General features: G+C 43.6%; 28 protein-coding genes (1 of these 28 only partly in view). 9 read left to right on the top strand and 19 right to left on the bottom strand.

The features are described from left to right. The first annotated feature begins 481 nt into the window (after positions 1-481). The 6 genes from GO495_RS05685 (at position 482) to GO495_RS05660 (ending at position 23,680) form a co-directional block, all read left to right on the top strand. Positions 482-1,213 (top strand): hypothetical protein, encoded by a 732-nt coding sequence (locus GO495_RS05685; protein ID WP_157298698.1) that lies wholly within the window; start codon positions 482-484, stop codon positions 1,211-1,213. Positions 1,214-1,252: 39 nt separating this feature from the next. Beyond that, positions 1,253-1,978, top strand: a complete 726-nt coding sequence (locus GO495_RS05680; RefSeq protein ID WP_157298697.1) for a hypothetical protein — start codon at positions 1,253-1,255, stop codon at positions 1,976-1,978. A gap of 183 nt (positions 1,979-2,161) precedes the next feature. Next, positions 2,162-5,677, top strand: a complete 3,516-nt coding sequence (locus tag GO495_RS05675) for a hypothetical protein (protein ID WP_157298696.1) — start codon at positions 2,162-2,164, stop codon at positions 5,675-5,677. Positions 5,678-5,724: 47 nt separating this feature from the next. After that, positions 5,725-17,670 carry an Ig-like domain-containing domain gene (locus GO495_RS05670; RefSeq protein WP_157298695.1) on the top strand — a complete coding sequence of 3,982 codons (11,946 nt, stop codon included), beginning with the start codon at positions 5,725-5,727 and terminating at the stop codon, positions 17,668-17,670. A 240-nt stretch (positions 17,671-17,910) separates the two neighbouring features. Next, positions 17,911-20,541: a phosphoenolpyruvate synthase gene (gene ppsA, locus GO495_RS05665; protein WP_157298694.1), complete on the top strand. Its 2,631-nt coding sequence runs from the start codon at positions 17,911-17,913 to the stop codon at positions 20,539-20,541. A 319-nt stretch (positions 20,542-20,860) separates the two neighbouring features. Then, positions 20,861-23,680: an outer membrane beta-barrel protein gene (locus GO495_RS05660; protein ID WP_157298693.1), complete on the top strand. Its 2,820-nt coding sequence runs from the start codon at positions 20,861-20,863 to the stop codon at positions 23,678-23,680. A 139-nt stretch (positions 23,681-23,819) separates the two neighbouring features. Here GO495_RS05660 and GO495_RS05655 read toward each other — a convergent pair whose 3' ends face one another. Beyond that, positions 23,820-24,623, bottom strand: a complete 804-nt coding sequence (locus GO495_RS05655) for a GLPGLI family protein (protein ID WP_157298692.1) — start codon at positions 24,621-24,623, stop codon at positions 23,820-23,822. A 145-nt stretch (positions 24,624-24,768) separates the two neighbouring features. Between GO495_RS05655 and GO495_RS32515 the strand changes: the two genes are divergently transcribed. Together GO495_RS32515 and GO495_RS05645 are read left to right on the top strand one after the other, a co-directional pair. Further along, complete coding sequence (locus GO495_RS32515; RefSeq protein ID WP_157298691.1) at positions 24,769-26,280, top strand: ATP-binding protein; 1,512 nt, start codon at positions 24,769-24,771, stop codon at positions 26,278-26,280. A gap of 1 nt (position 26,281) precedes the next feature. After that, positions 26,282-26,965, top strand: coding sequence for a response regulator transcription factor (locus GO495_RS05645; protein ID WP_157298690.1), 684 nt, complete (start codon positions 26,282-26,284; stop codon positions 26,963-26,965). 144 nt (positions 26,966-27,109) lie between these two features. Here the strand turns inward: GO495_RS05645 and GO495_RS05640 are convergent, their stop codons facing one another. Next, positions 27,110-27,565: a cold-shock protein gene (locus GO495_RS05640; protein ID WP_089778164.1), complete on the bottom strand. Its 456-nt coding sequence runs from the start codon at positions 27,563-27,565 to the stop codon at positions 27,110-27,112. Positions 27,566-27,730: 165 nt separating this feature from the next. Next, entirely contained in the window at positions 27,731-29,905 is a 2,175-nt protein-coding gene (locus GO495_RS05635; protein WP_240915154.1) for a carbohydrate binding family 9 domain-containing protein, read from the bottom strand. Between the two features lie 84 nt (positions 29,906-29,989). On the opposite strand from GO495_RS05635, the gene GO495_RS05630 reads away from it, so the two are divergent. Continuing rightward, the gene (locus GO495_RS05630; protein ID WP_157298689.1) at positions 29,990-30,226 is read left to right on the top strand and encodes a VF530 family protein; all 237 of its coding nucleotides are present in this window, start codon (positions 29,990-29,992) and stop codon (positions 30,224-30,226) included. A gap of 100 nt (positions 30,227-30,326) precedes the next feature. On the opposite strand, the gene GO495_RS05625 is transcribed toward GO495_RS05630, so the two are convergent. The 16 genes from GO495_RS05625 to GO495_RS05555 all read right to left on the bottom strand — a co-directional run. Beyond that, positions 30,327-32,051: a cytochrome-c peroxidase gene (locus GO495_RS05625; RefSeq protein WP_205691205.1), complete on the bottom strand. Its 1,725-nt coding sequence runs from the start codon at positions 32,049-32,051 to the stop codon at positions 30,327-30,329. Further along, positions 32,048-33,601, bottom strand: a complete 1,554-nt coding sequence (locus GO495_RS05620; protein WP_157298688.1) for a purple acid phosphatase family protein — start codon at positions 33,599-33,601, stop codon at positions 32,048-32,050. The genes GO495_RS05625 and GO495_RS05620 overlap by 4 nt, the downstream gene beginning before the upstream one ends. 74 nt (positions 33,602-33,675) lie before the next feature. Continuing rightward, complete coding sequence (locus GO495_RS05615; protein ID WP_157298687.1) at positions 33,676-34,494, bottom strand: glycerophosphodiester phosphodiesterase family protein; 819 nt, start codon at positions 34,492-34,494, stop codon at positions 33,676-33,678. After that, positions 34,494-35,192: a glycerophosphodiester phosphodiesterase gene (locus GO495_RS05610; RefSeq protein ID WP_157298686.1), complete on the bottom strand. Its 699-nt coding sequence runs from the start codon at positions 35,190-35,192 to the stop codon at positions 34,494-34,496. Before GO495_RS05610 ends, GO495_RS05615 begins: the two co-directional genes overlap by 1 nt. A 5-nt stretch (positions 35,193-35,197) precedes the next feature. After that, complete coding sequence (locus GO495_RS05605) at positions 35,198-36,646, bottom strand: SusD/RagB family nutrient-binding outer membrane lipoprotein (RefSeq protein WP_157298685.1); 1,449 nt, start codon at positions 36,644-36,646, stop codon at positions 35,198-35,200. An 11-nt stretch (positions 36,647-36,657) separates the two neighbouring features. Continuing rightward, the gene (locus GO495_RS05600; RefSeq protein WP_157298684.1) at positions 36,658-40,095 is read right to left on the bottom strand and encodes a SusC/RagA family TonB-linked outer membrane protein; all 3,438 of its coding nucleotides are present in this window, start codon (positions 40,093-40,095) and stop codon (positions 36,658-36,660) included. A 39-nt stretch (positions 40,096-40,134) separates the two neighbouring features. Next, positions 40,135-40,974 (bottom strand): FecR family protein, encoded by an 840-nt coding sequence (locus GO495_RS05595; RefSeq protein ID WP_157298683.1) that lies wholly within the window; start codon positions 40,972-40,974, stop codon positions 40,135-40,137. Positions 40,975-41,031: 57 nt separating this feature from the next. Then, complete coding sequence (locus GO495_RS05590) at positions 41,032-41,619, bottom strand: RNA polymerase sigma factor (RefSeq protein ID WP_157298682.1); 588 nt, start codon at positions 41,617-41,619, stop codon at positions 41,032-41,034. A gap of 119 nt (positions 41,620-41,738) precedes the next feature. Then, positions 41,739-43,103, bottom strand: a complete 1,365-nt coding sequence (locus GO495_RS05585; RefSeq protein WP_157298681.1) for an alpha/beta hydrolase family protein — start codon at positions 43,101-43,103, stop codon at positions 41,739-41,741. Positions 43,104-43,160: 57 nt separating this feature from the next. Then, a complete protein-coding gene (locus GO495_RS32345) occupies positions 43,161-43,292 on the bottom strand; it encodes a hypothetical protein (protein WP_276611793.1) in 132 nt (43 codons plus the stop codon). 69 nt (positions 43,293-43,361) lie between these two features. After that, positions 43,362-45,281: an OmpA family protein gene (locus tag GO495_RS05580; protein WP_157298680.1), complete on the bottom strand. Its 1,920-nt coding sequence runs from the start codon at positions 45,279-45,281 to the stop codon at positions 43,362-43,364. Between the two features lie 11 nt (positions 45,282-45,292). Next, positions 45,293-46,258 carry a PorP/SprF family type IX secretion system membrane protein gene (locus tag GO495_RS05575; protein WP_157298679.1) on the bottom strand — a complete coding sequence of 322 codons (966 nt, stop codon included), beginning with the start codon at positions 46,256-46,258 and terminating at the stop codon, positions 45,293-45,295. A gap of 4 nt (positions 46,259-46,262) precedes the next feature. Then, positions 46,263-52,586, bottom strand: coding sequence for a tandem-95 repeat protein (locus tag GO495_RS05570; RefSeq protein ID WP_157298678.1), 6,324 nt, complete (start codon positions 52,584-52,586; stop codon positions 46,263-46,265). 293 nt (positions 52,587-52,879) lie between these two features. Further along, a complete protein-coding gene (locus GO495_RS05565; protein WP_157298677.1) occupies positions 52,880-54,220 on the bottom strand; it encodes an alkaline phosphatase family protein in 1,341 nt (446 codons plus the stop codon). A gap of 21 nt (positions 54,221-54,241) precedes the next feature. After that, positions 54,242-57,337, bottom strand: coding sequence for a TonB-dependent receptor (locus tag GO495_RS05560; RefSeq protein WP_205691204.1), 3,096 nt, complete (start codon positions 57,335-57,337; stop codon positions 54,242-54,244). Between the two features lie 184 nt (positions 57,338-57,521). Then, on the bottom strand, positions 57,522-57,671 hold the 3' portion of the coding sequence (locus GO495_RS05555) for a hypothetical protein (RefSeq protein ID WP_157298675.1). Its footprint extends 339 nt past the window's final position; 150 of the gene's 489 nt are visible here — the last part of the coding sequence; its start codon lies beyond the right edge, outside the window — the gene reads right to left on this strand; the stop codon is at positions 57,522-57,524.

Below are 57,671 nucleotides of genomic sequence, written 5' to 3'. Positions count from 1 at the left end.
AGAAAAGCCAGTACCTCTCCAGGTACTGGCTTTTGTATTAAGCGGCTCAAAACCGCAAAAAGAAACCAATCTTTTGGAGGCCTCCAATACTTTTTTTGCAGACCTTATTACGCTCCTGTACAAGGTTTCAGCTATGGTATGTAAAGAACTTTAAATCTGACTGAATAGCGCTAATAAATAAATAAATTCCCGAGAACAAAATCAGAACTTCCCATGTTATTATATAGTCGATGGGTATTCAGCAACAAGAATATTGATTTTACATTTAGAATAAAGGTAAAATTGATATACGTTTAATTTGAAATTTAATATACCTTAAATAACCACAATAAATCTGTAAGAAATAATTCTCCCGATACAAAAAGTATAATAAAGAAGGCACAACAACAATAATAATCACCTTATAATAATAAAGCGAATTAGCAGCCACAGGTTGTATAGTTCAGCTCCCCTATGTTGTTCAAAGAATAATAACATAATCATGAAAAACGATGAAGTGTCCCTGGAATCGGGACATATTGAACAAGCTACCGTATCCGTTCCTGTTGCTCAAAGACTGATGGTCGAGTTGAACACGACCAGTCTTGAAACCTGTACTGTATCTATACCTTATTTTGATGCTGACACTGTAACTGTAAATTATGCAGGTCTGCCAGGGAATCAGCCTGCAACCTACAAAAATTTTGTTGCTATATGGGAAGCATCCATGATACCATGGACAGTCCCTCCCCTTTCACAAGTACAGATAGAACAAAACTCGCAGCAGGGTACTGTGGTTATTAATGGACTTACGATCACAAGAAACGCTTATATAGTAGGTTATGGAGTAGGACCTGATATTACCAATATCTGCTGCAGCAGCATTATATCTGCCGGGGGGTTACTTGCAGCACCCACACAGGTAAGTATCAGCCTGAATTACCTTGGTACCACTTCGCTTTCCATACATTATCAGACACTGGGAGGATACATGCCGCAGCAATACAACAACTGGATAGGTCTTTGGAAAGGGTATGCTTCTCCTTATAGTACTGATACACCTGTAGCAAGCGTAACAATCAGCAGCAATGCGAGTGAAGGTACAGTAGGCATGAATAACGTACAACTGGGTATTAATTCAAACTATACGCTCATTTATTTTATGGGTACAGAACGTACTACGGCCGCAGCTATACTCAACTTCAACACATCTGTACCTGTCACGGGAGTATAAGATAAACTTTGTTCTTTTAATCACAAAAAACATACAACAATGGAAACACAAAATCTTGAAGCACAAAAAGTGCTTGTAGCCTTCACAGCTGCTAACCCTTTGACCACAACACTTAACATCGCTAATGTATCTGCAGAAGAGATTGATGTAGAGTATAACACGATGCCTGGTAACCAACCTAACACTTACGGCAATTTCCTTGCCATCTGGCAGAATTATGACTCAATTCCATGGAATACAGAGCCACTAAAAACATTTCCGATACCGACTAACACTCCATCCGGATCTGCGGCTTTTACCGGTCTTAATGTCAACAACAACAGCTACATCATTGGCTATGCTGTAGGCCCCACTCTTACAGCTACCGGCAACATACAGAAATATGGCAATATATGCTCTACCGCATATATTCCAGCAGCATCTTCCGGCGAAGATCTGGGCACCATCTTTACGCCTTCTATTTCCGGAATCAATGTTGGCACCACCTCTGTATCTTTCCAGTTTGAATTACCAGATGGTATTTTGCCACAAACCAACGGCGCCTGGGCTGCAATATGGAAAGGTGCAAATCCATCTTTCTTCAGCACCAGTCCCTTGTCGGCAATTCCGATTTCACCTGATAGCTCATCCGGCAGAGCTGCATTTAATAATGTAAATATCGGAAGAGGTACTACTTACACCATAGCAATTTTCATGAGCGGCTACAATACGGCCGGCAGCAGCACACAACGTGCATTAGCATGTTCTGCAAGCTTTACAAATTAATGTATTACTAAAGCCATTGCCCCTGCTTCCCAGGCAATACGGGCAATGGCCTTAGTTTTCCAGGTTACTGTTAACGAACCTGTATCTGTAATATATCTGTACCGTGCATCTCTGGCAGGGCGGTATTGTTATGTACGTACCTGCATGAATTATTTCTTTGTCATCACATGAAATCTCAGCGTCATGGCTTTCTTCCATAAACAATTTATCGATCAGTTATATATCGCAGAAACCAATGCAGGCGATGTAGGTTTTATTGCATTTGTAATACCGATGGGTATTACTCCCGGAGTTGATACAATAGAGTTGAAAGAAGCGCTGTCAAGTACTACTTATTCAGGCAGCTTTGCATTCACAGCAGTACCACCTGTTATTAACAGTATTGCAAGCGCCACCGCATTTGTTTACAGCATATACAACATATTGAGCGGTTCCGGTGCAGGCCGCGCTTTTATATGGCTGCAGGACAGTAACAATATTAACCGTAGCACAGCACCGCTCATGGGTATAAACAGCGATGGTACAGCGGTCAACAGTGGTTTACAGGCCCCCCTTACCACAAGCCTCTCACTCACTGTGGCCAACGGGATGGCACTTACATGGAAAGATGACACCACCCTCTCTCTCGACGGTTCACAATATAATTATACCATCGGTTTCTCTGGTCCATCCGCCCCGCAGACAAACCCGCCGGCTATCGGCACGATCGCATTCAGCGGGCCGCTCAGGGGCACTATACAGTTTTCCATTGGTATACAAAGACAATCATTATATAATAACTTTCAATGGGGCTTCCAGTTGTTATGTCCGATACAGGCAATTAACCGTACGGCACTCTCTGAATGGCTGCCATTAGCCGATACAACAAAAGGCGCTACTGACTTTATCGGATTCGCTACAAGTATTGATCCCACGGATGTATTTAATACAGCCTACGACCCATGCAACAACGGTACCTGCACCATCAGCGGCAGTTATAGCAGCAGGCGTACCTGGTTTAATTTTACCGGCATCAATACCGATGGGAACAGCACAGTACTGGCCTCTTTTTTCAGAACAGTATTCGGAGCCGCAGTTAACCTGCTACCCGAAGTTTCGGGTGCAAACACTTTGCCCGCAAGGCTGGTATTTGCCAGTGGAGAATATATTTCGTCAAACACACAAAGATTTTTAGTTACTCCCGAAGGAGACTTTACAATAGAGATACCATCTGCTACAGGAAGTCCGCAATACCTGATAGCTGGTCTGCAGGGTACAGAATTTTTCAGCATTACGCCGAAAACAGGTGCTACAAATGGAGACAGGTTCCGGTTCCTTTCTGCTCAACCTTCATACGCACCTAAATTCCCATTTGAAGTAGCTTCGCCGGTAAAAACACCGCAGGACCCTAAAACGCCACTGCTCGACAAAACCTATTCCTCTGCATGGACGACATTCATTGCCGGTGAGGGCAATACTATTTACTACGTTGCACAACCCAAAGGGTCGCCACTGTTCGGCAGCGAAGAACTCATTAGCCCACAATACACAGATCTGTTCGGGCATAATACGCCCGGGTTTAAATATGAGGCGGACGATATAGTCACTTTCCCTCTGGTGCCTTATAATGGAGTCACAGCCGGAGATGGCATTAATTCGTTCTCCAGGGAACAGATCGAAACCTTCGAGAACCAGGTGGTAAGCCCTACAAGGAGAACAAATGTAGGAAAACTCTCTACGTCAAAATCTTTACTGTCTGCCTCCAGGACCCTGCAAAGTGAAACGCCACAAACATCCACTACACCATCCGGATTGCTTGTAACACTTACTACTTCCGGAGAGCAGATGCAGTGGAACGAGATACTGCTTGGGCAAAATACTGATAACGATACCGCATATTCCCTGAAATTCGTAAATCCGAAGGAGCAACTGGTAGAAGCAATGCAAACAGGTGATCTTATGCTGGTTGTTGCCAATGCAGATTACCTTGGCCAGTTCAATGGTACTACACCGGGACAACCTGCGTTTTTAAACAAGATGAGCATCGGTAGCTGGGAAATGACTGCTAATATCGGAAAGCAGAATAAATACAATGATTACCGGAATGTGATGCTTATTAAAGCCAAAAAAGGGAAACTTTATGATCCGGCAGATATAACCAACAGCCTGGTGGCCAACCCCTCAAAATGGACGCAAAAAGATACTTTTGCCGCCCCGGCCAATACGAGCGAGGACGGTATCATTACACCTCCTGATGAGGATCAGCTGGTAATACTCTCGCAATGGCTGCAAAATTATTTTAAACATGCCGTGGCGCAGGGCGATAATAAGTACTTTACAAAGTTCAATACCATCGCGAAAGACGAAAACTGGACTGGTATCCTGTTTTTACGTATGGACATCAGCGATCTACCTGATAATCTCGCTGGTATTATGGCTGGCGTTACAGATATCAATGCGTTTAATGCACATCACCTCGCAGTAGAAATAAGCCCGGTAAAGAAAAACGGCGCGAATGCCGCGCTGGATAAACCCAGTGCTATATCCGGTCTGATTTATTATGTAGACCCGGATTTTATCGATGACGGCTCAGATTTGGCTATTGCACCGGTTACTGCTACCACCTACGATTTCAGATTGCTAACGCTGAAAGTACTTTTTGAAAACACATCAGTAACGAGCTTTGAAAGTCTTGCCCAGCTTACAATCACAGAGTTGCTTAAAATGCCTGTAACTGGCATGAGTGTGCCTGACAATGTATATCACAATGTATTACTGAAAGGAAGCCTGCAGATTACAGACAACCAAACCTTATACAACCTTTCCAGCCAGGGTGATAACACCTTCTATTTTGATAATAATATCATTCATAAAATACAGATCTCAAACGTACTACTCAGTACGCTCAATACCGATAAAGACGGAAATGTATTGTCCTGGTTTGCCATGAGCGGCTTTATTGATTATTATCTTATCGGTGATAAACAAACAGCACCGGTATTTGATATTTTTTCTTTTGGTAATGAGCCTGATGAGGATGCCGCTAACCAGGGGCTCAAGTTCAATAATCTTGGTATATCAATGACTTTTCCGGAATCCGATCCGCCATCAAAAACTATGGCAATGGATGCCTCACAGATCAGCTTTGATACCAGCCACAGTACATCAAGAGATACCGGTATTTTTCTAAACTTTGCATTGGACCTTCAGGGCCTGGTCATTTCAGAACCGCTCACCACTTTATCCGACAAAGGTTACCTGCCTGTAATACCGGATATCTCCTTATCAGATGTGAGTACCGGCAACTGGTACGGCCTCCGTTTTAAACTGAATATGGGAACACCGGGTGAGCTTGCCGGTAAAGTAAGTCTGGATTCCTACCTGATGGTAGCCTGGTCACCCAACAGCCAGGGCGACAGCACATATAAGGCAGCCATAGGGATCTCATTACCAGGTACCGGTGGCGGAGCTAAACTGATTAGTCTGCAGAACGTAATGAAATTATCAATTGGTCAGATACGGCTTACTTATGATACCACCCAGACTTCCTTCCTCCTTATGTTTACAGAAGTTGCATTACAATTTCTGGGAATGCTGAAAGTACCGCCAAATGGTTCTACACTGTTCTACCTGTTCGGCAACCCCGATTCCGGCGGCAATGCAAGTGGTCTCGGCTGGTATGCCATGTATAAAAAAGAAACTGCATCGGCAATAGTATAACGATAGGATATACAGCAAAAATATTCAACCATCTAATCACTCATACGATGAGCTTATTCCAGGATTTAGTAGCCCTCTTTTCACAGGCTACAGAGATACGTGACAAGTATACCGGCATTTCAATTGAAGAAATGCTCGGCTATATCAGGGCAGAAGAAGAACTGCGCTTTTATGTGGATGGCTCGCTCAATTACGGGCACCAGGCTACAACGGTCAATATTATGAAGCGCATTATTAACACCACAACTTACACAGGTAACATTGTGGTATACTATGCCGGAGGTGCTGAGACTGCCCAGAAACTTGCCATCTTACTACCTGATCTGAACCCGTTGAATATTGATACCACAACAATAAGTTATAGTAGCTGTACCAAAATTACTTTTAAACCATTTCCCGTTACCGTTGAGCCGCCGCAAATCAGGTACGGTTTTACCGGAGGAGCAGATCTGATGACCGATAATTTTGCAGAAAAATTGAAAGTCGATTATTTCCTGCGCCTGGAACCCTATCTCTGGGAAATGCTCAATAAGAATAATGTAACAAGTGCGGTACAAACAACCGGCAGCCTGGATAAATTCAATCTTTCCAAAGAATCCATACAGTTTAACAGTCTTGCTTATAAATTTACACAGGATTCCGTTGGCAGTGTATCGGAACACATCTGGACATGGTATACCTCACAGGTTTTTAACCATGATCTGGCCACGCGCACTAAAAATGTAAAAGCCGTATACGATGCCTATTACGACGATCCTTCGGCAATGAGTCTTTTGCCTGCTTATGGTCTGCACCAGTTCAAAGAAGACGCTGGTGAGATAAGTCTTAATCTTGTATTGTCAGCGCTGGATATCATACAATCATTAAATAAGCCATTGGTCATCCTCCATTTCAGCGATCCTGCAAGACCTGATTCCAATATTTTCCAGTACCTGGATGCTATTAAGGATGATATCAACAACGGTATTAAAGCGCTTACCAATCTGAAAAATGTAATATCTGCAACTTATATTGATAACGATCTTTTTGCGGCATATTCACCGTCCAACCTGGATGCATTAATCAATAAACTTACTGAGTATGTTACGCCGGCTATAGACAATGCTTACAAGCTTGTATTGCTGAAGGACTATGACGGCGTTGCTTATGTTGATATATCTGCTGAGATAACTGCTGCGCTGGATGGTGCAGGTAATAAGCAGCTCTTTGTCATCTCTATTGGTTCTGTGCCACAGGATGTATATAATTACTTCTATGGTAATTCCACGCTGCCGGGTCTATTCGAAGGCCAGGGAACATCCAGTATGGTGATCAGCCTGGGGAGGCCGTTTATGCAGGTACCCAAGAAAGGTACCAATGATGCTACCAATTATCCATCCAGTCTTGCAGCCAGCAACTATTCTGATATTGCGCAATACTGCAAAACATGGGTAACTTCCCTGAGAGATCTTTCCTTTGATGCATTCCTGAAAAAGAAAGCACCAAGTAATCCCAAAGTTTACCTGGATACGCTGGCAATTATAACAACGGCAACACTCCGCGCGGTCAACCCGGCACATATACTCAATCAATATTTTGCTACACTGGGCAACTATTACCAGAAAGATATACACGACAAACTTATGATAGGTCTGGTGGCAGTAGATGCCCTCCTATTGGGAGTTAGCGAAGAGAGTCTGTATGCAGAGCATTCCGGTATTTCCATTGATTCCTCCGGATCAATTAAAGTACAGCCATATAACCGGACCAGGGCGCATTCTTCAACATTAGGAGATAATGGGGATTTATATATAACAGGACTGGACGTCAATGGCGGAGAACCTGGACCATTGACGCTACAGGAGGTGTATGATCAACTTATTGCAGCCTGGTCGGACGGTAGTATCAGCCTGCTGAGCGCCCTGCCGAAAACTTACTTCAGCGATTTCTTTGCAAAAGTGACCGGCAATGCATTTTCCATTGAAGTGCCTGAAGAAAATATCATTGCTGAAAAAGACGCAGATGGCAACATTATCAAAGTGACTGTTTCAGGGGCTACAACCCTGTCATTTCTCGATGTAAAAATGGGTATAGACCTGGTGTATACAGCCGAGTCCGGGCCGGTAATAACGGAGGTTACGGCAACTGCAGACCAGGTATGGACGATAGAAAATATCCCCTGGATATTATTCCGGAAGCCGGGCTTTACGATGAAAGTAAATGAAGGCGGTTTCCCCGTACAGGGAGGCATACTTGGTACAATAGAAAGTTATGGCACAAGCGTTGGCATTCAGATCGAATATCCAGTAGGAGAAAGTACCTGGCTGCTCTCTGCGGCGTTTGACGGTAACTATCCAGGCATTGCTTCCATCTTCCAGGCCGCGGGAGGTATTAACCTTGTTCAGGTGCTCCCTGCTCCGCTTAGTCAACTGGCAGGTTTCGGCCTGAAGGAAGTACAACTGATGTATAACTCATCTTCCCTCAGTTTCGATTACATGTCGTTTGAAATGACAACGAACAGCCCATGGACCATTTCGCAGAATCCACTGTTCGCGATTACGCCTACCGTAGATATAAGTGTTTATAACGTGGCTGACGTCAGCAACCGCACTACCAATTTCCTGGTTACAGGGTCATTTACTATTGGTAATGGCACCATTACGATGGTGGGCGGTTATCCTGATTTTACACTTTACGGGGGGCTTACAGACGGCACTATTCAGCTGAGTGATCTGCTGGCATTATTTGGCGGAGAGCTTGACCTTTCCACCGCTGTTACAGAGTTTAATTACAATTATATTCCCAGTCAGAAATATTACCAGATAGACGCTATACTGGAAGCCGACAAACCACTCGTTGTAGCCGGGATATTCAGTATTGATAATCTCAGCTTTAATGTCAATAGCAATAATTCCATCAACACCGTATTTATCGGTGGCCAGATAACCGTATTGCCCAACTCCGCAAAGATCGTAATGGAACTGAGTGGTATGTATGCCACTGGTAAAGGCTGGACATTTGCCAGCAAGCAAACATCCGGTGTTGTGAAAATCGGGGATATGCTTACCTATTACATCGGTAACAGCTGGGCGCCGTCAGAAGAATATAATTACGGCATCGACGGACTTTCATTCACTATCAATACAGTCTCCTCCTACTGGGAATTCGGCGCAAAAACAGCCGCGCCATGGCATATCGACTTTATTGATCTTACAGTTGCAGGGACCGCGCAAATAGGGTATGGAAAGAAAGATAAAAGTGCAACCGCCGGTTATTATGGTGCTATCTCCGCAGATATCATCTGGAACAAGATCAACATTACCGCTTTCTACAATTTCAATCCCGATTACAAGGCGTATGGTATTACCTGGGGTATACTTACGGGCGAAGTGGAAGAAAAGAACATAGATGGGAAAATACACCAGATCGCCACACTGAAATTCAAAGAAACTACTACGATCGGAAGCCTGGTGGAAATAATGGTATCCTGGGCTACCGGCACCAGCTTCGGACTGGCCTCACCTTGGAATGTACTGAATAGCATACCACTCAATAACCTTTCACTGGTTTACGATTTTACTGATAATAAAGTGAGCTTTAATGTTGGTATAGGGCCTATCAACCTGGGCTTCGTTACCATCAATGGCATCAGTGTTTCCTATAACAGCAAAGATCCAAATCCTGATAACAACGGCGTAATCGTTACGCTGGATGTAACTGCAGCATGGGGCGAAATACCATCCTGGAATGCGGCCAAACCCGAAACTACACCGGCGCCTCCCGGACAGGGCAGCAAATATCTGGACCTTCGGATGCTGGCATTAGGACAGCATGTAACACTGGATTGTTTTAAAACAGCTGATAATGTACAGGCAGCCATTGCCTGTATGTCTACCCTGCCGGAAACCAAACCGGGAAAAATCCCACCCATACATTTTGATGCTAATAGCTCCTGGCTTACGGGCATGGACTTTGGCCTGCTGCAACTGGGAGGCGATAAATCCAATGCGGTGGCATTGGCCGCTACAACAGCCGCTGCCGCACAGTATTTCATCACAATGCAGATCGTATTTAACGATCCTTACCTCTATGCATTACGTATTGCACTGGAAGGAGAGCCTGCCAAAATATTCAAAGGGCTGGACTTCCAGATCATGTATAAAAAGATCAGCGACAGTGTGGGTGTATACCAGGCAGAGATCGTATTGCCTGATGTTATGCGCAAGATCAATATGGGCCAGTTTAACATAACACTGCCCGTATTTGGTATTGCCGTATTTACCAATGGCGACTTCCAGGTAGATATTGGTTTTCCTTGGAAAGAAGATTTTTCCCGTTCCTTTACCTTTCAGACCCTTATCTGGACACCTGTAGGTATTCCCATCCCCGTAATGGGATCTGCAGGCGTTTATTTTGGTAAGTTGTCCAGCGCTACTACCAACAGGGTGCCTGCCGCCACCAATGGCACATTCAACCCTGTGCTCGTATTCGGTTTCGGTGTGCAGTTTGGCTTCGGCTACTCTTTTGATGTAGGTATACTCAAAGCCGGATTCAGTCTTACAGCAGTAGCCATACTCGAAGGTATACTTGCAAAATGGAACCCTTATCTGTTAAGTGATGGCAGCGGTAACAATACACAACTGGAAACATCTTATTACTTCTGGTTCCGGGGTACAGTGGGTATCATTGGCAAGCTGTATGGTACAGTAGATTTCGCCATTGTAAAAGCAGATGTAAATATAGATATCAGATTGCTGGTGCAGATGACCTTTGCGCCTTACGAACCAATAGAACTGTCCATTACCGCATCTGTAAGTGTATCACTCCGTATCACCATCAATCTGGGGCTTTTCAAAATAAAGATCAGCTTTAGCTTCTCTGCAAGAATACAGGAAGGAATCACTATAAAAGCTATTGGCGGTACGCCACCATGGACCACTACAGAGCAGGTACAGTTGCTTACGGCCGGTATGCCTGTACTGCAAAGAAGACGCAGGAGATTTTACTATGATCAGAAAGAACTGATGGCTATGCGTGCTGTTACCAGCCCGGTATGGTCTAATCTCGGGAAGGCAGCAACGCCGGTTCAACTTACGGCATACGCAGGACTGGGCCTTACGATGGCAGGAGATAATGCAGCAGATGTGTCTCAGCAAATGGCATGTTACATTGCAATGCTCTTTCTCGAATCTGTACCACCACCGCAGGATGATAAGGAGAACGGAAAACAGAAAGCGTACGGTGCAGGTATTGATACCTCTTTTGAACTGTTAGGCAAACAGGTATTCAGATGGGCTATTGCAGCAATACAATCCGGACCAATGACAAGTGCGGAAGTAGACGCCACAATTGTAACCGATCTGCAACTTGCAGCACTGCTGGATTACCTGAGCGATACTGCGAACCCAACACCGATAACGGTTGAGGATGTGAATGCATTTATGACCAACCAGTTTACGGTCACAGTAAACGCACCTTCGTCCGGAGAAACGGATGCCACTTATTTCCCCGTTCCACCGGAAATGCTGCTTACACTGCCGGATTATGGTACCGACTATAAAGGTATTTCATACGACTTTGCAGGGTATAACAGTACATCTTCTGCATATACAGAATACCTGCGGAGATACTTTAATGAGCTGGCAGTACAGGTGGAAAAAGATGAACAAACCGGTAACCTGCAAACGCTTAAGATGGACGATGCAGACGGCCAGTCCATGGCCAGCTTCATCTATAGCGATTACTTCCTGCTGATATGCCGGCAGATGTTACAGTCAGCAAGAGAGTCTCTTAAAGACTTTAAATATTACCTGCAGGACAACCAGACTATAAATGACATTGTCAACTGGGTAAATGATAAAGCGGGAACAGACCTGTACACCATTGAGGCTTTGTTTACAGACAATGTCTCAGCCGGTCTGAACGCTGGAAAACATCTGCGTATAACAGGCAGTACATATATTGTACAAGCATCTGATACATTCGATAGTATTGCAGCGCAATCAATATTTTACAATGGGTTTACAGGCAAAGAACTGGCCACTGCCAACCAGAATACAGCCAATACGCTATCCCCAGGCATTACTATCAGTTATCCAGGTAAAGATCCTTATAAAACGCTGGCAGGACAATCACTCAATGATGTATCACAGGCTATAGGCGTATCAGTGGGCGACCTTATAAATAACGGCAATATTACCGGTCTTGCCGGGTTATTGCTGCCCGTTGCCACCATTGCCCTTCCTTCTTTCAATAACACTACTGCAAGCGGTGACACCCTGAATAAAATCGCATCCCAATACAATATCACACAGCAACAACTTGCAGCACCTGCAGAAAATGGCACTGTATCTGACCTCTTTGATAAGAGTACAGGAGATTATATAAACATTGCGAACCTGCAGCAATTCCAGACAGGGGAACTGATCAATGAAATACAGGCAACAAACGGCCTGCAGCACTTATCCGGTATGACGTCCCGTTATTATATGGCAGGACTTCGACTTCCAACAGAAGGGATCACACCGGAATATAAAGGCATGTGGGTTACAGATAACGGAGGTGTGCTGACACTACCTGCGTATGCCGGCTTATACGCATTAACAGGACAGCAATTCCAGATACCCAACCTCGGAACTGAAAATTTCAACATCCAGTTATCCGGCACATTGGCGCTAAGCTGGCTGATATTTGCCGGTAGCAATCCGTCCCAACTGATATTACCACTGACACCTGGTTCCTTTGATGCCCGGCAGATCAGTGCTGTAAAAGGATATGCTACTGCTAACATTCTTGATGTATCTCTTTCGTTACTGGGGGCGCAGGATACCTTTATTACAAAAGAGGCCACTTATCCATTCACATCAGAAATCAATTGGAACAGTGCCTCAGCCTTTACAATGCCTTACGGCGGAGATGCCGGGGGCGTACCAGCGCTAAGTCTGTGGCAGTTACCAGACACCCTGTTGCAACTACCCGACCCGCAGACCCGCGCAGTGAACCCAAGGGTTAAAATGCAAATAGGCCGATATGATGAAGCCAGCCGCACAATGGTCAATACACCTGTTACCTATTATGGGTATGGATCTTTGGTTTCATTTACAATTAAAAAAGTTCCGGTAGTTACTGACAGCCCGAACACGCTCACTACTTACGAGATCATGGGAGCTGACGGCAGCAATGTGGAAGTGCTGGAAAAAATGGTAAGCGGGATCGGAGATAACAAATCCCTGATCGCTACACTCACAGTTGCTTACGGCGTAGATTCAAATGGCACTACAACCGAAGGTATCCAAACAGACGCACTCAATAGCCTCACAATGGGCATTGCACAGGTAAACCTGTCTACAGAAACGCGTCCGGACAGTCTTTCTGCCCTGTTCTACCTGACAGCTGAACAACAGGAGGCAATGGTATTGCTTAATGAAACAACTGACTTTATCCGTTTGCTCTGGCAGGCAAGTATCACGAGAGGAGGAGGTTATTACCTTTATTATTACAATTCCGGCAGTAGCAGCGGCCTGCCGGACAGAATATTTAACGATAAAAATGAAGCTGTCATTTCCCTGCTGGTATTATATACGGCATCTGATGATAGTGCTTTACGCAATAATGTAACCAACTACATGAATGTGCTGGCTACCGGCGAAGCGATCGATACAACACATGCGGTATTGTTTGCAGAAGCTGATCCATATCAGTATAGTCTGCCGTCGGATAGTGCACAGACATTATCTGACCTGGCATACAAATATTATGGCAATGTAGCGGATGTAGTTACTGACAATGATGGTCTCACATTAAGGGCTGGCAAGCAACTGCTGATAGATGAAGGTGTATATGAAGTAAGACCGGAGGGGAACGCACCAGGAGGCAACCTGGATACGATTGCGGCTTACTTCGGTACCACACCGGATGCCATTAAAGCAGCCAATCCGTTACAGACAACCTGGCCGGATGTATTACCGGTGTACACAGCACTCTACTTGCCGGAAATTACAGTAACTGTAGGAACAAGCAACGGGGGCAATACATTTGAAAGCATTGCTTCCTACTATGGAGAAGATCTCGCAGCCCTGGGTGGCAAAAACCAACAGGTAGCTGGCATATTTGCCGATAATCAGCAGATAATCATTAGTGGAGGACCGGATATACGTACTTCTGCTGTAGCACCGGGAGTAGCAGGCATTGCCGCAGAACGCCCTGTGCCCGGAGCAATACCTGATGATCCTTCCAATCCTGATTATGGCAGGCTATTCCTGCTGAACACCTACAACATGCTCTCTTACCAGGTGGCTGATAACAATTATTTTAGTGCAAGTAACCTGGGGCTTCCTGCCACACCATCCGGAGAAACGGAAGACCAGGATACGAATGACAAGATGAGTTATCCTAAAACATTGGCAGAAGGTGACAATTGGAGCTATACGCAATCTATACCATATACACGCTTTGCCAAAAATGTTGTACTAACAGCGGCTAATATGCCGGATCAGACAGATAGCCCATACCATGGACTTGGAGGACTGCTGCAGATAGATTATGCATGGCAGGACCTATATGGCAACCGGATTATTACTACGCTAAGCCAGCCATCCGGTAACAGCCGGCTTAATATGCCTCCGGTACTCACTGGTTATACTGATGCGCTCATTGGACTAAATCAATGGCCTTCCATCGCCGCATCATGGGAAGTGAATACAGATGTAAAACAAGACCCGCAATTACAATTAAACCTCTCATTTGGTGATAGCTATTACCAGGGACTCATGTGGGCCAAAGCCGCGGGTAAAACAAGCATCACTGCATGGTTTACAGAACCGCTGGATGAAATATCTGCTATAGATCATGCAAACTATAGCCTGGACCAGGGTATCAGTATCCAAAACATAACACTCGCCTCAGATAATCAAACAGTGACGATACAGGTGGATAATGTTCCGGAGAACCTGCTGGTAACTTTAAGTATCAACAACATCAGTAATACAGACCAGACAGAGACATATACCGGCATTGCACAGTTTAGCTATCCGGAAATTCCTGCAGAAGCCACATCTACCGTCATTGAGCAGGCTAAAAAGGACCTGTCCGTATACAAGCAGTTATGGTACCAGTTAACGGATCCTAACGGCATTGCATATGCGGTAGACACCACGCTGCTGCAACAAGGTTATACGCTCAGCACAGAACAGATTTCGGCCCTTGTGGAAAACTGGATCACATCCATCTATCTGTTCCTTGAAAACAGATCAAAAGGGCTTACAGATGTACCTGCGCCAGATGCTGCTCATCTGCTGACATTTGCAATTGACCCTGCAAACCTGAACGCCGCGCAGATATTCCGTCTTGATCTCAGCTTCACTGTAAAGCGCACAAAAAATGCGGCGTCAGGTGATCTTGAAACCACAGGTGGCATACTGCAGGCTGTAACGGAAGTATCTCCACTCTCCGATACATCTGGCGGCAACACCCACAGCCTTAATACTTTTGCGGCCCTCTTTGAAGAAGCCCTGCTGCAACCCGGTAAATATGAATTACGCATTGCAACCGGTACCGACAGGGAAAATGCAGGTAACGATAAAGAAACATGGGCGGTACGACTGGGACTAAATAAAAATGCCCTTACACCGATAGCATATACTATCAACGATCCGGCTGATCCTGATATGTTTGCACCACGTCCTATATCCAATAAGCTGGAATCAAGACGGCAGGTGCCCATCTATTACTATTCTGAAAAAACAGGTATAGATTTCAATACACCATCTGTCTATGTCGATTTTACCGGTATCGATATGGACCAGTGGGGAAATCAGTTTTTCAGCAGCATAGATAATATACTGTCGCCAGAGTTTACAGCTGCGATACAGCTGGTGGACAACAAAAAACAGACGACTTATCTGCAGGACCTCCTGGCCGGTAAAAAAGCGCTGGCTGATATTGTGAAAGAGTGGATGATACCGGTGTTCAAAGATGAAACCGCTAATGCGGACGCTGTAAAAGAGAGCTTTAAACAGCTCCTGCTGGAGAAATTGGGCAATGCTTATACAACCCAGGCTGCAATCCAGTTTCATGCTACGGTAAGCGCTGATATAGCAACTGATATTGCCCCTCGTCTGTACGGCAGTATAAATCGCAACTTCAAATTTGAAGATACGATGGTTAATGCCACAGATAATACTATTATATACCTGGTCTTCACAAATCCACCTAATGAAGCTTCGGCCGGCATGAGCAGCAACTTTACAGTAAGTGACGGACTGAATGTAGTCAGTGCCGGTATAGATGCTGACGACACCCGGCGGATTATCCTCAAACTGAATGGACAGGCAATTGCCGATAGCACACAGGTAACGATAAACGCGGACTTTACAGACATGACCGGGAATATGATTATGCCACCGTTTACAAAGGTGGTGTTGAAAGAGATCAATGAAGGTAATAACAGTGACTCCATTACATTTACTTCTCCTAAGCTGTCACTGGAAACAAGCCAAACAGTTACACTTCCATTCCTGATTTCATCGCCGCAGGTCGTGAGAGGCAGCAATAAAGAATTATTACCTTATGTAGATCTGGACCTCAGCTTTGCCGGTAGTTCAATTGAACATCAAATCAGTACACTGCCTAACATTGACGGCTATGAAGCATCAACATGGCTGAGCTTCGTTACACCGTTGTCAATTAATGACAGTCCCCTCAGCGGCAATCTTGGTAAAATGAAGGTCCCAATGGTATTACGTGAGTTCCCAACTGCTCCTTCCATGGTAAATCAGTCGGGAGAATCTGCCATACCTCCTGACGTTGCAGATATCAGCCAGTTGCTGAACTGGAACTATAACATTGAATATTCTTTACCGATCCATTATCCGCAGGACCAGCTGGACTTCACGATTAACTTTAACGTAATGGATAACAGTGCCAGGATGCTGATGGGAATCGAGGACGCCTTCCCGCAACTGGCAGAGTTTGTTACAGTATCGCCGTCGGTATATGCCGTGCTGGAATCACAACTGACGCAGGTCACCGCTGGCACAGCTATTGGAGATCCCCTGCTGGATACCGTTTCAACTGCGCTTACTTCCTATACGGCACTGGTATCCCATGTGGTCACTGCGGCTCAGGGCAATATGCTGGCAATGCCTTCCGGCAGCAACAGGATTACAAGTACGGTAGTACTGCCGTATAACTTCTATATACAGGAAGGATCAGCTACGGTAAATGAAGTGCAGGCGCTTATTGTATCTGTGTATGGCTTACCTCCGGATGGTATAGGTCAGCCACTTGTGGACATCAAAGGATACGAACGCCACTCTTATACACAGGCATGCACCGGAGATTTCTGTTATTACTATACGAAAGACGGGGCAGTGTTGCCTGCTGCAGAAGGACAAGTGATACAGGACAGAACGGTGATCATTCCGGCAATGAATATCCTTGCCCGGCAGGATTCCGCTACTATAGCATTCATTAGACGAAATGCAGAGCTGGTACCTGGTAAGCCGAGCAGTGAACCATTCATATATACAACAGGAACGGTAGAGTTTTCAAATCCTTACCATCCTACTACTGACAGCGATACGCCGGTAGATATATCTACGATCAATGCTCCATCCGGAAATCATAATTATGCATCGCTCACGACTCAGCTTACTAACCTGTTTGATGCATTGCTGGAAGAGAATTCTCAGGATACCGTCAGCTTCCTGATGAGTTGCCAGTACATCTATCAACTCAATACAGGTACAGGAAATGTGGCCCTGCCGGTGATCATGCAGCCAATGCAAAGTATCCAGGTAAATCCGGATGCTTCTACGGGTGATAAAAAACTGGCAGATATGATCGCAGAATGGGCCGGTAGTATCGGGCTGTGGTATAATACCCACAATCCGGTCAGCACCAATGCAGCCCTATGGTTCGACCTCACCATTTTTTCTAACCTTACACAACAGCCGCTGCCACTGGTAAGGCTAAGATCTTTAAACCTGGGTATTCAATATATCACGCAGATGTAGATAGGTAGCATGTGAATCAGATCATAAAATAGGTTGTATCAAAAGTATGATACAACCTATTTTCATTCGGATACTGAGGGAGATTTATGCTCATTCAGACGATTATTCCCGGGAATATTTAAATGGAAAACGTCCCTGCTTCCATCATTATTGTGCGCAAAAAATATAGTTGAGAAACAGTGTTTTGATGTGCCATATCTTATATTTTTGGCTTTACACATCTCTAAAAAAGCCATTAATATGATACCGGAAAAGATAAACACATATATACTTTGTTTTCAGGAGATCGACAGATCAAGGTTTATGATCGCAGGAGGCAAAGCTGCGAATCTGGGTGAACTGTCCGGAATCAAAGGGATACAGGTGCCGGAGTTTTTTTGTGTTACCACCGAAGCGTATAAAAAAATAACCGGAAATAATCAGGAGCTTAACAGCTTGCTGGATGAATTAGCACGTCTTAAGGCTGAAGAGAGGGAAAATATCAGACAAATCAGTGCAAAAATCCGTATGGCCATCGAAAGAATACCCATTTCTACTGATATAGCAGAAGAGATCGCGGGTTATCTCACAAAGTTTGGCGAAAAAGAGGCCTTTGCTGTGCGGTCCAGTGCTACAGCCGAAGACCTGCCAACGGCATCCTTTGCAGGCCAGCAGGATACCTATTTGAACATTATCGGGAAAACGGCAATCCTGCAACATATCAGTAAATGCTGGGCATCGCTGTTTACGGAGAGGGCAGTGATTTACCGCCTTCAAACCGGCTTCGACCACCGTAAAGTCCACCTGTCCGTGGTTGTTCAGAAGATGGTCTTTCCGCATGCGGCAGGAATTTTGTTTACTGCCGATCCTGTCACTTCTAACAGGAAAATATCATCCATTGATGCCAGCTTCGGACTTGGTGAGGCCATAGTCTCGGGCATTGTGAACACTGATCTCTATAAAGTGTGTAACAGTAAGGTTATCGATAAGAAGATATCCACCAAGAAACTGGCTATTTATGCCTCAAAAGATGGCGGTACGAAAGAACAGGAGATTGAGCCCGAGAAGCAGAATAAGCAAGCGCTGACGGATGAGCAGATTTTACAGCTTGAATACATAGGAAGAAAGATCGAAGAACATTTCGGCCACCCCCAGGACATTGAATGGTGTTTGGTTGATGATACATTTTATATTGTACAGAGTCGGCCAATCACTACTTTATACCCGGTCCCGGAAGCGAATGATCAGGAAAATCACGTTTACATATCTGTCGGCCATCAACAAATGATGACCGACCCCATGAAACCATTGGGATTGTCCTTATGGCAATTAACAGCTTTTCGACCGATGTTTAAAGCCGGTGGGCGGTTATTTGTTGATATAGCATCTAACCTGGCTTCACCCACCGGCAGAAAAACGATAATAGATGTCATGGGCCAACATGATCCCCTCATAAAAGACGCATTGATAGCCATCACAGAGCGCGGAGATTTTATAAAATTGTTGCCAAATGACAAAGAAGAATTGAACTCTATCAAAAGCAGTACAGGTAAATCGTCCGCAGATATTCACGCACAAATCAAAAACGATCCGACGATCGTTTCTGATCTGATCAAGCGGTATCAAACATCGATAAAAGAGTTAAAAGATAACATCCAAACGAGATCAGGACCGGACTTATTTGATTTTATCCTGGAAGATGGTCAGCAATCAAAGAAGACCTTATTTGACCCACAGAATAGGAGTGCAATTATGGCTTCTGTAGATGCATCAACATGGATCAATGAAAACATGAAGAAATGGTTAGATGAAAAAAACGCAGCAGATACACTTTCTCAATCTGCCCCCAATAATATTACTTCGGAAATGGGACTGGAGTTATTGGATCTCGCAGATGTGATCCGTCCTCACCGGGATGTGATCAATTATTTACAACATGTAAAAGATGATAACTTTCTGGACGATCTGGTTAAGTTTGATGGTGGACAGGAAACCCGGGACGCTATCTATGCTTACCTCAACAAATACGGTATGCGATGTGCAGGAGAGATCGATATTACAAAAACGCGTTGGAGCGAAAAACCGCTTACACTCGTCTCCATGATTCTCTCTAATATCAAAAACTTTGAGCCTGGTGCCGGCAAGCGAAAATTTGAACAGGGGCGACAGAAAGCTTTGAAAAAAGAACAAGAATTATTAGATCGGTTGAAGCAATTACCGGATGGTGAACAAAAAGCCAGGGAAACAAAACAAATGATCAGCCTACTCCGGAATTTCGCCGGTTATCGTGAATATCCAAAATACGGGATAATTAACCGCTACTTTGTTTATAAGCAGGCCTTACTGAAAGAAGCTGAACAACTCGTACAAGCTAACGTTATCCATGAAAAAGAAGATATCTACTACCTCACTTTTGAAGAACTTCGCGAAGTAGTGCGCACAAATAAACCGGATTACCAGATCATCAGCAAACGAAAAGAGGAGCACAAATTATTTGAGAAACTAACTCCCCCACGTGTTATCACGTCTGACGGTGAAATCATTACGGGTACGTACAAACGGGAAGATCTCCCGGCCGGAGCTATTGCAGGTCTGGCTGTTTCTTCCGGAGTGATAGAGGGACGGGCACGTGTCATCTTAAACATGGAAGATGCAGATCTGGAAGCTGGGGATATATTAGTCACCTCATTCACTGATCCTAGCTGGACACCATTGTTTGTATCCATAAAAGGCCTGGTCACCGAGGTTGGTGGACTGATGACCCATGGAGCAGTTATTGCACGTGAATATGGCTTACCGGCAGTTGTTGGAGTGGAGAATGCTACCAAACTGATCAAAGACGGACAGAGAATCCGGGTGAATGGAACGGACGGATACGTAGAAATACTATAAATTGAGATGCTTTTTGTTAGTGAAGCAAAAAGGCCAGATTGTTGAGGAGCAATAAACCGATTATAATCTTATAGCTAAATGGGAATAGTTAAGTATGATAATGCTTGATTATTCCCATCGTTATTTAATAGGCTATTGTTCGTAATGCAGGAACTTTTAGATTCACCGCAAAGTAATTTTATGGGTTTCTATTAAACATCAAATCCAGGGAAGAATTTCCAAACATTAACTTCCCTTAACATTAATGCAAGGCTTGTTAACCTGCTTTTGCAGATGGCGGAACTACTTTCGTAAGCAGTTTATAAAGTAAAAAACCTCCATGCAAAAGAACTACCTACTGCTGATAGCCTGCTGTTTCGCCATCACCGCACACGCTCAAAAGAATGGCTCCGTTAACGGGACCGTATTCGATAGTATAGCCAGGCAACCCGTTGCTTCAGCCACTATTACCCTTTTACAGAAAAAAGACTCTTCGCTGGTCAGCTTTACTATGACGGACAACAAAGGTGATTTCGTACTTACTGGTATTCCCAGAGGAGAATATCGCCTGCTGATTACCCATGTAAACTATCACAATGCCAGCCTGCCCGTTATCATCAGTGATGCCGTCCCTGTGGTCAACTTTAATACAATCGTACTCTACGACCTGAGTAAAACATTGAAGGAAGTAGTGGTAACTGCCGAAGCTCCACCTGTTACGCTTATTGGCGATACCATCCAATACAACGCAGGCTCGTTTAAAACACAGCCAAATGCCAGTGTGGAACAACTGCTTAAGAAAATGCCCGGGATACAGGTAAATAAAGATGGTACGGTTAAAGCCCAGGGACAAAAAGTAAACCGTGTGCTGGTAGACGGTAAAGAGTTTTTTGGTACCGATCCCAAAACCGCTACCAAAAACCTGCCTGCCGATGCCGTAGAGAAAGTACAGGTATACGACCGGCTGAGCGATGCTGCTCAACTGACCGGCTTCGATGATGGCAATAGTGAAAGGACCATCAACCTGAAGCTGAAACAGGATAAAAAGAAAGGCCTGTTTGGTAAAGCGTCTGCCGGTGCCGGTACTAGCGACAGGTACGAAGGACGCTTTAATGTAAACTCTTTTAAAGGAGCCCGGCAGTTTTCCACCATTGGCATGGCCAATAATACCAACGCGGAAGGTTTTTCATTTATGGACCTGATGAATTTTACCGGAGAACTGAATCGCCAGCGCCAAAGTGGCAATGGAAATCTGAACCTCTCCCTGAATTCAGATGATCCCATTACGGCATTAATGGGCAGCAGTAACAGCAACGGTATCAAGACCATCCGGGGTGGTGGGTTTAACTACAATAATGTCATCGGAAATAAAACTGATTTCACCAGCAATTATTTTTACAACCGCTACAATCCTTACCAGGAAAGTACAGTGGGACGCCAGTATTTCCTGCCCGATTCTTCTTATTACTACAATCAGCATACTGTCAGTGACAACCTTAATAACAGCCATCGCCTTAATCTCAGTGCTGATATCCGCATCGATTCTTTTCATTCCCTCAAAATATCACCTTCCATCGGATACCAGGAAACCCGCAATAACAGTTATAGCAATTATGAAACACTTTCTGAAGATAAACAACTGGCTAACCAGGGCTTCAGCAATAACTATTCCTCAGGTTATGGTACCAATTTCCGTAATGATCTGTTGTTCAGGAAAAAATTCCATCGCAGGGGCCGGACATTTTCACTCAGCCTGCAAACCAGCTTCAATAACAGTAAAAGCAATGGTAGCCTGCTTTCCACAAACCAGTTTTACAGCCATGGATCCTCACTGCCTGACTATGATTCCATCAATCAGCGCAATATTGTAACGGGAGCATTGAACAGCTATACTGCGCGTGCCGTGTATACAGAACCGGTGTTTAAACATTCACTGTTTGAATTCAGCCTGAGCAGGAGCAATGCCAACAGCAGGTCTGATAAGGTAACATATGACTATAACGGGCGAAGCGGCAAGTTTGACCAACTGAATACAAGCCTGACCAACAATTTCGAAAATACTTACGACTATACGAATGCAGGATTACGTCTACGCACACAACAGAAACAATTCAGTCTGGCAGCCGGTCTGAATTGGCAAAAGGCGGAGTTAAAGGGTAAGATCATTGCCGGCACCGGTGATTCGGTCATTCATAAAACATTTTATAACCTACTGCCCTCTCTACGGTTTAAATACGATTTTACCCGCTACCGCAATCTTAGTATTAACTATGCGGCTATTACAAAACAACCTGATATATCACAACTGCAACCTGTGCCCGATATAACAGATCCACTCAATATCCGCGAAGGAAATCCTGATCTTAAACCGGAATTGACACATGGGGTACAACTGAATTTTATATCTGTGAATCCTTTCAAAAATAAAAACCTGTTTGCTTTTTTTAACCTGCAGGAAACACAGCACAAAATTGTGAATTACGATGTAGTGGATACCCTCGGTATTAAACATACCCGCCCGGTAAATGTAAACGGGGCATACAATATGACGGGTAATTTTAATCTTGGACTGCCGCTCCGTTTGTTGAAAGGTTCGGTCAATTTCAGCAGCAATATGGGATACAGCAAAACGAAACAATTCATCAATACCGTGTCTAATACCATAGGTACCATCAGCCTCGGGCCTGAGGTACGCTTCGATCTGAATCCTTCTGATAAAGTAGACCTGTCATTAAGCGGTGGCTTTAATTATTATAAAACCACCTATTCATTGCAGGCAGCCCTTAACACCAGCTATTTTTCACAGCAATATGAAGGTGAGATCAATTGTCAGTTGCCGTCCCGTTTTTACTTTACTACCAGCTTTACCTATACAATTAGCAGCCAGCGTGCGAAGGGCTTTAATGCCAGCGTACCATTATGGAATATGGCTATTAGTCGCCAGTTCCTGCATTTTAACAGGGGGGAGTTGAAGCTGAGTGTTTTTGATGTGCTCAATGAAAATGTAGGGATCAGTCGTACCAGCAACCAGAATTATATTGAAGACAGCCTGATAAAAAACCTGCAGCGCTTTTTTCTGCTGAGCTTTACTTATAGCCTGAGTAAAAACGGTCTTACAACTGTCAGACCAGATGGCGGAATGAAAATTATACGACAATAGCAGAATGCAAATGCATAAAGAAAATCAGGCTATAAAAGTATTACTGCAACACTAAAAGGGCTCTTAACGGAGCCTTTTTAGTGTTGCAGTAATACTTTTGAGGGTATATCAGTTACTTTTGACAGCCAGGTGCTGTTTGTTAATTGATTTGTATCATTCTTCCTCTCCCTGTATTATTGCGTTGCATTTCTGCCATCGTTTTGTCGCGCTCTTTATTAAACTCTTCCATCGTTACTTTTTTCCCTTTTGAGGGCTGCTTAATAGCCGCTACATCTGCCTGGGGGGATACTTCGACAGCCTTGTAAACAATGTGGCCAGCGTTAATGTCAATACTCAGGATAAGGCCTGGTAATTGCCCTTCATATTCGGGTCCTGCAGGAACCGGAATAGAAAGCGTGAACCAAACCATGATATTGGATGTATCTGCTACTTCCTGTCTTTTCATATGTCCGTTCTCCATGATGGGAATGTAGCGCTTACCAATGCTTTGGGCGACTGCCAGCTGACAGGGATAACCGAGGATAGTGCTGGTTTCGCCGGTCAGTTTCCAACTCAGCTTGTGAATGCTGTCGGCAATAATATAGTTCTTCGCAGCAAATTCGCGTTGTACTATCACCTGTCCGGTGGCAAAATTAATATAGGTCACATCATTGGCGTCGGCTATTCCCGTGCGAATCCGCATGCCACCTTCGTCCGGCATGAAGTCTTCGGGCGTTTCATCTGTCACCGCACGGCGCAATGACTGGTTATTGCTGAACAATATTTCCAGTTTGTCTTTGTGTGAACGCGGAAGGAGCTGCTCTTCGTTTTCAGCCATACCCATACCCTTGATGTGCATCTGCATTTGTGTTGTACGCTCGTACAGCACCTTTCCTTGTTTTTGCTGGCCGTTGGCAGTCATCAGTGCCAGGCCCATGCAAAATGCAAAAATTATCTTTTTCATTCTGTGTAGTTTTAAGGAAATAAAGCTATCCGGTTCTTGCCGTAACAGAGGTTAACATGTCTTGCTTTAATGTTAATTAAGGTTAATGTGCTTGCTGAGGGGAAAAAGGAAATGATACATTTGCTATAATAAACCATACAACCAGGTGCGATATAAACTTTCCATACCGGTTACTGCTTTCCTGATTACATTGACTATTGTGATTATCACAGTTTTCCAGGGATACTGGCTGAGCAAGAATTATAGGGAAGAAAAAAGGATTTTCACCACGCGTACCAATGTACTTTTCAGGGAAACGATCTTCCGCTTGCAGGCAGCCAAGTTAAAAATGGATTCCGGGATCAATATCCGTGTACAGGATCGTGAAGGAGTGATAAGCATATCAAATGTGCTGAAAGAAAAAATGAGGGATTCATCCTCTCCAAAGCCAGGTCGGAGGCAAACAATGATCGTGGCGATGAATAGAGCAGACCATCCGGATCCGGAGAGGGATTCGTTTAATGTACAATACAGTGCAAATAAAGCCGTGCCAGGAGGAAGGGTATTTAATTTCCTGGTAGATGTAGACTCTCTTCGCGATTCCATTACTGTAAAGGAAGTGGTTGATCGATATCATAAAGCACTGGAGAGAGAAAAGATAAATTTGCCTTTCATCATAAATACCCTTCCTGCCGATACCGCTGAACTATATTCCATTGAATCAGATTCCGCTCCATTCCCGGACGACCTGGAAGGCAACATCGTCACCATTGGTTTTACAAAACCGGTCAGATACCAGGTTATATTTGATAACAATACCTGGTACCTGTTGAAACGTATCAGTCAGCCCATCCTGATCTCATTTCTCCTGTTGGGCGTCACTATGTTTTCATTCCTACTGTTATACAGGAACCTGAAACAACAGCAAAAGCTGGCACAGCTTAAGAATGATTTTATCAACAATATGACACATGAGCTGAAAACACCTATTGCCACCGTAAGTGTAGCCATAGAGGCTTTGAGGAGTTTTAACGTGTTGGAGGATCCGCAAAGAACAGACGAATATCTTGATATATCGGCCGGTGAAATGCAAAGACTGGGTTTATTGGTGGATAAAGTATTAAAGCTGTCGATGTTTGAGAATAGGGAAATTGCTTTAAATAAAGAGCAGTTTGATCTTGTAGAACTGGCCAGGGCAGTAATGCTCTCAATGAAGTTGCAGTTTGAAAAACAAAAGGCTGTCACAATACTGAAAACAACCGGTAAAAACTTTATCATTACGGCCGACAAGCTCCATCTGACAAGTGTACTCTATAATTTGCTGGATAATGCTTTGAAGTACAGCATTAAAGACCCGGAAATCCTTATTCATATCATTGATCATTCACAATATCTGGAAATACGTGTAACAGACAACGGGATAGGTATTGCAAAGGAATACAAAAGAAAAATATTCGAAAAGTTCTTCCGTGTACCCAGTGGCAACCGGCATAATATAAAAGGATATGGTCTTGGCTTAAGTTATGTGTCACATATCTTACTACGCCATGCAGGTTTTATAGAGGTGGAAAGCGAGCTGGATAAAGGCAGCACTTTTTCAGTTAAGCTTCCTTTTGCAGAAGCACCAGTCATTTATTACGATAAGGGGCGCCGGGTTATAAAGTTTAAAACAGGATGAAATGAGCATTAAAATTTTATATGTTGAAGACGAATTATTCCTGGGTAAAATTGTGAAGGAAAGCTTACAGGGAAGAGGCTTTGAGGTGATAATGGAGTCTGACGGCGCTAAAGTGCTGGAACTGTATAAACAGATAAAGCCAGCAGTATGTGTGCTGGACGTAATGCTGCCCAATAAAGATGGGTTTGAAATTGCGGAAGAGATACGTGCCCTCAATCCGGAGGTACCCATTTTATTCCTGACGGCCAAAACACAAACCGCCGACCTTGTAAAGGGCTTCACGCTAGGTGGCAATGATTATATCCGTAAGCCCTTCAGCCTCGAAGAGCTGATAGTACGTATCGATAATGTATTACGTAAAACAGACAGATCATCTTCGGCGGCTGTCGACTATGTCACTATAGGCCGGTTCCGGTTCTATACTAACCGCCAGCTGTTGACAAACGGAAGTGAAGAGAAAAAGCTATCGTACAGGGAAAGTGAATTACTTAAGTTATTATACGAGAACCGTGATGGTATCATAGACAGGAGAAGCATACTCAACCTGTTATGGGGCAATGATTCGTTTTTCAATAGCCGTAACCTGGACGTATACATTACCCGGCTGCGCGTGTGCCTGAAAGAAGATGAAAACCTGGAAATATTAACAATAAAGGGGGTGGGCTACAGGTTTGTACTAGGTTAAATACATTAGAATACCGGCCAATAAAAAAAGCCGTCCATAAGGACAGCTTTCCAGGTTATAATATTATTCACCTTACCTCAAACTTCTTCCGTTATGGTACTTAATACCATAAAAGGATATTGAAAGTAAAGACCGGTGTCGTACTTAACTGCTCTTCTTCACTGATACTGCGTTCGGGCCTTTATGTCCCATCTGCACTTCAAAGGTTACTTTGTCGTGCTCTTTTATCGCATCCACCAGCTCATTGATATGCACAAATATGCTTTCCTGGGTTTGCAGATCTTTAATAAAGCCATAACCTTTGGATTCATTAAAGAATGTAACCACTCCCTTACGGATCAGTTCAGCCTCATCCATAGGTTGCTGTTTTGCAACACCAATCTGGATGTCTTCGCTTCTGATAATCTTCTTTTTCTTGGGATCTGGTGGAGTTGATGAAATGTTACCATTCTCATCGATGTAAGCCATCATTTCTTCCAGTGTTTTACCTGGTTTTGAATTGGCTTGTCTTTCGGCCTTCTTTTCTTCCTTGTCTTTTTTCTTTTTTAATCTTTTCTTTTCGTTTTCTTTTTTACTGAAAGTTTCTTGTGATCTACCCATAGTGTAATTGCTATCATTTATATCCGTTCCGGGTGAAATAAAAATAAGTGGAACGAACAACGTGATTTGTATGAAGGTACAAAAAAAATAACTCTTTGTCAAGCAGCATTCAATACTACCGGGTGCAGAGACAGGCTCAGTAGTCATATGCAAATTTAATTACATCTAGATATTCAACCAGTACACCAGCTTTATGACCAACGCCCTTGTTTTGATCGCTAAAGGTGCCGGCAGATAATTATCTGTATATACAATGAACAGATCAGATGCCGGACGATACCGCCATTGTAAACGTGTGTTCAGGTTCATGTTCTTCAACTGCTCATTATACTGCATAAAACCCGTAAAGAAGAGCGTATTGGTCATGGTGACGTCCAGTCTCGGTCCTGCCAGCAGAAAGGCATTCCTGCCCCAGGGCTGTGGTAGCCGGATATCATTATACGTTGTACTCAGTGCAATACTCACATACGGCTGAAAACGGTAACCCAGCTCTCCGCCCAGCGTCAGCCGTGTCCCGTCTGCATAATAACCGCCATAACGCCCGGAAAAAGAGTAGGTGAAAAGGCTTTGCGGCCTGGATACATAATCCACGCCTACAGTGTTCCAGCTATGCACAGTTCCTGTAGCCAGGCTATCTTTTCCTGTATTTGTCGGATCAAACGGCTGCAGCAAACGCACATAACTGTTCGTAGTCCATACATTCAACGTATTCCGTTTGCGGAACACGATCCCATAAGACAAGAGCAACTCATTGTCCGTACGTTTCATATGCTCATCAAAGAAATTGGTGAGCTGTACCTGTGGCCCATGACTTAACACTGCTCCTGCTTTTGGAAAGAATAAGCGGGTCACCTGCGGTAGCAGCTTGATATATCCCTGCCTGGGTACATATCCTACCTCTGCATTATAGTTATGCCCTACATACTCATGCTGCCAGCTTATATTCCAGACCCGGCTGGTATATTGTAAATTGGCAGCATGTACCCAATCGTGCCCTGTTTTACCAGGGGTCGCAGACTTTAGCAGCAATGCCTTCCCCGTCCAGAAATTATTGGAAGAGGCCAGGTTATACTCCATCCCAAGGTTCCGGTTATAGCGTGAATACACCGGCTTATCTGCTGATGGCTGATAATTGATGGACTCCTTATTGATAAACAACAACCCCACATTCGACCGGGCAAATACCCGCCTTTGCAATGCTGCTACTGTAAAATTCTGGGCAGGCAGGCCCTGGGACGATTCCGCATCCGTCTGCATGTTCATCAATCCCATCCGCCAGTTCTTATCCAGCTTCCCACTCAGCCTGGCGCCAAAGAGGATAGGCACGCCCAACCCTATGCGCCTGGAGAAGAAAGGCCGGATAGTACTATACCCGAAGTTGGTGAACTGGTCCCCGTTCTCCAGGAAGAACTGCCGCTTCTCGGGGAAGAACAGCTCAAACCGGTCCAGGTTCGTCACCTGTTTATCCACATCCACCTGCGAGAAATCAGGGTTGATAGTCAGATCCAGGTTCAGCGAAGAGGTGACGGCTATCTTGGCATCTACTCCCCCATCTCCCCTGTAATGCGCCTTTTTCCCCGTTGTATAATCCTTGTTCACACCACCCAGCAGGTAAGGGATCACAGAAATATTAGGCCCGGGGTCCGGTGGCGGTACATCCCATACCAGCGCACCGGTATAGGCTAAAGAGGCCGAGGGGAACTGTCTGGGCACAGGCGCCCAGCTACTCTTTTCTGTTGTTTTAAGGTCATTCCGCCCAAAGTTGATCCCCCATTTGCTGATCCCCTTCTTATAACGGATCGTCTTAAAAGGGATCACCGCTTCAAAAATCCATTTATCAGGATAGTTCTTTACTACAGAACTCCATTTATTATCCCAGCTCAGATCCACCTTTCCCCCATCATACATAATCCCATCCCATTGAGCCCCGGCAGCATTTGCGCCAAAGGAATAACCATTGGTCTGGTCATCAAAAGGGTCCATGAAAAGCAGGAAGTTATCATTTTTGAGAAACGCGAAATCCCTTCTTAAGGATTCTACCATATAAGGGCCGGGAACCCCGTTATAGTTCACCACCAGCAGGTAAATGTGCTGATCGTCATAGACCATACGTACATCTGTCCGCACGTTGGCATAGCTGGTATCCATAGGTAATATCATGTGGAAGTCCGTAGCTACATCAGCAGCCTGCCAGGCTGGCTCATCCATCATTCCATCTATCTGAACAGGAGAAACAGCACGGCATATGTGCAGTTGAAAAGCTTCGTTCTTTTTTTGCGCTACAGCCACCAGTGGCAATATAAGCAGGATATAACAACATAAACGGGGAATAATTCGCAAAATAATGAGATTGTGGTTCTACTGATCAAAGTACAAAAAACAAATACCAATTCACAACCTTATCTTTGTACCAAAGGAGTACTTATGCAGTTAGAAACTATGTCCAATGATCCGCTTCATGGATTAACACTTGAGATGATCGTTACACATCTTGTGGAAAGTTATGGATGGGATGAACTGGGACAACAAATCAGGATTAACTGTTTTACAAGTAACCCTTCTATCCAGTCCAGTTTAAAATTCTTACGCAAAACACCCTGGGCCAGGACCAAAGTGGAAGACTTCTACAAATACTCCCTGCGTAAGAATAAGCTCAAATAATACCAGGGCTTCTTTCCTGCATCAAACTCTTCCGGCTGTATGGCCGTTTAGTATCTGGTTAACGGTATCTATATGAAACAAACAAAAGCATTCATAGCTGCTATTCATCAGTAAGCGCTTCCATAAAAGCAATAATCGCTTTCTTTTCAGTAGTATCCAGGTGCAACTGCTCAGTACCCAGCGTTTGATTAGACAATGGCAATCCAATCCCATTCCCCCCTCCTCTATCATAAAAATCCATTACCTCATCCATATTCCCAAATGCCCCATGATGCATATAAGGGCCCGTTACCGCAGCATTACGCAATGTAGGTGTCTTAAACGCCCCTTTGTAAAATCCTATTTTGAAGAAAGAATAACGACCCTGATCCGTATCTGCAACAGGACGTAATAAGTCTTCATTCACAGGCGTCCCTAACACCTCGAATTCAGTCCGGTTATATAATGGCGGAGTCAATCCATTAAACAACGGCGCAAAGTGACAGGTACCACATTTCGCTTTTCCCATAAACAGATTAAACCCATGTTTTTGCAAAGCCGTTAAAGCAGCACGATCTCCATTCATATAATGATCAAAAGGAGAGTTAAAAGGTGTTAATGTTCTCACATAAGCAGCCAGTGCATGCACCACCATCTTTATGGTAATCCCCTTATATACTTTCTGTAAGCGATAAACAACTGTATCATCATCAGCAGCCATTTCCTGCCTGCTATGCATCACAGCAAGTACCTGCTCCTCCAGGCTTTTCACCCGCCCGTCCCAGAACTGTGAATACTGAAAACAGGCATATAACAAACCAGGCGTATTCCTGGGTAACACCCCGCCATCCAGCGCAGCATTCTTTACCAGCCCATCCGTAAAATGCTTATCCGGCTGATGACAGGTAGCACAGCTCCGCGTATTGTTCCCGGACAATGCCGGCTCAAAAAACAGTCGTCTTCCTAAAGCGCTGTCCCCTATATTCCCTCCACCTGGAAAAGCAGCTTTTCTCAAAGCATTCTTACTAAACAATTCATCTTCATCCAATGCAGGAGTACTATGCACATCAAATCCCCTGGCATGCATAAAATCACTCAACTGCCTTTCTAAAGGCAAAGCATAATCCGCTAAAAAAGTCAACCGGTCAAACCGGTCAAAATCCCTGGCACGTCGCAGATAATCTATCGCTTTCCTCAGAGAATACCCTATACTGTCACTGGCAGTCGTATAAGGTAGTACCACTTCATTCACCGCCTCCATAGCGGCCCTGGACTCATCTATTCCGCTCTTCAGTAATGGGGCATCATAACCCGCAATATACAGGGTCATAATACGTATCAGCTCCAGCTTCACACTCTCAAACACCTGCCCGTCCGTAGCGGAGAAGTGATATAATAAAGAAGGCAGATCGGCAGCCGTATTAGCTACTACCTCTGCCTGCGCCATTAGTTCCTTTTTCCTGGAATACACGGCTGAATCATACAGCAAAGATTCTATCTGCTGTAATCCCACCGGGGCTTCATACTCTATATAAGGCTCATCTATTTCATACCTGGGTGGAGAATTGAATACATATGCCTCACTGGCAAAAAAGTATTCCATGAAAAATGCCAGTTGCTTATAACTGATCCGGCATTGGCGCAAGGCCTCTTTAGCACGGGATAGTGTAACCGTATCATTTACATCTATCTGTGCAATAGCCTGCTGCATGGCAGTAGCCTTTGCGCTGAAAGTAACCTGTGTCTTTTTTACGTAATCGGTTATACGTTTGGGTGTCCCTCCCGGTAAAGCCAGTGTCATTACTGTAAACAGGCAAACACCGGAAAGGACAATGATTATCTTCATTTAGTAGCAATGATGGTAAAAGAATCCTTCACACAACTCTCTTTATCTTCCACAAAATAAGAAGATGTTCCCACCTTTGTTGTAATAGTAATACTACGTGTAGTCGTTATGTGATCACTCCATTTATAATTGCCTGTGAAAGAGGCAGTCAGCGTAATCTTCTCTCCTGCTTTCGCCTTAATTACTTTATGCTGGTTCACTTCTTTCATCATAGTGAAATGGTCCCTGATCACCCCATCCGCACAAATCCATTTGAGGTCCAGCCTGTTACCCTGCACTTCCAGCAAACTGGCACCGCCCTCAGTAGCATTGGAATACTGCATGGCATTGTGCGGAAAAGCCGGTTGCGTACCCCCCAGCTTACCGGAAGAACCGGTTACTACATATACAGTACCCTGACCGCTAGCATCCTTTACATACGGACAGGAATTCTCACTCCCATCATACAAACCGGAAGAGTTACTGAGATTATGCAACGCAGCACTGAAAGTAGTCTCCTTACCATAATGTCCCTTCATTAAACGGGAACGCTCATAATCGTGACTATGCCCGCATAACACCAGGTCTACTCCATACCGCTCCAATATCCGGATGAAATTCTCCCTGATGGCCGTCAGCTCATCTGTATCATCAGAATTATGAGATCCCATGGTATAAGGAGGATGATGCCAGTAAGCCACTACCCACTGTTTGTTTTTATTCGCTTCCAGATCACGCTTTATCCATTGCACCTGTGGCCCCAGTGTATCATACAAACGATACTGGTTCTCTTCCATCCCATAAGAATCCAGTGATAAGAAATGGATATTGCCCACATCAAAAGAGTAAAAAGCCTGTGTATTCGAAGCTACCCCACCGGACTCTCCCTGTGTTGGCATAGAGAAATTCTGATAATAAGCTGTCTGATGGGTCTTTTGCGCCATCTCAACGGCTCCGGGGAAATCCTTGTCATTATAATCATGATTACCGGGAGAAGGGAACATCGGATATTTCTTCAACAGATCATCCTTATAAATGTTAAAAAACTTCGACTGAAACTCTGCATCCGTTCCACTGTTATAGGCATTATCCCCCAATAACAACCAGGCATCCATATAATTCCCGTTCAGGTATTTCAATACCGACGCCTTTACATTGCGTTGATTCACGGAGTTATTCCCACAATCCCCGAAAGCACCAATTCTGTAAGTAGCGGCTTTACCCGTCTCCGGCAGTGTATAAAAGTAATTCTCCTTATCCCCCTGTAAAACACCGGTAAATGTACCAATGGTATAGTAATAACGGGTATGCGGCTGCAAACCTTTCACCGTAACAATATGTTCCGTACGTAAAATGGAATCATCCACAAACTGGTCCGCCTTTTCAACACCATAACGTACCCTGCTGCGGGTAGCTACATCGGTACGCCAGCGCACTGTCATACTGGTTGCGGAACCCACCTGTAAATAAGGCCCACGGATCAACGCTGCCGGTGCTGCATCCGGATTATCCTCCTGTGCATTTGCTGTTATACAGCCTATCATTAAACATCCCAACAGGAAAAGTCTCATCTGTAATTTTTTGTGCGAGGTAATCATTTTCAAACTTTTTATCACCATCCTACCTATGAAATTAATATTAATTGTTACCGGTGGTAGCCCTTCTTTTTCAGGTAAGATAACAATTGCTCAGGATAATTTGTTTGTATCACATTCACCTGTTTCATTTTCAGCATCTCCTCAAATCCCGACCCTGCTTGCACTTCTTCCATGTCGTCATATTTCCCTAAAGCATTTGCCCATACCCTCATACCTGCCTTATGCACCTCACTCATCAAACTATCCGAATAAAAAGATTCATCTATATGCATGATAGAAAAGCTCTTCATGTCCAGTACTGTCCTTACTTCTTCCACATTATGCACCCTGGGCATCACCGGTAGACCCGCAACAGCATCCTTATAATCATATACAAAAAACAGTACCTGTTTTTCCATCTGATTAGCCTTCACTAATCTGTAAGTCTCTTTCAATGCAGAAGATGTCTCTGCCTTAAAATCAAGATCTATCATGATAAGCCCCTTCGTCAGCTTAAGCACTTCCTCTAAGGTAGGAATATGCTCTGCTGTAATATGTCCCTCTTTTTTCAACCTGAGCAAAGCAATTTCCGCATAAGTCATTTCACTCACCAGCCCCTTTCCATTGGTGGTACGATCAACACGCTGATCATGCATTATCACGATCTTCCCGTCTTTGGTTTCTCTTATATCCAGTTCTACTATATCTATTCCTGCGGCTATGGCCCTTTTGATAGCAGGCAAAGAATTCTCGGGATAATTGTTATGATCCGCGCGGTGCGCAGCCACTAACACCTTCTCCGGATGGTGATAAAAATCATCAATAATGGGGTCTACCGGTGAAGGATGTATGAATACCAGCAATGATACCAGGAAGTATTTATACATTATCTGATCCTTTGTTGTTTTAAATATTTTACCAGCGCAGCAGGATGATCTGTCTGCATCCCCGGAACACCTTCCTTTAATGCTTTTGCCCATATATCAGGGCCTTCTTCCCCACTCTGCACATCCAGCCATACCGCTATTCCCCTGCTTTTAAACAAAGCCAGTGTTTCCGCACTATACTCTCCCAGAGACCCATCTACTCCAGCAATGGAATACGTATCCAGGAAGGCACTTATGTCTTTATCCGGCGCACTGGTAAGCATAGGCATATCCGGTGCTACCTCATTCCACAACTTCAACTGCTCCAGTGTATTCGCATACACCACTACCTGTTTCTCCATCCCCGCTGCACAAATCATCCGGTAAGTCTCCCTTACATCTGCCTCTTTAAAATCAAGATAGATCTTCACCTTATTCCGGCAAAGTTTTAATACATCTTTGAAAGAAGGGAGCTTCTTCACTTCATCATCACTCAGCTCCTCAAGACTATTATGCCTGATTACCAGGTCACCTTTTTTTGTTGTCCTCAGATCTGTCTCTATATAATCTACACCTACCCGTATCGCACTGGCATAAGCCGCCAGTGTGTTCTCCGGCAATAAAACATGATCGCCCCTGTGGGCGATCACGATATGTTTATGCTTTGACACTGGTACAACAGGATGCATCATTGCCATCATCATTATAAAAATTCTCATAAAAATTATTTAAGATACCACATCAGTGTAGTTGTCTGGTCAGCGCCCTGTCTTGCTACAGCAGATTTATATTGTGAAAGATTGTAAGATTGTTCAGTTGTAGGATAAATATATCTGGAAGGGATATTGCGTATGGCAGACAATGGCCCGGGTACAAAAGCAGGGTATCCTGTACGCCGATGATCAAACCATCCTTCTGCTCCCTTTAAAAACAGAGCGATCCACTTCTGTGTAATCAACTGGGATAATGTGCCTTTATAAACCACGGCAGGTTGTTCCATATAAGTACCTGCTTTAACGCCGTTCTGTTCCAGAGACGCTGTTATTCCCTTATAGTAAAGAGAAGCCGCTGTTTCATCACTCACTGTCACTGCTCCACGCTGCACCGCTTCCGCTAAAATAAAACACTGCTCTGCATACGTCATTAAACTTGCCTTCAGCAAATCATTCGCATTCTGATAAAAGATGGCAGACAATTCAGAAATATGTGCTTCCCCTCCATTGTAATCATAAGGAGAAGGGATTGCATTTGGTACGCCCACATATGTATTGCCATCAACCGTATATCCTGTTTCGGAAGCCACTGGCGCTATCCATACGGCCAGTCGCGGATCATTCAGGGATAATAACGTGTCTACGATTTCCTTACTTGGTTTATACTTATTTACCTCTGTCACCTCACTCACCAGATTCCCCCCGTCCCAGCTATCAGAAGAAGTAACTCCCAGGTATTTCACCGCTGCATTATCACTATTACTTTCAAACAAAGGATACTTTGCAGGATCATTCAACATTGTCTGCATAGCTGTAAAAGCAGTGGCATCATGAGAAGAGATACGTAATAATAAACGGAGATGTAGTGCATTCGCGAACTTACGCCACTTCAGATTATTGCCACCATATAATACATCGTAGGTAGTATTAATAGCAAGGCTCGTATTCGCCAGGCTATCATTCGCGGCAGTCAGCGTCTTTAATAAATCTGTATAAATCACTTCCTGCTGATCATACTTCGGATGAACAATACCACTATCCTTTGAAAGCAACGCTTCGCTGTAAGGACAATCACCATACAGGTCAGTGATATATGCGAAGTTAAACACCCTGATAATCTGCGATACGGCCATATACTGTTTCATACCACTTTCCGCAGCCAGGTCATATAACTGTTTATTGACTGACAGCGTTCCATAATAGCTGTCCCAGTTCTCAGCAGACCAACCGAATAAATCATCTCCTTCATTCCTCACCTTGGTAATGTAACGCCCTGCTTCTGCGGGTTTGCCCATAAATGCATCATCCTGGTAGGCATAAGCCGTTTTAATGAGGGCAGTGGATAAAAGGTACTGCGGACTAATAGTCGTTGCTGTATTCGGATCAGTATTGATCGCATCGAAATTCTTTGTACAGGCACTCAATAATAACACCAGCGCCAGCATATATATCGCTTTCATGCAGATAAATTTTAAAAGTTAAGACCCAGCTTAATACCATAAGAACGGGTGTAAGGGAGTGACCAGCTGGTAGTACCCGGAGTAATACTACCGTTACTGATACTCATAGCCGTTTCAGGATCATATCCCTGTCCTGCTGCTGTCCAGCTAAACAGGTTCCTGGCAATCAATGACAGTGAGAGATTCGATACCGGCCAGTGACCAAGCTGTTGCTTGCTGAACAGGTATGTCAGACTCACCTCACGCAGCTTTACGTATGTAGCGCTGAATGTATTGCGGGAATGCATCTTCCAGTAGTAATCACCATAAAATGTTTCCGGATCAGTGATGTTCGTATTCTTCACATAACCACCATTTCCATCAGCGATATAACCATCTTCTATCATTCCGTCTGTACGATCTGTAGTACCATCATTCCAACTGAGACCTCCATGCTGTAAATCCCTTCCCTTCAAAGTATTCACCGTACGTCCGTCAGACAACAGGTTCATATATACATAAGAGAAGAACTTACCGCCCTGACGCCAGTCTATCAGCGTATTTAAAGTAAAATGTCTGTAGGTAAAGGTATTGGTGATGCCCACCATGAAATCCGCATTATAGTTACCGATCTTGATCAGGTCTGTTGCATACTGTGAATGCCCTGTATTATCCAGCAACTCCTTACCTTTAAAGGGGCCGTCGGGTACCGTTGCCCAGGTCTTGCCATACATATCTCCTATCTTCTGACCTTCTCTTATCTGGTACTGCACGCCTTCTGTGCTACCCTGCAGATAGTTGGTGATATCATCCGTCAGTTTAATTACTTTATTCCTGTTACGGGTGAAGTTGGCCCCAATTTCCCAGATGAATTGTTTAGCTATTGGTGTACCATTAATTCCTAACTCCCATCCCCTGTTACGTATTTCACCGGCATTGATGATTTTAGCGCTATAGCCGGAAGTCATGGTAGTAGGCGTTTGTATGATCTGATTACGGCTATTGGTAGTATAATAAGTAGCTTGTACTCCCAGTCTGCCTGAGAAGAATTTCAGGTCAGTCCCTATTTCATAAGAAGTGGCAATCTCCGGTTTCAGATTGTTATTCTTCAGTAGTGAACTGAAGTTAGCCAGCTTCACATCACCCCAGTCGGGAGAGTTAAAATAGAAGTTATTATAGAGGCTGTAGGGATCAGTATCTTTACCTACCCTCGACCAGTTCAATCTCAGTTTAGCAAATGATAACAGCTTGCTTTGGATGTTGAACATATCTGATACGATCAGGCTTAAAGAAGCAGAGGGATAAAAGTAAGAGTTGTTATTTGCTGGCAATGTACTTGACCAGTCATTCCTGGCGGTTAAATCCAGATATGCATATCCTTTGTAAGCCAGTTCTCCCATACCATATACACTATTGATCCTTTTCTTTGATTTATAAGAAGCGTTGGCAATAGTACCCGCAGCTGCATTGGAAATATTATACACACCCGGCATTACCAGTGTACCGGCCGTCTGCGAAGAGGTATTGGCACGCTGGTCCATGCGGTTAGCACCCGCAGAAACAAAGAACGACCACTCCTTCGGTAATGTTTTTTTATACGTCAGCAAGAAGTCTGTATTCTGTTCACTGCTAAATAAATTACTTACAGCGTAGCCCCCATAAGGATTCTTGATAGCGCTAAATGCACGTTTACTCTCATCAGTCTCTGTATAAAAATCCAGGCCGGTACGCGCCATCAGGGTAAGGTCTTTCAGCAGTTCCATACTCACCTGTACGTTACCTGTCAGGTGGTTACGGGTATATCCGTTCGTCAGCTCATTTGCTACGAAATAAGGATTGTCCGTATTCCCCTGATCCTGTGAAAACTGTTGTAATCCTTCCTGTCCTTTTATCCAGTAATTCTTCAACTCTTTTGTGTTGATATTCGCAGGCATGGTGTACACAATACTGCTGGAGCTACCCCGGTTAAACGTAGGTCTGTTATTACTATGGTTATTAGTGTAAGCAATATTGGACGTTACCTTGATCTTTGGATTCAGTTCATAGCCTGTGGCCAGGTTGAGTGTATTCCTTTCCAGATCAGTATTAGGCGTAATCCCTTTATTCTGCAGGTTTGTATAGGAAAGCCGGTAGTTATTACCAGACACCGCTACATTGCTTGTATACGTCTGCCCTGTGCGGTAAAAGTCCTTTATCCTGTTGGGGTATGATACCCAGTCTGTAGGTATCTGGTCGCCATTTGCATCAACAGGACTATTCCACTGCAGATGTTTGGTCCCCTGGTCTAATCTTGGCCCCCATGAAGCTGTAGATAAAGTATTAGTAGGATCAATGGACCCTGTTGCATCTCCTGCACCATATTCATTCTGGAACTGAGGGAACTGCCAGGCCTTGTCAAACATCGCCGTAAAGTTCACACTCACATTCAATTCCTTCTTTTTCTTTGTACCTGTTTTAGTAGTGATCAGCACCACTCCGTTTCCGGCCCTGCTACCATATAAGGCAGCAGCACTGGCGCCTTTTAATACAGTAATAGTAGCAATGTCGTCAGGATTGATATCAGACACCGGACTACCATAATCCACCGTTACCTGCCCTATCGGTTGTGAAGGCGCCCTGTTAGCCGATATAACAGGCACCCCATCCACTACAAATAAAGGCTGGTTACTATTAGTAATAGAAGAAGATCCACGGATGGTAATAAGTACAGACCCACCGGGATCAGAACTGGCGCTTCTGATATCGACACCAGCTACTTTACCAGACAATGCATTTACTACATTTACTTCTTTCACGGTATTCACTTTTGAACCGTCCAGTGTAGCAATAGAATACCCCAATGCTTTCTCCTCCCGTTTCACGCCCAGCGCTGTTACCACTACGGCTGAAAGGTCTTTTATATTCGTCAGCAGTTGTATATTCAGCAGACCGGAAGTTCCTGCTTTTATTTCTTTAGCAACATATCCCATAGAGCGGAATACCAGTATAGACTCAGCATCAGCCACTTCAATAGAATAATGTCCTTCCGCATCTGCCACCACTGTTTTCCCGGATGCCTTATCTGTAACAACAGCGCCCGGAACCGGCTCCCCTTTTTCATTACTGATCAAACCGGATATTACTTTGTTAAAGACCACCGTAGAACGTACTGGTCTGATCGCATAATCAGCGGCTGTTATTTTCACCATTACCAGTCCTAACGGCAATAGCATCTTTGACACTTTTTCCTCACTGAAAGGGCCGGAAACAGGTACCTGTTCAAGAGATACATATTTGTTGGCAAGTGTAGCACTGCTGTAGTTAAAATTCACATGGAAGGAATGCTGCATCCTTTGTAAAGCCTCTGCCAGAGATACCATTTCCTGGTTCACCGGCGGCCTGTTGAATGTATGTCCGTCAGCTGTCACTACTTTCAGTTGAAGCAATAGAACGACAGCCAGGACAATGTACCTGTTAAATTTAATGTCCATAAAAATACTTATAAGTTTCTTTCTTAAGAAGCGATGTCTTTATTGAAAAATGATTGTATTCCCCTTTACTGTTACTGACATATTATATACCAATCCAATTGCTTTTAACAACATCTGTGTATCATCCGCAGGACAAGATCCCGTAAATGTATCCTGCATTCTTTTTTTATCCTTCCATGTAATGTGGTACCCGTAATTATCTTCAAGTACCTGTGCCACCCTGCTTAAAGGCGCATTGGTAAAGTACAGGCGATGCTGTTTCCATGATGTATATGCAACAGGGGTTACATCGCTTAAATGGATCCCTGTACTGTTCAGTTCTATCATCTGACCCGGATGCATGCTGCATGTACCTTTAATATCTCCTGTACCCGTCGCTGTCACCTTTCCTTTCTCCAGCACTACCACTACTTTATTCCTGCGGCAATATACATTAAACTCTGTACCTATCACAGCCACATCCAGTCCATTTGCATGCACCACAAACTTGGGATGATAACCGGAAGGCTTTTTCGTTACTGTAAAGAAAGCTTCTCCTTCTATCCAAACTTCCCTTTCTTTCCAGGAGTTCCAGCGTTTTTTATAGTGTAAGGTAGAATGAGCATTTAGCAGCACCTTAGACCCATCCGGAAGGACAACTTCCTTCGTCGCTGCGTAGGCAGTAGACTCCCCCATCGTTGGATTGCGCATAAAGGCTATAAATACCCCTATTAACAACAGAGAAGCAGCTACGGCTGTCATTTTATACATGAATATCCTTTTCGCACGTTTATTCAGCAGTGCATCAATGTTCTTTTTCACGGTCACCATTTCAGGTATAGGTCCGGACTTTATCCTTAAACCGGTAAACAGCGCGTCTTTAGTATTATCCTGATTCATTGTTACAGATAAGAGTAGATAAGGGGTATAAAAACCCTCAGGAAGATAAAAAATATTTTAATTTCTGATAAACTCGGATAAACCGGTATTCCGGGAAAGGATCTCCCGGATATCGTCCAATGCCCTGTAAATGAGTGTACGGGCATATTTCACTTCTTTAAGTGACATGATTTCTGCAATCTCTACATAAGTGATATCCTCAAAGAAATACAGGTAAACGGCTTCTCTTTGTCTGGTAGTCAGTTTATTGACGATACCCTGTATCGCCTCACTTTTGTTAATGGCTATCAGTGCATTGTCGGCAGATAACTCCAGCTGAAAATCGTAGGAGTCCTCATCATCCAGTGTCTCGAACATCTTCACTTCCTTGTTAATAGTCTTCAGCAGTCTCCTTCTTACAGACACAAACAGGTAACTCTTTAAATGTGTAACAGTCGTATTCTTTGGGGGTTTGCAGAAGAGTTCAATAAAAAAATCCTGCATTACATCACTGATAAGTTCTCTATCAGGCGTAAAACGCAGGCAGTATTGAAATAACTGTGAGAAATAAGTGGCATAAATGTTATCAAAGGCAGCCCTGTCTCCTTTACAAAACCGGTTCCACACCTGGTTTTCTTCATCTGGATCTATCGCCTTTCCTTTCATATTAGTTCATATTACCAGCGGTATAGTTCTGGATTTAGCACATGCAATCCCCCGCAAAGCTATCAGATAACTTTGTTAGCTGGTAATAGAACGTATTATTTTATTGTTAACGCCGAACCTCATTTGTAAAACACTTTCTCCAGTTGATCAAATCCATGTATCGCATTCGCCGGTAGTTTTTCTCCTTTTTCTCCAAATACATACATCGCAGACTCTTTTTCTATCGTTACCTTCGACTCATCCAGTGCATGCATATCCAGGCCCAGGTATTTAGCCATAAATTCATACACTGCCTGTCTCTTGTTAATCCCAAAATCATGACCTTCCGCTGGCAGATGCACATTGGAAACATTCCCGCTTTTATTATAATAGCCATATACCTTCTGCAGATAAGGGAAATCATGCTCCGGTGTTTTATCCGTCCAGTCCTGCCCGTCGCTTACCAGCAGTTGCGGATGTGGCGCTGCCATAGCAGCAATCTCCACATTGTCTGTCCTGCCACCACAGGCATGAACCGGCATCCCGCTTTCACAAGGGCATCCCCCGTAGAAATACGAGCTGATAGCCACTACAGGGGCGCTTATCTTTATACGTTCATCAATCGCTGCTACCAATACTGTATGACTCCCTGCCCCGGAACCACCGGTAATGCCTACTCTGGCAGTGTCTGCATCACGCAAAGACAACAGGTAATCGAGGATACGGATAGTACCCAACGCCTGTATCGTCATCGCCAGGCTCTTACGATGATCAGGAACGTCGAACTGTAAAAGAGACTCTCCCCAGGCAAAAAGGTCATAGCTGAATGCCATCGCGCCCATACGCGCCAGTGAAGCACAACGGTACTGGCAGTCGGGTCTGTAGCGTTGCTTTTCCCAATGGCCGTCCGGATTAAGAATTACGGGTATCTTTCCCTTATAATGGGCAGGCTTGTAAAGTGAGCCATTGATATACACCCCGGGCAGAATTTCAATAGCGATATTACGTACAGTATACCCATCAAATTTTCTCTCGGGAGTAATGACAGGTGAAGATGCAGGGGCAGCAGGTAAAGGAGATAGCTGCAACGCTTCCAGCATACAACTTTTCAACTGTTTCTTTCGCTGTTCCCATTGCTGTATATTACTATATTGCGCAGCAATCCTGTCTAACTCTGCCCATCCTTCTGCCACAGGCCAGCGATAGTATTCATACTCACCCAGCTTATAAACAGCGTCTTTCTCTTTCCTTACTTTAAGATCCAACGGCGTAAGTATATTATCCAATGTAGCTTCCAGGGTAGGACGGTAACGCCAGTCGGCATACAACACCCACCTGTTATCCACCTGTGCAGGTGAGTACCTGATCTTTATATGGAATCGCTGCTCAATATCAGCCAGCACCGCTGCAAGCGGTCGCTTATAAGCACTGTCGGAATTTTGTTGTGCATACAGGTATGGCATGCCCAACAGTAACAGACAAAGGGTTAATAATATGTTTTTCATAACATGGATAATCAATAAGTGTAAGTTATACAATAAAAATATTACTTTCCGGAAAAATCAAAATACAATACTATTTGTAATGCCCTGGGTATGGTCACTGCCAGTACCGGAGAGATACTGCCATTCTGTAGACTGTCCAAAGGTTACATGGAATACCAGTAACAGCGCTACTATATTTAGCTTTTTCATAACCCCCTCAAATTAAATAAAAAAAGGTGCAACTTTCGCCGCACCTTTTTTTAATTGTTTATCAAAAACTTAATATTTAACTATTTTAAACTCCGTTCTTCTGTTCACCTGGTGTTCTGCTTCAGTACAGCTAACTCCGTTGGTACATTTATTCAACAGCAGGGTTTCGCCATATCCTTTCGCGCTTACCCTGTTTTTACTGATCCCTTTAGCTATCAGGTAAGCCACCACAGATCCCGCACGCTTCTCAGACAGGTTCATATTATATGCATCATTCCCCCTGCTGTCCGTATGTGATCCCAGTACGATCCAGATAGTCGCATCACTCTTCATCAGTTTCACCAGTTTATCCAGTGAAGCCTGTGCATCTGGTCTGATATGGAAGTTATTGAAATCAAAATAAATGTTATCCAGCTTGATTTCCTTATTCATTTCGATCTTCGTTAACGGAACCGGTTTCCCCCCGATTGAATCACCGGTTATCTCATTCACATGATAATCAGATTTCTCTACAATGAGTTTGTAACTGCTATCCTTATCAAGTCCAACCACTACTTTACCATTTTCATCTGTCTGTGTTTTTATCGCAGGACTACCGTCCTGTACGATCGTCACTATACCATTCTCAAGTGGTTCTTTCGTTTTCTCATCAATTACTGTAATAGCTACCGGAGTTGCCGGTACTTCTCTTTCATACACTTTATACACGTCATCACTACCAATACCACCTTCTCTATCCGAAGATAAATAAGCAATGCCACCGGCCTCTCTCAAACTGAAAGCAAAATCATCCTGCGGAGAATTTACCGGATATCCTGCATTCTTCACAACACCACCAGGAGCCATACTGTAAATATCCAGTCCGCCCATACCTACACGTCCATCGCTGGAAAAATAAAGCGTATTATTCTTATCAACAGCCGGGCTTCTTTCATTACCCGTTGTATTCACTTCTTTCAGATTCACCGGTTGTCCCCATTCATCAGCAGTTTTAACACACTTATAAATATCAGAACCACCTGCACCACCCGGCATATTCGATGAAAAATAAATCGTATTCCCATCCGCAGTAATAAACGGATCACTTACAGAATATGCATCTACTTTATTGTAAGGGAAAGCAACAGGGGCCGACCAGTTACCTGCACTATCTTTTTTACTGTGATAAATTTCGATATTGATGGTAGAAGGTTCTCCTTTAGCCCTGGTGATCTTACGTGGTATGCGTGTCAATGAGAAATACATTTCATTCCCATCCTTTGTAAAACTAACAGGCCCCACATGATAATCAGTACCCGTTTTCAAAGGGAATAAATGCACACTGTCCGTGCTACCCGATTTAAAAAACAAATGCAGGTAATCATTACCCGTCCAGCCATACAACTGACTATCAGGATCTATCCTTGTATCAAATCTTAAAAAGGCTTTTTTAGGTTTCAGATGAGTAACACCATCCGCATACCGGTCTGATGTAAACACAGTACCATCCATATAGGGCACAGCTCCCCAGTCGGACTGCGCTGAATTCAGCACCTTATAGTTATCTATCCGTATAGGATCAGGGTTCTTCATCCAGGCGATAGCAGAATCGCAGGAATTCGCCCAGATGTCCTTCTGAGCGGCCGTCACATTTTTATCCGCAGCAGCATAACTCAGATACTGTGTTTTTGCTTCTGCATATTTGGAATTGTTTTGCAATGCCCGTGCATAATGCAGGATATTCTCCGGTTTACTTCCCTGCATCTTTATAGCAATCGCATACCAGCTTTCTGCCTGTTTATAATCATTATTAAACCGGTAGCAGTCGGCCAGCCGTTCAGCAGCATGTAAAGTAGCCTTCTTTTTATACGCCTGCTCGTAAAGATCAATAGCTTTGGCATATTTAAATGCTTCGTATTGTTTATCGGCCTCATTAAGTATATATTGGCCCACTGCATTTAAAGACGAAAACAACAAACACAGGCAGATAGCGTAGTGTAACTTTTTCATTATTGTTTAATTTAAAACACCCTGGGGGTTGCCATTCTGAGATTTTGTTTATTGAATGTAAACCCTACAGATATCTCATGTGTACCGCTGCTATAACCCTGCAAAGGTCCGATAGAGAAATCATAGGCATATGCTACACGCAACCCTTTCACAGGGAACAGCTCTACCGCAGCTACTACAGCGTTGCGGTAAAGAAGGTTTTTCTGGAGATAACTTTTATCATAGATATTCACCCTGCTGCGGTAAGAACCACCCAGCCAGATGATCTCTTTATACATCAGGAATGTATTCAGATCAAGACTTGTCGGGCCACCCAGATCATCTTTCAACAGGAAAGATGGTTTCAGCTGGAAGTTCTCATCAATAGCCACCAGCATACCTGCCGTCACATAATAATGCAGTTTGGTTTGCGGAACATAGGTAGAATGACTGTTGATATACTGTACTATGAGGTTATCAAAAGATAATCCCGCATAAAACCTGTTATCGGAATAGAACACGCCCGCTCTTGCATCAGGCGCTATCTTATTCTGCGTACCCGCCGGCATATCCGTTTCAGGATCATTCGTTGTGAGCAGTGATGCATTCAATCCTGTTTGCATCACACCTACACTTAATCCCAGTGCCAGTCTTGAACTACCATCAGGGTTCAGACGGATACGGTAAGCATAACTGCCATAGGCAGACAGGTTGCTTTGTGCGCCCAGCTTATCGCTGGCTACCTGGAAGGCCAGGCCCACGTTACCGTCGTTCGCAATGGCATCCACTGCCAGCGAGAAACTCTTAGGAGCACCGGGAACACCAGTCCACTGCGTCCGGTAGAAGCTGTGTAAGTTCAGCTGTTCTTTATAACCTGCATATGCCGGGTTGATATAAATCCCGTTAAACATGTACTGGCTATACTGGGCATCCTGCTGGGCTTTAGCTTTAAAACCCAGCACTAAGGACAACCCTGTTATCAATAATATCTTCTTCATAGTATTATTTTTTAAAAGCCCTTACAAGTGTAATAAAGCCTTTAATCACCTCCCATTGCGAATTACTTGTACGTTTTATACGCAGCAGGTAATAATAAGTACCTTCATTTAAACCATTACCATCCCAGCGATTCTGATAGTTCTTCTGTCTGAATACCTCATTACCCCAGCGGTTAACAATGATCAGCTCATTATCCGCATATTGATTCAGGTCCCTTATCTCAAATACATCATTCTTACCATCTCCATTTGGTGTAAACAACGTTGGTACATTTACATCTCCTGCCTTGACGGTTATTGTCACCATAGCAGCATTTGAATAATAACCTTCCGCATTCTTCACCCTGTAAGTAAAGACATCGTCACCTACATAACCTGCTGCCGGAGTATACGTAACAGTTCCGTCAGGATTCGCTACTACTGTTCCGTGATCAGGCGCTGTCACTATTTCTACTGTCTGATCGTTCAGTGTAGATGTACCCGCATCATCGTTATCCAGTACGATTATAACAATCGCCTTATTTACATTGGTATTTGTCTGGTCATCTGCAGCTACCGGCGGAGCAGGTAATGCAGTAACAGTTGAATCATTGTTGTTTTCATCCGTACCTGAGATATCCCCTACCACAGTTGCTCCTGGTGTTGCAGCGCTTACAGAAGCAGAATTGCTAACTGTTCCTGCCGCTTTTTCAGCATCTGTTAAAGTATATACTGTTGTATAGGTAGTGGAAGCACCAGGCAGCAATCCGCCACTCACATCAATACTCTTGTTGCTGATACCCAGTTTCGTATCTGTCAGTGTAACCGTACTTAAAGTAACATCGCCGGTATTTTTGAAGATGAATGTATATGTTACCTTATCACCGTTTACCACCGCCGTTTTCACCAGCGTTACAGCAGGACTACCGGGATTTACTGTAAGATTCACTATCACCGTAGTTGTACCACCATTGCCATCATCTATCGTTATTGTAAAACCATCTGTTCCGGTATAACCAGGTGTTGGTGTATAGGTATAAGCACCGGTTGTGTTATCAACTGTAGCTGTACCATGTGCAGGATCCGTAGCTTTTGTATAGGTAACCACATTTCCATCTGCATCAGCACCTGTGACAGTGCCACTTACTGCGGTTTCTTCTGTAGTCGTTTTTGTATCACCAGTGCCGGTAGGATTATCATTCACTGCTGTTACGGTAATGCTCACTGTTACGGTTTTAGTACCACCATTACCATCATCTATCGTCACGGTGAAACTATCCGGGCCGTTATAATCAGCAGCAGGCGTATAAGTATAAACACCGGTTGTCGGATCAACAGTAACTGTTCCGTGTGATGGATCTGTTGCCTTCGTATAAGTCAGCGCATCACCATCCACATCCGTTCCTGTTATTGTTCCATTCACTGGTGCATCCTCATTAGTCGTATTTGTATAATCCGGACTGGTAGGCGGATCATTCACAGGATCAACTGTGATATTCACCGTTACTGTTTTAGTCCCACCATTCCCATCATCTATCGTTACGGTGAAACTATCCGCGCCGTTATAATCAGCCGCTGGTGTATAAGTATAAGCTCCGGTTGTTGAATTTACGGTAACCGTTCCATGTGAGGGATCTGTTGCTTTGGTATAAGTCAGCACATCCCCTTCTGCATCCGTTCCTGTTATCGTTCCATTCACTGGTACATCCTCATTCGTTGTATTTGTATAATCCGGACTGGTAGGCAGGTCATTCACAGGATTAACTGTGATAGTTACCGTTACTGTCTTAGTCCCTCCATTGCCATCATCTATCGTTACAGTGAAGCTATCCGGACCGTTATAATCAGCCGCAGGCGTATAAGTATAAGCACCGGTTGTTGGATCAACAGTAACTGTTCCATGTGATGGATCTGTAGCCTTTGTATAAGTCAGCGCATCACCATCTATATCTGTTCCTGTTATTGTTCCATTCACTGGTGCATCTTCATTCGTTGTATTCGTATAATCCGGACTGGTAGGTGCATCATTCACAGGATCAACTGTGATATTCACCGTTACTGTTTTAGTTCCACCATTCCCATCATCTATCGTTACGGTGAAACTATCCGGGCCGTTATAATCAGCCGCTGGTGTATAAGTATAAGCACCGGTCGTTGAATTTACCGTAACCGTTCCATGTGAGGGATCTGTTGCTTTGGTATAAGTCAGCACATCCCCTTCTGCATCCGTTCCTGTTATCGTTCCATTCACTGGTACATCCTCATTCGTTGTATTTGTATAATCCGGACTGGTAGGTGGGTCATTCACAGGATTAACTGTGATAGTTACCGTTACTGTCTTAGTCCCACCATTGCCATCATCTATCGTTACAGTGAAACTATCAGGGCCATTATAATCAGCCGCTGGCGTATAAGTATAAGCACCGGTTGTTGGATCAACAGTAACGGTTCCATGTGATGGATCAGTAGCTTTCGTATAAGTCAGCGCATCACCATCCACATCTGTTCCTGTTATTGTTCCATTCACTGGTGCATCCTCATTAGTCGTATTTGTATAATCCGGACTGGTAGGTGCATCATTCACAGGATCAACTGTGATATTCACCGTTACTGTTTTAGTTCCACCATTCCCATCATCTATCGTTACGGTGAAACTATCCGGGCCGTTATAATCAGCCGCTGGTGTATAAGTATAAGCACCGGTCGTTGAATTTACCGTAACCGTTCCATGTGAGGGATCTGTTGCTTTGGTATAAGTCAGCACATCCCCTTCTGCATCCGTTCCTGTTATCGTTCCATTCACTGGTGCATCCTCATTCGTTGTATTCGTGTAATCCGGACTGGTAGGTGCATCATTTACTGCAGTTATACCTATCGTTATCGTCTTTGTATCCTGTAGCGCTCCACCAGAACCGGTATTCCCGTTATCTGATACATTCACCGTCATAATAACGGATGCCGGCGGATTCTGTGAAGAAGAATAAGTGACATTATTAGCCGCTAAAAATGCATTGATATCAGTCAGGGTACCATTTAATATAAGTGCAGAAGGTGTACCACTCACGGTTACTCCTCCCGAAGAGGTTGCATTTATCACTCCGTCAGGAACAGAGAACGTTACTGTTATATTTCCTGCTCCTGCATCAATATCAGCTAAGGATACATCATTCAGAGAAACGGGAATATCTTCTGTAACGGCAAGACTGGCAGGTACTGTTATAACAGGCGCATCATTCACCGCATTAATGTTGATGTTCATGGTTGCATCCGCTGCCGCATAAGAAGTTCCATCGGAAGCATTCCAGTCGAAAGAGGTGCTACCATTCCAGTCAGCTGTAGGCGTAAAAGTAATATTCCCAAGCTGTGCAGCAGGGATCTCCTGTCCGGCAGTAATTACTAGACCACTCAACTTGAAACTACCATTCAGCGGTACACTTACAATCTTTATCTTATTCAGCGCAGTACCATCAAGATCTGAGTAATGAGTCGTGAAGTTGGCAGCCGTAAAGGTGAGTGTATTGTCCTCATTCGCAGATACTGTATTATTAGTAACAACCGGCAGGTTGTTTACGTCTGCAGAAACCAGGAAAGTGTAAGTTGCGCGGCCCACATTCGGATCATCGTTCACAATTGTAACAGTAGCAGTGTAAGTACCTATCGTATGAGCAGCCGGATTAAAACTCACTACAAAAGGAACGCTGGTTGCAGTTGATACTGCTGTTAACGCCGGCTGCGTAGTAACCGTAAAACCTGCATCTCCTGTAATTTTCACCAGTGGAGAGCCTGTCAGATTGATCACACCTGTTCCTACATTTTGAATAGTAAACGTGTGATTAACAGCAGCACCTGCGGTGATATTTGTACCATACCCTGTTCCGTCCGCAATATTTGTAGTGGCAGTGTTATCCGCAATAGTGATACTATTACCTGTTATATTAACATAAGGGGTCGTTAATATCACCATGGTAGTAGTAGCAATAGGTCCCGTTTCAATACCATCATTTACTGTGGTAGTAATAATACGGTCTGTTGTATTCGGAGAGCCGTTGGTGTTTTTGTAGGTAATCATCTTCAGCGCAGTTTCATACGCTGATGCAGAAGCTTGTCCGGATAAAGTAATCACACTCGTACCATTACCCGTCATCGTGATTCCCGCAGGTAATATACCGGTAAGCGTCAATGCTTCCGCGCCTGCATTCAGTACATTTGTTAAGGTAATGGTCGCACCAAATACATCCCCCCCATCCGGGTCAACAATCTTTATATCAGCATCTGTCACTATTGACCCCGTAGCACTTCCTGCTGCAAAATAATTCTTAAAATTATTAGTACCTGTAGCACCGGAACTATTATCAGGATCAAGATTAGTAACCGGACAATTATTTACATTAATCGTTTTGGTAATAATATTATTATCGTAGTAACACTCTTTATAACCCGTATTCTGATTTACAAGAGAAGCCAGTGTAAATGGTGTACCCACGGCAGTACCCACACCGCCAGTAACAAAACTGCCATTATCATTAATGATAAGTGTCATACTGATGTTCAGGTTACTGAAGCTGCTCAGGTCAACATTAAAATCAAAGGTTTTACATTCACCCTGGTCAATCGCCTGATTAAAAGTGCTGGTGTATAACAGCTTCGCAGTAGGATCTGAAGTAGGATCTCCTGCATAAAATGCAATAGGCATCCCACCACTGTTATTACCAGATCCGGGATTACAAACATTGACATGTGCTGTTACAATATTACAGGAACTACCCTTGGTAAAAGTAATATTCGAAGTATTAAAAGCGATATCCGGCTTGGAGCCATAAAAATCTGCCGATAACAGGAACTGGTAATAAGTAGTAGCCAGACCTGTTTTATTCGTAACTGTCAGCTGACTTTTATCAGCGGACAATGCAAACGAAATATCATACACATTAGGACCTTTAAATCCTACCGTATTTGTATGGGTGCGTGTGCTGGTATTGTCCAGCGGCACGCTTTTGAACGCATAATTATCATCTCTTCTCGTTGCATTTGACAACCCTACCTGCTGATAAAAATACCCGGTAGCCGTTCCCGCATTTAAGTCTATGTAAGCATAAGATGCCAGGGAATTTTCATTGCTTTCATTGTTTGTATTTACGGCATTACCTGTTTCATTAAAATAGATAAAGTTTGTACCTGAAGGAATATTAAAAACCCTCGCAACACCCGGACCAGAATCCACTCCCGAAGCAATACTCTTGATATCAGAATCGATAAATTCAGCGCTCATTCCCAACCCTACCCTGGTATAAAACTCTATTACATAAGCATCATCAAAATCCCGGGCATAATTTGCATCACGTTTGATAACAAGATTAGAACCGGATACATATATCTGTGGATTATAAACACCCACCGCACCTGCACTTACCAGTTTTGATGCATAATCACCGGAAATACCTGCAACAGAAAGCATACTGGTAGTAGCTGTACTGCTCATATCATTGATCACATAAGTAGATCGTCTGTCAACAGATCCACCATTCGCAAGTGTAACAAAACCATCTGTTAACCCCTTATCGAGATCAATCGTAAAACGCATATTGGAATAACCCTCTTCCGTACCTGCTCCCGAATTCAGGTCAACAGCGCTGGAGTTGGTGCCTTTTGCCGAAATAAATGCAATGCTGGCACCCGCTGGTATAGGTATCAACAAGTCTGTATTCGCAGCAGTTGCACCATGTAACAGTGTCCTTATCTCTGGTGTCAGAGGATTCAGGGAATTATTATACGGAGATAAATATTCTACATAATAAGAAGAATTGGTCCCCGTGGCACTCTCCGTGATCGTTAATGTCGAACCCGAAACAGAAAAATTTACATCGTTCAGATTCGGCGCTGCATCTCCTACCTTACTACCAGTTGGTATAAAAGCCCCTAACGGAGCCTTCTTCCATCCATACACATTCGTACCGGAACCATCCAGATTTGTATTTTTCGCATAGTTCACAAAACCCGACGAGGTACTGGTTGTCAGATCAATGATTGCATTGATAGTGATGAAATCCTCATCACCCTGCGGATTCTCACCACCGGTAGTGATACCCGTCTCAGAAGACGTATAGACCGCAATAGATCTCGCACCTGCAGGAATAGTGAACGTTGGTGCAGCCCCACCAGGAGCTTTATATTTTGTCTCCACAGCCAATACGTCGGCTCTTTTTCCTCCGCTGGGACTACATGGACTGTAAGGTAACTGGCCAAAAACCAGGAATGGGAAAAGCATTAAGCTGACGCTTAATATAGCTTTAATGAAATATATTTTCATAGCACAGGGCAAGATGAGCAGCCTTTCGGCCACTGTTGTCATAGATTAAAGGGTTTGCTTAAATATCCGTTCGCTTTATATGGCAAAGAAAGGTCATATGCCAATATATATTTGTCCAAGTATTACTACAAAACAATGCCACTACCAGTACATAAAATGCACAACTAACTTATTCTCAACAATACAAATATAAATATATTAATTATATACAAATAATATTTATTTTTATATATAGATATATGGGGAGGATTATTCTGGATTTTAATGAAGGGCTATACACAAAAAAAAGGGGCTGCTCCATACTGAAGACAGCCCCTTTTTATAAAGAAGATTGATTATTTCAAAAACTCAGTAATCAGTTTCCCCTGCATACCAGGTAACTCAATACCCGCGATCTTTACAATCAGAGGAGCAACATCCGTCATATTCATAACAGGAATCACCACTCCTTTTTTAAGACCCGGACCAAAAGCTACAAAGCCTGTCTGAATTTGTTTATGATCAGGGAAATAACCATGTGTACCTTTTACTTTAGCAAAAGTCTCTGTCACCACCTTAGTACTGCTTCCGAAAGAAGTACCATTTAATCCTGTCAATGCAAACGGACTATTCGGATCAGCTCCTATCGCAGCCATTTTCCCTTCATCTACTATTGCAAAGTATTGTTTCAGTGAATCCGGTACATTTTGCAGGATGCTCTTCACCTTCTCCAGCGTTACTTTATCTTTTGGATCTTTTAACTGCAAAAAGGCAGCTCCACCGGAAGTATGAAATTGCGCTTTCCATTCACCTTTTTTCACATCTCCTATCAGACCATTCTCCTTCAGCAGGAAATTAGGATTGAAAGAGCGATAAATATCCTCAAATCCATGGTCTCCCAATATCACAATCAACGTACTGTCTGCAATACCTGCACGATGAATGCTTTCTACAAGGGTTTTAATCCCCCTGTCTGCCCCGGAGACAGCTGCACGCACCATATAAGCCTCCCGGCCTTCCTGGTGTTCGTAATGGTCTGTACAGGCCAGATGAAGCGCAATAAAGCCTGGTTTATACTTACGGATGATATAACCCGCCATCCTGGCAACATTCTCATCAGCAATCAGCTCATTATGTTCAGCACCGATATCATCCGGTTCTAAATATCCGGTAGCACTATCCTGCACTTCTTTCCACAAAGACAATGGCTGTGTGGCTGCCGCGGTATAAGGACGACTATCCGACATATCCTTGTAATTCCAGTACTCCGGAATACGATAATCTATCGGGGCATTAAATGTAACTGGCCAGCGTACACAGGCTGTCTTACGACCAGCCTTATGCATAGCATCCCATATGGTAGTTGCCTTGATCAGGTTATAATCCCAGTACCATTTACCTGTTTGTCCCGCCGGCTCAAATGGAGTGTTATAATAAATCCCATGTTTGGCAGGTGTAACACCTGTCACCATAGTCGTATGATCCGGATAAGTCACAGAAGGAAATACAGGGTTCATACCTTCAGTTGCTACTCCATTACGGGCCAGTTCTCTGACTGTATGCATACCATAGGTACTGTCCAGGTAAAACTCCGGTCTGAAACCATCAACAGTGACCATCACTACATATTTGGCCGTCTGCGCGTTTACCTGTTGAAATCCAAGACAACAATACAATCCAATAATTAACTTCTTCATCTTTCGTTTATTTAATGCTTATCAGAAACCGTATCTAACACCTATCTGTACCTGGTAAGGGTTACCACTTAATGCTGAAACACCTGCATTGGTATTCACCGCATACTTGTAAGTATTAGTAGCTGGATCAAAGCCTTTGATAGTATATAAATTCGTTGAAGTTACATTATGATTTACGCCCCATTCCTTATTAAGAGAATTCAACACGTTGAACATATCCGCAGAAAGTTCAAGATATTGGTTTTTGAAGGTCTTTATCTTTTTAGATAGTCTTAAATCGAATACGCCATAGAAAGGATTCACACCACCATTTCTTTCAGCGATCTGTCCGAAGTTTTTGCGGATATAATCTTTCGCACTGTTTTCTACATTCGGATTAGCCAGGATAGCATTGATACCATCTTTTAAATACTGTGGAGTAGCCTCACCTTTAGGATCGTATACATAAGCAAGGTCATTGGTCGCAACAAAGTCCCCGTTCACGTTTCCGTTCACGATGAAGGAATAACGTGTACCACTTATACCTGAGAAACGTACACCAACACTAACACCCCAGAAGGTAGGAGCAGTACCATATACAACGATTTTATTTCTGAACTGGTTATCAGAATAACTCATCTTTCCAAGATCACGGGGATCATCTTTTACATACTGCACAAGTGTTGCGGTGTTAGCTACGTTACCATTGTAAGAGGTGTTATCCTTGCTATCGTTCCAGGTATAAGAGAAGGCAATTTCTCCGTCTTTGAAGTAACGGTAACTTCCATCAATCACAAATGCCATCTGGTTTACCTTTCCTTTACTTTCCAGTTGTAATACGCGACCTACTTCAGTTGTCTTGCGGCCCTGCGTCCAGTCAGCAGAACCATTGGTCGTGTTAATAGTAGAAGCAGGAACATACACACCGCGATTACCTTCAGCGGCAATACGGAAATAAGGCTGATCTACCATGTTACCATCTAAATACGTGTAGTTATTACGACCGAAGGTCAGATAACCGTTCACACTCATTCTGAATGTTTCTGTAAAGAAGTGTGAATAGGAAGCATTCATTTTATATACCGTAGGTACCTTTACATCTTTACCATTCATATTAATGGTTGCCAGCTTAGGAATATTCGGATTATTAATCAGGTCCATTCCCGGAGCACTTGCAGGATTCTTGCGGTATCCGGGGAAATCAGGAGTAGGTACCATGCTACCTGTCAGATCAACACCTACCAGATGAGAACCATCAAACAACATATTGTTGATCATGGAATAAGGGTTGAGTGCAGAGCCTAAGATACCTGCACCAAAACGGATTACATCCTTTTTATTCTGTCCAAGGTCCCAGTTTGCCTGGAAACGAGGCTGGACCTGTAAGGTCCTGAGGGGGTTAGAGGTATTCAGTCCAAGTGTATTAAATACTGTCTGGTTGAAAGTTGCCTTATTGAGATAATCTGTATAATCTACACGTACACCTACAGTCACATCAAATCCAGGGAATAAATTCGTCTGCATTTGTGCATACACATTAGGAGCAAGAATATTAAACTTGATATTATGATTATCTGATAAATAAATATCCCTTGCAAAACGGTAAGGAGTAAGGTTATTGAAGTTAGTCAGACCCGTATAATAAAAACGTCCGTTGGTCTCACTTCCGTAAATGGAATTCTGGTTGGTAAAGGTAAGGCCACCACCGAATGTGAAGTGTGACTTATCCGTATTCCAATATAAGTTGTCTACTAACTGTACAAGATTATTATTGAAATAGTCACCGCCATAACGTTGTCCGCCCAATTGAATGGCAGTAGTCAGTACAGAACTATCACTCGCTACAGACTGGATATTCTGTACGATAGCTCTTGGTATATTATCAGCAGGTAACTGTGGATTGGCGAACATTTTATTATACTCCCAGTAGTGCTGTAATTTCAGTTCGTTGGTTACATTTGAGTTGATGGAGGTACGTAAAGATGCCATCAGACTGTTATTAATACTCTTACGGGTGCTATATACCTCGTAGATGTTAATAGCAGTGTTATCACCATCTGACTGATTATCCATATCGTAGATAAAATTGTCTCTTACAGTTAACAGGTTTCTGCTGTTCAGCTGCCAGTCAATCCTTCCGAAAACCGCATGTGTATTTTTCTTTTTATCAAATTGTCCGAACTGAGGAGAGCTGGCAACGCCATATTTATTCCTCGCTATAACCAGGAACTGGTCCAGCGTAGCCTGGGTTACGTTGTTTCTCTTTTCATCACTTGCCGACTGGATATTGGCAATATATAACGGGCGTGAATCTTCCTGGTGATCCCATGCTAAGAAGAAATGTGCTTTATCCTTAATGATAGGCCCTCCTATTGAAAATCCATATTGATAGGTAGAGAATTTCTGATTACGTTTTAATCCGTTCAGCCCATACTGACTGGATAACCAGTTAGTACGCAGGAACGAAAAGGCGCTTCCCTGTAATTTATTTGTACCCGACTTTGTAACGGTACTTACAGTACCACCACCGGCATTACCATAGGTAACATCATACTGATTGGTAACTACCTGGAACTCTCTTACAGCTTCCATCGTAATGGAGTAAGCACCGGTAGCTTGTCCACCTGCGATAGTACTTCTTGCAGCCATACCATCAATAGTGAAGTTGGTAGCAGAAGCCAGTTGTCCGGATAAGTTACTTCCACTACTTAATGGAGAAAGGTCCATCAGTGAGGTGAAGTTTCTTCCGTTCACCGGTAACTTCGCAATATCCCTGGCCGTTACAGCTGTAGCGGCGCCGATATTTTCTATCTTATTTTTAAGGGAACCGGCAGAAACGACAACTGCCTGAAGATCGGTTGATTTATCTTCCATTTTAAAAGCTACCTTGATCAGGTCTCCCTGGTTCAATGAATAGCCGGTTTGTTTCTGGGTAACCATTCCCATTGCTTCAACAGTAACAGTGTAAGGGGAACCGAGTGGCAACTCTTTCAGGAGAAATTCTCCTTTATCGTTAGACACTACTTTTGTTTGGAAACCAGTAGACTCATTTCTTACTGATATAATAGCTCCGGGTAGTGGCGTACCATCTTTCCCGTTAATTTTACCCGACACACCTGCGAGGTTAGTCTGGGCCATTGAATAAAGTGCAGTTAAACAGAAAATAATACTAAAGAAGATTCCCTTTTGGCGAATAGGCATTTTTATACATTTTTGTTGTATACAAGAATGCACAAATGTCAAATGCGAATGTTACCCGAATCTTAAGCCTGCATTAACTTTATATAAAACAATGCAATAGGACCATACCTTGAATGAGTAGTTACATCAATTCTTTTTCAGGAGTTTTTTCCCAATCCCGTTTTATTTTTAACAACATAATCAGATAAGGAATTTCCAGCACTAACCAGCATAAGCTAAAAATTACTACGCTATTAAAGCCTGTCTTTAATAAGTAAAAAAGATTAACAGA

It is taken from the genome of Chitinophaga oryziterrae (assembly GCF_009758125.1).
Taxonomy (GTDB): Bacteria; Bacteroidota; Bacteroidia; order Chitinophagales; family Chitinophagaceae; genus Chitinophaga; species Chitinophaga oryziterrae.
This window is presented reverse-complemented; position numbering and strand designations above follow the sequence as displayed.

What these genes read in the sequence shown, in the direction of transcription:
- GO495_RS05685 (WP_157298698.1), top strand. Translation starts at nt 482, where the DNA reads ATGAAAAACGATGAAGTGTCCCTGGAATCGGGACATATTGAACAAGCT.
- GO495_RS05680 (WP_157298697.1), top strand. Translation starts at nt 1,253, where the DNA reads ATGGAAACACAAAATCTTGAAGCACAAAAAGTGCTTGTAGCCTTCACA.
- GO495_RS05675 (WP_157298696.1), top strand. Translation starts at nt 2,162, where the DNA reads ATGGCTTTCTTCCATAAACAATTTATCGATCAGTTATATATCGCAGAA.
- GO495_RS05670 (WP_157298695.1), top strand. Translation starts at nt 5,725, where the DNA reads ATGAGCTTATTCCAGGATTTAGTAGCCCTCTTTTCACAGGCTACAGAG.
- ppsA (WP_157298694.1), top strand. Translation starts at nt 17,911, where the DNA reads ATGATACCGGAAAAGATAAACACATATATACTTTGTTTTCAGGAGATC.
- GO495_RS05660 (WP_157298693.1), top strand. Translation starts at nt 20,861, where the DNA reads ATGCAAAAGAACTACCTACTGCTGATAGCCTGCTGTTTCGCCATCACC.
- GO495_RS05655 (WP_157298692.1), bottom strand. Translation starts at nt 24,623, where the DNA reads ATGAAAAAGATAATTTTTGCATTTTGCATGGGCCTGGCACTGATGACT.
- GO495_RS05645 (WP_157298690.1), top strand. Translation starts at nt 26,282, where the DNA reads ATGAGCATTAAAATTTTATATGTTGAAGACGAATTATTCCTGGGTAAA.
- GO495_RS05640 (WP_089778164.1), bottom strand. Translation starts at nt 27,565, where the DNA reads ATGGGTAGATCACAAGAAACTTTCAGTAAAAAAGAAAACGAAAAGAAA.
- GO495_RS05630 (WP_157298689.1), top strand. Translation starts at nt 29,990, where the DNA reads ATGCAGTTAGAAACTATGTCCAATGATCCGCTTCATGGATTAACACTT.
- GO495_RS05625 (WP_205691205.1), bottom strand. Translation starts at nt 32,051, where the DNA reads ATGAAGATAATCATTGTCCTTTCCGGTGTTTGCCTGTTTACAGTAATG.
- GO495_RS05620 (WP_157298688.1), bottom strand. Translation starts at nt 33,601, where the DNA reads ATGAGACTTTTCCTGTTGGGATGTTTAATGATAGGCTGTATAACAGCA.
- GO495_RS05615 (WP_157298687.1), bottom strand. Translation starts at nt 34,494, where the DNA reads ATGTATAAATACTTCCTGGTATCATTGCTGGTATTCATACATCCTTCA.
- GO495_RS05610 (WP_157298686.1), bottom strand. Translation starts at nt 35,192, where the DNA reads ATGAGAATTTTTATAATGATGATGGCAATGATGCATCCTGTTGTACCA.
- GO495_RS05605 (WP_157298685.1), bottom strand. Translation starts at nt 36,646, where the DNA reads ATGAAAGCGATATATATGCTGGCGCTGGTGTTATTATTGAGTGCCTGT.
- GO495_RS05600 (WP_157298684.1), bottom strand. Translation starts at nt 40,095, where the DNA reads ATGGACATTAAATTTAACAGGTACATTGTCCTGGCTGTCGTTCTATTG.
- GO495_RS05595 (WP_157298683.1), bottom strand. Translation starts at nt 40,974, where the DNA reads ATGAATCAGGATAATACTAAAGACGCGCTGTTTACCGGTTTAAGGATA.
- GO495_RS05590 (WP_157298682.1), bottom strand. Translation starts at nt 41,619, where the DNA reads ATGAAAGGAAAGGCGATAGATCCAGATGAAGAAAACCAGGTGTGGAAC.
- GO495_RS05585 (WP_157298681.1), bottom strand. Translation starts at nt 43,103, where the DNA reads ATGAAAAACATATTATTAACCCTTTGTCTGTTACTGTTGGGCATGCCA.
- GO495_RS32345 (WP_276611793.1), bottom strand. Translation starts at nt 43,292, where the DNA reads ATGAAAAAGCTAAATATAGTAGCGCTGTTACTGGTATTCCATGTAACC.
- GO495_RS05580 (WP_157298680.1), bottom strand. Translation starts at nt 45,281, where the DNA reads ATGAAAAAGTTACACTACGCTATCTGCCTGTGTTTGTTGTTTTCGTCT.
- GO495_RS05575 (WP_157298679.1), bottom strand. Translation starts at nt 46,258, where the DNA reads ATGAAGAAGATATTATTGATAACAGGGTTGTCCTTAGTGCTGGGTTTT.
- GO495_RS05570 (WP_157298678.1), bottom strand. Translation starts at nt 52,586, where the DNA reads ATGACAACAGTGGCCGAAAGGCTGCTCATCTTGCCCTGTGCTATGAAA.
- GO495_RS05565 (WP_157298677.1), bottom strand. Translation starts at nt 54,220, where the DNA reads ATGAAGAAGTTAATTATTGGATTGTATTGTTGTCTTGGATTTCAACAG.
- GO495_RS05560 (WP_205691204.1), bottom strand. Translation starts at nt 57,337, where the DNA reads ATGGCCCAGACTAACCTCGCAGGTGTGTCGGGTAAAATTAACGGGAAA.